The 53,492-nt window shown below is 59.5% G+C and carries 42 protein-coding genes (1 of these 42 cut by a window edge); 19 read left to right on the top strand and 23 right to left on the bottom strand.

The annotated features are described in order from the left end of the window. The first annotated feature begins 477 nt into the window (after positions 1-477). Positions 478-2,508 carry a methyl-accepting chemotaxis protein gene (locus tag K0H48_RS06420; RefSeq protein WP_219266830.1) on the top strand — a complete coding sequence of 677 codons (2,031 nt, stop codon included), beginning with the start codon at positions 478-480 and terminating at the stop codon, positions 2,506-2,508. A 126-nt stretch (positions 2,509-2,634) separates the two neighbouring features. After that, positions 2,635-3,063, top strand: a complete 429-nt coding sequence (locus K0H48_RS06415; RefSeq protein ID WP_138816878.1) for a hypothetical protein — start codon at positions 2,635-2,637, stop codon at positions 3,061-3,063. Here the strand turns inward: K0H48_RS06415 and K0H48_RS06410 are convergent. Both K0H48_RS06410 and cra read right to left on the bottom strand, forming a co-directional pair. After that, positions 3,010-3,786 (bottom strand): TatD family hydrolase, encoded by a 777-nt coding sequence (locus tag K0H48_RS06410; RefSeq protein ID WP_219266829.1) that lies wholly within the window; start codon positions 3,784-3,786, stop codon positions 3,010-3,012. The two genes, K0H48_RS06415 and K0H48_RS06410, sit on opposite strands and share 54 nt — an antisense overlap. Before the next feature lie 2 nt (positions 3,787-3,788). Then, positions 3,789-4,784: a catabolite repressor/activator gene (cra, locus tag K0H48_RS06405; protein ID WP_138816876.1), complete on the bottom strand. Its 996-nt coding sequence runs from the start codon at positions 4,782-4,784 to the stop codon at positions 3,789-3,791. A 294-nt stretch (positions 4,785-5,078) separates the two neighbouring features. Here cra and ptsP point away from each other — a divergent pair, with 294 nt between their 5' ends. From ptsP to K0H48_RS06385, 4 genes are all read left to right on the top strand, one after another. Next, on the top strand, positions 5,079-7,937 hold the full coding sequence (ptsP, locus tag K0H48_RS06400) for a phosphoenolpyruvate--protein phosphotransferase (RefSeq protein WP_219266828.1): 2,859 nt from the start codon (positions 5,079-5,081) through the stop codon (positions 7,935-7,937). Continuing rightward, the gene (pfkB, locus tag K0H48_RS06395) at positions 7,938-8,879 is read left to right on the top strand and encodes a 1-phosphofructokinase (RefSeq protein ID WP_219266827.1); all 942 of its coding nucleotides are present in this window, start codon (positions 7,938-7,940) and stop codon (positions 8,877-8,879) included. A gap of 11 nt (positions 8,880-8,890) precedes the next feature. Further along, on the top strand, positions 8,891-10,609 hold the full coding sequence (locus tag K0H48_RS06390) for a PTS fructose-like transporter subunit IIB (protein ID WP_219266826.1): 1,719 nt from the start codon (positions 8,891-8,893) through the stop codon (positions 10,607-10,609). Positions 10,610-10,800: 191 nt separating this feature from the next. Further along, positions 10,801-12,342 (top strand): alkaline phosphatase, encoded by a 1,542-nt coding sequence (locus K0H48_RS06385; protein WP_099548346.1) that lies wholly within the window; start codon positions 10,801-10,803, stop codon positions 12,340-12,342. A 128-nt stretch (positions 12,343-12,470) separates the two neighbouring features. Here the strand turns inward: K0H48_RS06385 and K0H48_RS06380 are convergent, their stop codons facing one another. Then, on the bottom strand, positions 12,471-14,996 hold the full coding sequence (locus K0H48_RS06380) for a sulfite reductase flavoprotein subunit alpha (protein ID WP_219266825.1): 2,526 nt from the start codon (positions 14,994-14,996) through the stop codon (positions 12,471-12,473). 136 nt (positions 14,997-15,132) lie between these two features. Further along, the gene (locus tag K0H48_RS06375) at positions 15,133-17,418 is read right to left on the bottom strand and encodes a TonB-dependent siderophore receptor (RefSeq protein WP_219266824.1); all 2,286 of its coding nucleotides are present in this window, start codon (positions 17,416-17,418) and stop codon (positions 15,133-15,135) included. 205 nt (positions 17,419-17,623) lie between these two features. On the opposite strand from K0H48_RS06375, the gene K0H48_RS06370 reads away from it, so the two are divergent. The 4 genes from K0H48_RS06370 (at position 17,624) to K0H48_RS06355 (ending at position 19,699) form a co-directional block, all read left to right on the top strand. After that, the gene (locus K0H48_RS06370) at positions 17,624-18,304 is read left to right on the top strand and encodes a Fe2+-dependent dioxygenase (protein ID WP_138816870.1); all 681 of its coding nucleotides are present in this window, start codon (positions 17,624-17,626) and stop codon (positions 18,302-18,304) included. A 2-nt stretch (positions 18,305-18,306) separates the two neighbouring features. Continuing rightward, the gene (locus tag K0H48_RS06365; protein ID WP_219266823.1) at positions 18,307-19,092 is read left to right on the top strand and encodes a tetratricopeptide repeat protein; all 786 of its coding nucleotides are present in this window, start codon (positions 18,307-18,309) and stop codon (positions 19,090-19,092) included. Between the two features lie 65 nt (positions 19,093-19,157). After that, complete coding sequence (locus K0H48_RS06360) at positions 19,158-19,424, top strand: CopG family ribbon-helix-helix protein (RefSeq protein WP_219266822.1); 267 nt, start codon at positions 19,158-19,160, stop codon at positions 19,422-19,424. Then, positions 19,424-19,699 (top strand): type II toxin-antitoxin system RelE/ParE family toxin, encoded by a 276-nt coding sequence (locus tag K0H48_RS06355; RefSeq protein WP_219266821.1) that lies wholly within the window; start codon positions 19,424-19,426, stop codon positions 19,697-19,699. The genes K0H48_RS06360 and K0H48_RS06355 overlap by 1 nt, the downstream gene beginning before the upstream one ends. A 59-nt stretch (positions 19,700-19,758) precedes the next feature. On the opposite strand, the gene K0H48_RS06350 is transcribed toward K0H48_RS06355, so the two are convergent. The 5 genes from K0H48_RS06350 to K0H48_RS06330 form a co-directional block, all read right to left on the bottom strand. Continuing rightward, positions 19,759-20,922, bottom strand: a complete 1,164-nt coding sequence (locus K0H48_RS06350; protein WP_071485924.1) for a type III PLP-dependent enzyme — start codon at positions 20,920-20,922, stop codon at positions 19,759-19,761. Between the two features lie 475 nt (positions 20,923-21,397). Continuing rightward, entirely contained in the window at positions 21,398-22,555 is a 1,158-nt protein-coding gene (locus K0H48_RS06345) for a betaine/proline/choline family ABC transporter ATP-binding protein (RefSeq protein WP_053131666.1), read from the bottom strand. Further along, complete coding sequence (locus K0H48_RS06340) at positions 22,552-23,205, bottom strand: ABC transporter permease (RefSeq protein ID WP_027604864.1); 654 nt, start codon at positions 23,203-23,205, stop codon at positions 22,552-22,554. The genes K0H48_RS06345 and K0H48_RS06340 overlap by 4 nt, the downstream gene beginning before the upstream one ends. Positions 23,206-23,216: 11 nt before the next feature. After that, entirely contained in the window at positions 23,217-24,113 is an 897-nt protein-coding gene (locus tag K0H48_RS06335) for a glycine betaine ABC transporter substrate-binding protein (RefSeq protein ID WP_219266820.1), read from the bottom strand. A 20-nt stretch (positions 24,114-24,133) separates the two neighbouring features. After that, positions 24,134-24,850 carry an ABC transporter permease gene (locus K0H48_RS06330; RefSeq protein WP_025856261.1) on the bottom strand — a complete coding sequence of 239 codons (717 nt, stop codon included), beginning with the start codon at positions 24,848-24,850 and terminating at the stop codon, positions 24,134-24,136. Positions 24,851-25,182: 332 nt separating this feature from the next. On the opposite strand from K0H48_RS06330, the gene K0H48_RS06325 reads away from it, so the two are divergent. Beyond that, positions 25,183-26,766 (top strand): peptide chain release factor 3, encoded by a 1,584-nt coding sequence (locus K0H48_RS06325; RefSeq protein ID WP_219266819.1) that lies wholly within the window; start codon positions 25,183-25,185, stop codon positions 26,764-26,766. 93 nt (positions 26,767-26,859) lie between these two features. Here K0H48_RS06325 and K0H48_RS06320 read toward each other — a convergent pair whose 3' ends face one another. Continuing rightward, positions 26,860-27,189 carry a hypothetical protein gene (locus tag K0H48_RS06320; protein ID WP_219266818.1) on the bottom strand — a complete coding sequence of 110 codons (330 nt, stop codon included), beginning with the start codon at positions 27,187-27,189 and terminating at the stop codon, positions 26,860-26,862. A gap of 319 nt (positions 27,190-27,508) precedes the next feature. Here K0H48_RS06320 and K0H48_RS06315 point away from each other — a divergent pair, with 319 nt between their 5' ends. Together K0H48_RS06315 and K0H48_RS06310 are read left to right on the top strand one after the other, a co-directional pair. After that, complete coding sequence (locus K0H48_RS06315) at positions 27,509-27,754, top strand: hypothetical protein (RefSeq protein WP_065911606.1); 246 nt, start codon at positions 27,509-27,511, stop codon at positions 27,752-27,754. A 97-nt stretch (positions 27,755-27,851) separates the two neighbouring features. Beyond that, the gene (locus K0H48_RS06310) at positions 27,852-28,112 is read left to right on the top strand and encodes a hypothetical protein (protein ID WP_219266817.1); all 261 of its coding nucleotides are present in this window, start codon (positions 27,852-27,854) and stop codon (positions 28,110-28,112) included. 60 nt (positions 28,113-28,172) lie between these two features. Here the strand turns inward: K0H48_RS06310 and K0H48_RS06305 are convergent, their stop codons facing one another. The 11 genes from K0H48_RS06305 to K0H48_RS06255 form a co-directional block, all read right to left on the bottom strand. Then, positions 28,173-29,309 (bottom strand): hypothetical protein, encoded by a 1,137-nt coding sequence (locus K0H48_RS06305; protein WP_219266816.1) that lies wholly within the window; start codon positions 29,307-29,309, stop codon positions 28,173-28,175. A gap of 340 nt (positions 29,310-29,649) precedes the next feature. After that, entirely contained in the window at positions 29,650-30,621 is a 972-nt protein-coding gene (locus K0H48_RS06300) for a peptide ABC transporter ATP-binding protein (RefSeq protein ID WP_017138288.1), read from the bottom strand. After that, complete coding sequence (locus K0H48_RS06295) at positions 30,621-31,589, bottom strand: ABC transporter ATP-binding protein (RefSeq protein ID WP_219266815.1); 969 nt, start codon at positions 31,587-31,589, stop codon at positions 30,621-30,623. The genes K0H48_RS06300 and K0H48_RS06295 overlap by 1 nt, the downstream gene beginning before the upstream one ends. Positions 31,590-31,599: 10 nt before the next feature. Then, positions 31,600-32,511 carry an ABC transporter permease subunit gene (locus tag K0H48_RS06290; RefSeq protein WP_056859205.1) on the bottom strand — a complete coding sequence of 304 codons (912 nt, stop codon included), beginning with the start codon at positions 32,509-32,511 and terminating at the stop codon, positions 31,600-31,602. 10 nt (positions 32,512-32,521) lie between these two features. Further along, on the bottom strand, positions 32,522-33,532 hold the full coding sequence (locus tag K0H48_RS06285; protein ID WP_056859204.1) for an ABC transporter permease subunit: 1,011 nt from the start codon (positions 33,530-33,532) through the stop codon (positions 32,522-32,524). 77 nt (positions 33,533-33,609) lie between these two features. Then, positions 33,610-35,208 carry an ABC transporter substrate-binding protein gene (locus tag K0H48_RS06280; RefSeq protein ID WP_138816863.1) on the bottom strand — a complete coding sequence of 533 codons (1,599 nt, stop codon included), beginning with the start codon at positions 35,206-35,208 and terminating at the stop codon, positions 33,610-33,612. Between the two features lie 80 nt (positions 35,209-35,288). Beyond that, the gene (locus K0H48_RS06275) at positions 35,289-36,683 is read right to left on the bottom strand and encodes an OprD family porin (RefSeq protein ID WP_219266814.1); all 1,395 of its coding nucleotides are present in this window, start codon (positions 36,681-36,683) and stop codon (positions 35,289-35,291) included. A gap of 170 nt (positions 36,684-36,853) precedes the next feature. Further along, complete coding sequence (locus K0H48_RS06270) at positions 36,854-38,458, bottom strand: ABC transporter substrate-binding protein (RefSeq protein WP_219266813.1); 1,605 nt, start codon at positions 38,456-38,458, stop codon at positions 36,854-36,856. A gap of 304 nt (positions 38,459-38,762) precedes the next feature. After that, entirely contained in the window at positions 38,763-40,391 is a 1,629-nt protein-coding gene (locus tag K0H48_RS06265) for an ABC transporter substrate-binding protein (RefSeq protein WP_138816860.1), read from the bottom strand. Positions 40,392-40,649: 258 nt separating this feature from the next. Beyond that, positions 40,650-42,251, bottom strand: a complete 1,602-nt coding sequence (locus K0H48_RS06260; protein ID WP_219266812.1) for an ABC transporter substrate-binding protein — start codon at positions 42,249-42,251, stop codon at positions 40,650-40,652. 90 nt (positions 42,252-42,341) lie between these two features. Then, positions 42,342-43,058 (bottom strand): SIMPL domain-containing protein, encoded by a 717-nt coding sequence (locus K0H48_RS06255; protein ID WP_200430778.1) that lies wholly within the window; start codon positions 43,056-43,058, stop codon positions 42,342-42,344. A 205-nt stretch (positions 43,059-43,263) separates the two neighbouring features. Between K0H48_RS06255 and K0H48_RS06250 the strand changes: the two genes are divergently transcribed. Beyond that, complete coding sequence (locus K0H48_RS06250; RefSeq protein WP_219266811.1) at positions 43,264-44,526, top strand: ATP-binding protein; 1,263 nt, start codon at positions 43,264-43,266, stop codon at positions 44,524-44,526. Continuing rightward, positions 44,519-45,079 (top strand): response regulator transcription factor, encoded by a 561-nt coding sequence (locus K0H48_RS06245; protein ID WP_003171731.1) that lies wholly within the window; start codon positions 44,519-44,521, stop codon positions 45,077-45,079. Before K0H48_RS06250 ends, K0H48_RS06245 begins: the two co-directional genes overlap by 8 nt. Positions 45,080-45,169: 90 nt before the next feature. Here K0H48_RS06245 and K0H48_RS06240 read toward each other — a convergent pair whose 3' ends face one another. Beyond that, on the bottom strand, positions 45,170-47,797 hold the full coding sequence (locus K0H48_RS06240) for a DUF6543 domain-containing protein (protein WP_257626856.1): 2,628 nt from the start codon (positions 47,795-47,797) through the stop codon (positions 45,170-45,172). 258 nt (positions 47,798-48,055) lie between these two features. Here K0H48_RS06240 and K0H48_RS06235 point away from each other — a divergent pair, with 258 nt between their 5' ends. Next, a complete protein-coding gene (locus K0H48_RS06235) occupies positions 48,056-49,780 on the top strand; it encodes an ABC transporter ATP-binding protein/permease (protein ID WP_219266810.1) in 1,725 nt (574 codons plus the stop codon). A 196-nt stretch (positions 49,781-49,976) separates the two neighbouring features. Here the strand turns inward: K0H48_RS06235 and K0H48_RS06230 are convergent, their stop codons facing one another. After that, a complete protein-coding gene (locus K0H48_RS06230) occupies positions 49,977-50,414 on the bottom strand; it encodes a YhcB family protein (RefSeq protein ID WP_017138275.1) in 438 nt (145 codons plus the stop codon). Positions 50,415-50,561: 147 nt separating this feature from the next. On the opposite strand from K0H48_RS06230, the gene K0H48_RS06225 reads away from it, so the two are divergent. From K0H48_RS06225 to zapE, 3 genes are all read left to right on the top strand, one after another. Next, a complete protein-coding gene (locus tag K0H48_RS06225; RefSeq protein ID WP_219266809.1) occupies positions 50,562-51,191 on the top strand; it encodes an alpha/beta hydrolase in 630 nt (209 codons plus the stop codon). 24 nt (positions 51,192-51,215) lie between these two features. Next, the gene (locus K0H48_RS06220; RefSeq protein WP_219266808.1) at positions 51,216-52,571 is read left to right on the top strand and encodes a tryptophan--tRNA ligase; all 1,356 of its coding nucleotides are present in this window, start codon (positions 51,216-51,218) and stop codon (positions 52,569-52,571) included. 79 nt (positions 52,572-52,650) lie between these two features. After that, positions 52,651-53,492, top strand: partial view of a cell division protein ZapE gene (gene zapE, locus K0H48_RS06215; RefSeq protein ID WP_200430782.1) — the 5' portion only. It continues 253 nt past the right edge of the window; the window shows 842 of its 1,095 coding nt (coding positions 1-842); the start codon lies at positions 52,651-52,653; its stop codon lies off the right edge, out of view.

The raw sequence follows: 53,492 nt of genomic DNA, 5'->3' as shown, positions 1-53,492 counted from the left end.
TGCCCGCAATCCGACAGTGATTTGGGGGGCCGCCGCGATGGGCCATCCTTGGCCCAGCGCGGCTAAACCGGCATCCCTGCCGGTTTACCCCCCAAATCCCTGTCGAATTCCGGCCATCGTGTTTGACGGGGCGATTTCAGATCAAGGTCAAAAGCGCAGATCAAAAGACCGCTGACTTCGTCATCGAAAAGGATGTAAGGGCCAGGGCAACAGCAACAGCAACAGCAACAGCAGACCGCATCGTTCAAACTGTACTCGGTCAAATGTGGGAGCTGGCTTGCCTGCGATAGCATCAACTCGGTATGCCTGATACACCAAGGTGCCTGGATCCCCACATTAGGTCTGTGGTGATTTTTCAAGCCATTAACCTTACGTTACAAAACTCCCTTTCAAATTGAGCTATACAGTCAGAGCGCCAAATAGTGGCTATCTGCCGCCGCCCTGCGCCTCAATAAAAATAAGAAAGGGAGATCACCCGTGAAGCGCTTGCTCTATCCCGCTGTCGCCCTGATGAACCGTCTGAGTTTCGGCATGAAATTCAGCCTGATCAGTGTGTTGTTCTTGCTGCCGATGCTGGCGACCAACTACTTTTTGGTGCGTGACTCGTGGTCGCAATTCCAGGGCACCCGCATCGAGCTGCAAAGTCTCGATTTGCTTGGCAGCAGCCTGGCGCTGCGGCGCGACTTGGAAACCCTGAACAATCAGGTGCAAATCAACGCGGTGCTGGGGCAATCAGGCAAGGCGGGCGATCTTGAAGGCAAGATCAGCGCCCTGGAGCAGAGTGTGCTGAGCCGCTTGCAAAGCCTCAACGCCATGACCGCCGACCCCGAGCAAGCCAGTGCCTTCGAGGGCAAGCGCGACGAGTTGACCGCTGCATTCAAGGCCCAGCAGCAGGAAACCTCGCTGCTGAGCAAAAGCGCATTGATCGGCAAACTTCTCAACAAGGCGCAAATGTTGAGTCAGATCATCGCCAGCCAGTCCGGCTTGAGCCGTGACCCTCAGAGTGATTTGCGCCAGCTCACTGAACTGCTCACCAGTGTCACCCCACAAGTCACTCAAACCCTGGGCGAGGGGCGGGCCATGGGCGCGTACTCCCTGGGCCAGGGCTTTCTTAACTCATCCTCCAGCACGCGCTTTGATGAGCTGTTGCAACAGTTGGAAAAACTCCAGGCTGAATACGCCTTGAAGTTGCAGGATGCGCTGGGCGCCAGCACTGCCGCGCACGCGGCGCTCGACAGTCAGGCCCAGGCCAGCGGCGCCAGCCTCAAGCAAGGCAGCGAGTTGTTTGAAGAGCAGGTGGTCATGGCGCAAACCCTCGACGCCCCATGGCAGGGTTTCTACGAGGATGTCAGCCAGTTGATGGCCCAGACCTACCAGCTCAATGAAGCCACCCTGACATTCCTTGAGCAGCAACTGCAGCAGCGCCTGGCGCAAAACCGCACGCATATGGTGGTACTGGTGTGTGCCCTGGTGGCGGTGTTCCTGCTGATCTTCTATTTGTATGCCGGCTTCTATGCCTCCACCCGCACCACCTTGCGTCGCCTGGGGGCGATGATGGACAAGGTGGCGGCCGGCGACATGACCGTCACGTTTGTGGCCCAAAGTCGCGATGAACTGGGCGACCTGGGCCAAGTATTCAATGGCACGGTGGCCAAGATCCACGACCTGATCGAGCGTGTCGGGCATACCGTCAGCCAGGTCGAGCTGCAAGCCGGCCAGGTGCAGGCCGTCTCTTCGCAAAGCAATCAGGCGGTGTCCGGCCAGCGCAGCCAGATCGAACAGGTAGCCACGGCAATGAACCAGATGTCTTCCACGGCCCAGGAAGTGGCGCGCAGTGCGGCAGCGGCGGTCAGCAGTGCCCATAGTGTCAACGACGAAACCGTTACCGGCCGTGGCCTGGTGCAATCCCAGCAGGGCAGTATTGCGCGCCTGGCGTCGGAGATTGATGAATCGGTACGGGTGATCAATCAACTGGCCACCGACAGCCAGTCCATCAGCAGCGTGCTGGAAGTGATCAAAAGCATCGCCGAACAAACCAACCTGCTGGCGCTCAATGCGGCAATCGAGGCGGCGCGTGCCGGTGAGCAAGGGCGTGGTTTTGCGGTGGTGGCCGATGAGGTGCGCACCCTGGCCCGACGCACCCAGCATTCCACCGAAGAAATCGAACAGATGATTAGCCGTTTGCACAGCGGAGTGGGCGCGGCGGTGAAGGCCATGGGCACCAGCCATACCATGGCCAATGGCACCGTGGCCCAGTCGGAAAAGGTCCAGCAGGCCCTGGAAAATATCCTCGGCGCCGTGGGCATGATCGTCGACCAGAACCAGCAGATCGCCGCCGCCGTAGAGCAGCAAACCGCCGTCGCTCACGATATCGACCAGAACATCGTCGAAATCAATCGAGCCGGCGAACATGCGGCCCAGGGCGCGCAGCAGACCGAAGCCGCCAGCCGGCAGTTGTCATTACAGGTCATCGAGCTGAAGCACTTGATTGGGGCGTTTCGCGTGTAAGACCTGTGCGTAGGAATAGGCTTGATGGTTTGTGGTGCCGGTCCTGATTTTTTGCTGCGCCTGTTTTGAGGCTGTGGTTGGGTGAGAATTTGTTTCACCCACTCAGGGGTCTCGGGAGGCAACGCGATGACGGCGGTTATCGGCATCAAAGGGCACTGCGCCCATTGCGACATCACCTTCGAACTCAAGCCCTGGCAATTGAACGCCATTGCTATCCATGAGCCGTTTGATTGCCCGTATTGTCAGTGGGTCCTGGAATTGAACTGCCCCAGACAACTGCGCCAGTTCAAATCACTGGATCACTGGGCCATGGTGCACCCAAGTTTGATGGTATTGACCAGCGTGGTGCTGATCGTGGCGATGGTGGCCGAGTGGCTGGGCCTGATCAGCATGATCGGGCAGCTCAACGTCTCATTGCTGGTGGTGCTGATCCACTTTCTGATGCTGCGTTTTGTGCGTCACCGGCAGCGGCTGACCTTGGAACTGCAAGCAGTCAACGTGCTACCAGTTGAAGAGCTCGCACGCATTGCGTGTGCTCGTTTCGGCCAGCACTGAAGGGCTGATGCCCATGCGTTCGGCCAAGGCGTTGCAGATATCCGGCAGGTGTTGCGGGCTGTTGCGCTGGCCGGGGTACATGGCGGGTGCCATGTCCGGCGAATCGGTTTCCAGCACCAGCGCCTCAAGCGGCAGTTGGGTCAGCACCTTGTGCATGCGCAGCGCCTGGGGCCAGGTGGCCGCGCCGCCCAGGCCCAGTTTGAAACCGAGCTTGATGTATTCGCGGGCTTCCTCAACGCTGCCGGCAAACGCATGAATGATGCCGCCGCGCGGCAGGCGCATACGCTTGAGCGTGGCGATCACTGCCGCGTGGCTGCGGCGCACGTGCAGCAGGGCTGGGAGCTGGAACTCCACCGCCAGTTTCAGCTGCGCTTCAAACAGGCTTTGCTGACGTTCGCGGTCCAGCTGTTCGAGGAAGTAATCCAGGCCGATCTCACCGACGGCGCACAATTGCCGATGGCCCTGTAGACGGGTCAGCCAATCACCCAGTTCGATCAGGTCGGCGGGGCGATGGTCCTCAAGGTACACCGGGTGCAGGCCGAAGGCGGCGAATAAGCCGTCATCTTCCTGTACCAGATCCCACAGCCGTTGCCAGTTCTGCTGATACACACCCAGCACCACCATGCGCTGCACGCCGAGTTGGCGGCTGTGGGCGAGGACTTCCCGGCGATCCATGTCGAAATCCGGGAAGTCCAGGTGGGTGTGGGTGTCGATCAGCTTCACGCTCAAGCCTCGTGAATGCGCTGCTTGAAGGTCCGGCCGATGGCATGTACACCGGGCTCATACTGTTCTTGTTCGATGGCGGCCAGGGCCAGGCGCAGGGCGGTGTCGGCGATCAGTTGATGTTGCTGGGCCATGGCGTTGACTGGCAAGGGCAGGAAGTCGAGCAGTTGGGTGTCGCCGAACGTGCCCAGGCGCAACGGCCGGGATTTGAGCGGGAAGTCATGCAACGCATCGAACACACCTTGCAGCAGCACGTAGGAAGTAGTCACCAGCGCGTCAGGCAAATGCCCCAGGCGTTGCAGGAGTTCTTCCATCAACTGGCGGCCACAGTCACGGCTGAAGGCTTCACCCTGTTCGATCAGCACCTCGCCCTTGAAGTCTCGCAAGGCTTCACGGAAACCGGCGGCGCGTTCCTGGCTGATGCTCAGTTCCGGGTGCGCACCGATCAGCGCGATCTGCTTGGGCTGCGGCTGCAGCAGGCTGCTGGTGAGTTGCTGGCAGGCCTGGCGGTCGTCGCTGACCACCGAGCAGAACTGCCCGGGTTCCATCACCCGGTCGATAGCAATCACCGGCAGGCCCTTGGCTTGCAGCTCGCGGTAGCTGTCATCGCTGGCCGGCAAGCAACTGGCCACGAACAGCGCATCGCAGCGCCGCGCGCGGAACAGTTGCAGCAGTTGGCGTTCGCTGTCGGCTTCGTCATCGGAGCTGGCGATCAGCAGTTGGTAGCCGCGCGCCCGCGCGCCTTGTTCCAACAGTTTGGCAATGCGCGCGTAACTGGGGTTTTCCAGGTCGGGCAAGATAAAGCCCAAGGTGCGCGTGTGCCGACTGCGCAGCCCGGCGGCCTGAGGGTTGGGCGTAAAGCCATGGGCTTCGACCACAGCACGCACCCGTTCGACGGTGGCGTTGCTGATGCGTTGCTGTTCGGCCTTGCCGTTGATGACATAGCTGGCGGTGGTGACGGACACACCGGCCAGACGGGCGATATCACTAAGTTTCAAACCGGGATTTCCTTGTTTTTTGGAGCTTGCCCCGACATTTTGTCCAATCGTAACCGATTCCTGCACACGACTATTGTCTGAGCTCAAGCGCCGAGTGGTCCTTCAGGCTTGCATAATTAGCGCATAATCTGCCATAAATTCTAGATTAAACGTTTCAGCAAGCGTATTTTTACGATGTTCGCCACTGAGTGACTACTGCCAATTGACCACTCAGTCAGCTATTTTTGAACGCGCCTGCGCTGATTTATTCAAAACAATACCTAGTGCCCACAGTGCACTAACTAGGAGAACGGCATGCTTGAGCTCACTGTAGAGCAGATTTCCATGGGCCAGGTGGCCGTGGATAAATCTGCTGCCTTGCACCTGCTCGCGGACAAACTGGTGGCCGATGGCCTGGTCGCCGAGGGTTATCTGAGCGGCTTGCAAGCCCGTGAAGCCCAAGGCTCGACCTTTCTCGGCCAAGGTATTGCCATCCCCCACGGTACCCCGGAAACCCGCGACCAAGTGTTTTCTACGGGCGTGCGCCTGCTGCAATTCCCCGAAGGCGTGGATTGGGGCGACGGCCAGATCGTCTACCTGGCAATTGGCATCGCGGCCAAATCCGATGAACACCTGCGCCTGCTGCAACTGCTCACCCGCGCCCTCGGTGAAACCGACCTGGGCCAGGCGCTGCGGCGTGCCGGCAGCGCCGAAGCCTTGCTGAAACTGCTGCAAGGCGCACCACAGGAACTGGCACTGGATGCGCAGATGATCAGCCTGGGCGTGTCGGCCGACGATTTTGAAGAGCTGGTCTGGCGTGGCGCACGCCTGTTGCGTCAGGCCGATTGTGTGAGTAATGGTTTCGCCGCCGTGTTGCAGCAAGTCGACGCGCTGCCGTTGGGCGATGGCCTGTGGTGGCTGCACAGCGAGCAGACGGTGAAGCGCCCAGGCCTTGCGTTCGTGACGCCGGACAAACCGATGCGCTACCTCGGCCAGCCCCTGAACGGCCTGTTCTGCTTGGCCAGCCTTGGGGAAGCTCATCAGACCTTGCTCGAGCGCCTGTGCGCGTTGTTGATTGAAGGGCGCGGCCAGGAATTGGGCCGTGCTACCAGCAGCCGTGCAGTGCTTGAAGTATTGGGCGGTGAACTGCCGCCGGATTGGCCGAGTGCGCGCATTGCCCTGGCCAATGCTCATGGCTTGCATGCGCGCCCGGCGAAGATCCTCGCGCAGTTGGCGAAAAGTTTTGACGGCGATATCCGCGTGCGCATCGTTGATGGCCCGGTAGGCGCGGTGTCGGTAAAAAGTCTGAGTAAATTGCTGAGCCTCGGCGCCCGTCGCGGCCAAGTGCTGGAGTTTGTCGCCGAACCTGCGATTGCCGGTGATGCGTTGCCCGCGCTGTTGGCAGCGGTGCAGCAAGGCCTTGGCGAAGAAGTCGAGCCGCTGCCGACCGCCAGTGCCCAGCCTGCCATCCTTGAGATTGAACCTGCGATCAGCGCGCCGGTGTCCGGCAGTCAGGTCCAGGCCATCGCCGCCGCGCCTGGCATTGCCATTGGCCCGGCGCATATCCAGACCCAACAGGTTTTCGATTACCCGCTGCGCGGCGAGTCTGCGGCGATTGAGCGCCAGCGCCTGCATGCCGCGCTCACCGAGGTGCGCGCAGATATCCAGGGCTTGATCGAGCGCAGCCAATCCAAGGCGATCCGCGAGATTTTCATCACCCACCAGGAAATGCTCGACGACCCGGAGCTGACCGACGAAGTCGACACGCGCCTCAAGCAAGGCGAGAGCGCGCAAGCGGCGTGGATGAGCGTGATCGAAGCCGCCGCCAAGCAGCAAGAGTCGTTGCAGGATGCCTTGCTCGCCGAGCGCGCCGCCGACCTGCGCGACATTGGCCGTCGGGTGTTGGCGCAATTGTGCGGTCTGGAAACCGCTCAGGAGCCAAGCGAGCCTTACATTCTGGTGATGGACGAAGTCGGTCCCTCTGACGTTGCACGCCTGGACCCAACCCGCGTCGCCGGCATCCTCACCGCCCGTGGCGGCGCCACGGCCCACAGCGCCATCGTTGCGCGTGCTCTGGGCATTCCTGCGTTGGTCGGCGCCGGTGCGGCGGTGTTGTTGCTGGCTGCGGGTACACAGCTATTGCTCGACGGCCAGCGCGGCCGGCTGCATGTCGATCCCGACGCGGCCACGCTGCAACGCGCCACGGTCGAGCGCGACACCCGCGAACAGCGCCTGCAAGCAGCCTCGGCGCAGCGCCATGAACCGGCGCTGACGCGTGATGGCCATGCCGTGGAAGTGTTCGCCAATATCGGCGAAAGCGCAGGCGTTGCGGCGGCGGTGGAGCAGGGCGCCGAAGGCATTGGGCTGCTGCGCACCGAATTGATTTTTATGGCTCATCCGCAAGCACCGGATGAAGCCACCCAGGAAGCCGAATACCGCCGCGTGCTCGACGGCCTCGGCGGTCGCCCGCTGGTGGTGCGCACCCTGGATGTGGGCGGCGACAAACCGCTGCCGTATTGGCCGATTGCCGAGGAAGAAAACCCCTTCCTCGGTGTGCGTGGCATTCGCCTGACCTTGCAGCGCCCGCAGATCATGGAGGCGCAACTGCGTGCGCTATTGCGCTCGGCGGACAACCGCCCGCTGCGCATCATGTTTCCCATGGTCGGCAGCGTCGATGAATGGCGTGCCGCCCGAGATATGACTGAGCGCCTGCGCCTGGAAATCCCGGTGGCCGACTTGCAGCTGGGCATCATGATCGAAGTACCGTCCGCCGCCTTGCTCGCGCCGGTACTCGCCAAAGAAGTCGACTTTTTCAGCGTCGGCACCAACGACCTCACCCAGTACACCCTGGCCATCGACCGTGGCCACCCAACCCTGTCGGCCCAGGCCGATGGCCTGCACCCGGCCGTGCTGCAACTGATCGACATCACCGTGCGCGCCGCCCATGCCCATGGCAAATGGGTCGGTGTGTGCGGCGAACTGGCGGCAGACCCGTTGGCGGTGCCGGTGCTGGTCGGCCTGGGTGTGGATGAGTTGAGTGTGTCGGCCCGCAGCATTCCCGAAGTGAAGGCGCGGGTGCGTGAATTCAGTCTGAGCGAGGCCCAGGGCCTGGCGCAAAAAGCGCTCGTGGTGGGCTCGCCCGCCGAAGTGCGAGCCCTAGTGGAGGCCGTGTAAATGGCGAAGATTCTAACCCTGACGCTGAACCCGGCGTTGGACCTTACGGTACGTCTGGCACACCTGGAACCGGGTGCTGTCAACCGCAGCGAAACCCTGCTGACCCATGCTGCCGGCAAGGGCGTGAATGTCGCCCAGGTGCTGGCGGACCTCGGGCATGACGTGAGCGTGGGCGGTTTTCTCGGCGCGTCAAACCCTGAGGCTTTCGAGGCACTGATCGCCAGCCGCGGGTTTGGCGACGCGTTCATCCGCGTGCCGGGCGAAACCCGTAGCAACATCAAGATTGCCGAGCAGGATGGTCGGGTCACCGACATCAATGCGCCGGGGCCGCTGGTGAGTGAGCAGGCGCAAAAACAACTGCTCAAAATGGTCGCGATCATCGGCCCTGAATTCGATGCGGTGGTGGTCGCCGGCAGTTTGCCGCGTGGCGTCAGCGCGCAGTGGTTTCAGGAACTGATATACGAGTTGAAAGACCTCGGTTTGAAAGTCGCCCTCGACACCAGCGGCGAAGCCTTGCGCGCCGGCATCAAGGCCGGCCCGTGGTTGATCAAACCCAACACCGAAGAACTCGCCGAAGCCCTCGATTGCGCCACCGACTCCATCGCACAACAGGCCGAGGCCGCCGAGCGTTTGCATGCTCAAGGCGTGGAGCATGTGGTGGTTTCCCACGGCGCCGACGGTGTGAACTGGTTCAGCCCGGGCACCGCGCTGCAGGCCACGCCGCCCAAGGTCAGCGTCGCCAGCACAGTGGGTGCGGGTGACTCGCTGCTGGCCGGGATGCTGCACGGCTTGCTCAGTTTTGATCTGCCGGAAACCACCTTGCGCCGGGCCACGGCGATTGCCGCCATGGCGGTCACGCAGATCGGTTTTGGCATCAGCGATGACGCGCAGTTGGCGCGCCTCGAAAGCGGCGTCCATGTGCGCACGCTGACAGAACAATAAGAGGGTTTGTGATGAAGTTAGCCATTGTTACTGCCTGCCCGAATGGCATGGTCACCAGTGTGCTGTGCGCCCGCTTGTTGGACGCCGCCGCGCAGCGCCAGGGCTGGAGCACCAGCACCGAAGTCGTGGATGTGCAGCGCCCGGAACGGGCCTTGTCCCAAGCGACTATCGATGCGGCCGAGTGGGTGTTGCTGGTCAGCAGCACACCGGTGGATATGCAGCGGTTTGTCGGCAAGCGTGTCTTCCAGAGCACGCCGGCCCAGGCGCTGGCGGATGTCGACGCGGTGCTGCGCCGTGGCGCCGAAGAAGCCCAGGAATACGTCGCCAGCCAAGCGCCGGTGGCGGCGAAGAATGCCCCGCGCATCGTCGCCATCACGGCCTGCCCGACCGGCGTGGCCCACACCTTCATGGCCGCCGAAGCCTTGCAGCAAACGGCCAAGCGCCTGGGCTATGACTTGCAGGTCGAAACCCAGGGTTCGGTGGGCGCACGCACGCCGTTGAGCGCGCAGGCCATCGCCGATGCCGATGTGGTGTTGCTGGCGGCGGATATCGAAGTCGCCACCGAGCGTTTTGCCGGCAAGAAGATTTACCGCTGCGGCACTGGCATCGCCCTCAAGCAGTCTGAGGCCACGCTCAATAAGGCACTGGCCGAAGGCGCGGTAGAAAGCGCTGCCAGCGGTGCGGTCGGCAAAAAAGAAAAAACCGGCGTGTACAAACACCTGCTCACGGGTGTGTCGTTCATGTTGCCGATGGTGGTGGCGGGCGGGCTGCTGATCGCCTTGTCGTTTGTGTTCGGCATCCATGCTTTTGAAGAAAAAGGCACTTTGGCCGCCGCACTCAAAACCGTCGGTGATCAAGCCTTTATGCTGATGGTGCCGTTGCTGGCGGGCTATATCGCTTACTCGATTGCCGACCGTCCGGGCCTGGCGCCGGGCATGATCGGCGGCTTGCTGGCGGGCACCTTGGGGGCCGGGTTTATCGGCGGCATCCTCGCCGGTTTTCTGGCCGGTTACTGCGTCAAGCTGATCACCCGCGGGGTGCAGTTACCGCAAAGCCTGGAGGCACTCAAGCCGATCCTGATCATCCCGCTGCTGGCGAGCTTGTTCACCGGCCTGGTGATGATCTATCTGGTCGGCCCGCCCGTGGCGCGGTTACTCACGGGCCTGACGGATTTTCTCAGCACCATGGGCACCACTAATGCGGTGCTGCTGGGTATTTTGTTGGGCGGCATGATGTGTGTGGATTTGGGCGGGCCGATCAACAAGGCAGCGTATGCGTTTTCGGTCGGCCTGCTGGCCGCGTCCAGCGGCGCACCGATGGCGGCGACCATGGCTGCCGGCATGGTGCCGCCGATTGGCATGGGCATCGCCACCTTGCTGGCGCGGCGCAAGTTCGCCCAGACCGAGCGCGAGGCCGGCAAGGCTGCGATGATCCTGGGCCTGTGCTTTATCTCTGAAGGCGCGATTCCGTTCGCGGCCAAAGACCCGCTGCGGGTGATCCCATCCAGCATCGCCGGTGGCGCGTTGACTGGCGCGTTGTCGATGTATTTCGGCTGCAAACTCGCCGCGCCCCATGGTGGTTTGTTTGTGCTGGTGATTCCAAATGCGATGAACCATGCGCTCCTGTATTTGCTGGCGATTGTGGCGGGCAGCTTGGTGACCGGGTTGGTGTATGCGCTGATCAAGCGCCCGGAGGCGAGTGAGCTGACGGTAACGCCAACTCACGCCTGACACTGTTCAAAAATGTGGGAGCGGGCTTGCTCGCGAATACGGTGTGTCAGCCACTACATCTGTAACTGACACACCGCTTTCGCGAGCAAGCCCGCTCCCACATTTGATCTTCATTGGCCTGTGGGCGGTGTCACACGGGCTTCATGCTCCCGTGTTTAAGTTGCCCTTTTGATACTCAAGAGGGCACCTGCATGAGCCACTTCGATCTCGGCCGTCGCCGCGTGATGCAAGCCGTTGGCGCCGGGTTGTTGCTGCCGGGCCTGGCGCCGGCAGTGATCGCCTCGGTCAAAGACCGCCCGCAACTCACCGACGGCGTGCAGTCCGGCGACTTGCTGGGCGACCGCGCGATGATCTGGAGCCGCAGCGACCGCCCGGCGAAGATGGTGGTGGAGTGGGACACCCGCAGCGTGTTCAGCAACCCGCGCAAATTTATCTCGCCCCTGGCCGACAGCCGCACCGACTTTACCGCCCGCGTCGAACTCACCGGGCTGCCGGTCGATCAGGCGATTTTCTACCGTGTGCATTTTGAAGACGCCCAGACCGGCGTCGCCAGCGAGCCGTGGTTCGGCCACTTGCGCAGCGTGCCGCAGCAACGTCGCGACATCCGTTTTGTGTGGAGCGGCGACACTGTCGGCCAGGGCTTCGGTATCAACCCGGACATCGGCGGCATGCGCATTTACGAAGCCATGCGCCTGCGCTTGCCGGACTTTTTTATCCACAGCGGCGACACCATCTACGCCGACGGCCCGGTGCCGGCGCAGCTGACCGTTGAAGACGGGCGCATCTGGCGCAACATCACCACTGAAGCCAAAAGCAAAGTCGCCGAAACCCTCGACGAATATCGCGGCAATTACCGCTACAACCTGCTGGATGAAAACGTGCGCCGCTTCAATGCCGAAGTGCCGCAGATCTGGCAATGGGACGACCATGAGGTGATCAACAACTGGTCGCCGAGCAAGGTGCTCGATGAGCGTTACCAGACCAAGGACATCAACACCTTGGTTGGCCGCGCACGCCAGGCCTGGCTGGAATATTCACCGATGCGCCGCCAGAGCGCCGATGGCGGTGGGCGCATCTATCGCAAGCTCAGCTACGGGCCGTTGCTGGATGTGTTCGTGCTGGACATGCGCAGCTATCGCGGGCCTAACGACGACAACCTGGGCGGCGAAAAGCCTTTTATGGGCCGTGAGCAACTGGACTGGCTCAAGCGCGAACTCAAGGCCTCCCAGGCACAGTGGAAAGTCGTCGCCGCCGACATGCCAATCGGCCTCGGCGTGCCCGACGGCGAAGTCAGCCCCGGCGTACCGCGTTGGGAAGCCATCGCCAACGGCGACCCAGGCCCGGCCCAGGGGCGTGAGTTGGAAATTGCCGAACTGTTGGGCTTTTTACGCGCTCAGCAGGTGCGCAACCATGTGTGGCTGACGGCGGATGTGCATTACTGCGCGGCGCATCATTACCACCCTGACCGCGCGGCGTTTCAGGATTTCGAGCCGTTCTGGGAGTTTGTGGCGGGGCCGCTGAATGCGGGGAGTTTCGGGCCTAATCAGCTGGACAAGACCTTTGGGCCAGAGGTGGTGTTCCAGAAGGCTCCGCCTGCGCAGAACACCTCGCCGTTTGCCGGTTTTCAGTTTTTTGGTGAGGTGCAGATTGATGGGCAGACGGCGGAGTTGACCGTGATCTTGCGCGACCTGGATGGGGTCTCAGTGTTCGAGCAAAAGCTGCAGCCCGCCTGAGGACGATCGTTCCCACGCTCTGCGTGGGAACGCCGCCATGGACGCTTCGCGTCCGCTTTTAGGGCGGTGACGCGGAGCGTCACAGGATGCATTCCCACGCAGAGCGTGGGAACGATCAGTGTAGGGGCTTAGTACACATCCCGACGATAGCGGCCCTGCTCGATCAAGCGCTCCACCGCTTCGCTGCCCAGAATATCGTGGAGTGCCTGATCCACACCCGTGGCCATGCCCTGCAAGCTGCCGCACACATAAATCGCGGCGCCTTCGGCCAGCCATCGACGCAGTACGTCTGCCGACTCGCGCAGGCGGTCCTGTACGTAGATTTTCTCTGCCTGGTCGCGGGAAAACGCCAGGTCCAGCAGGGCCAGGTCACCGCTGGCCAGCCAGCCTTGCAGCTCGTCCTGGCACAGGTAGTCGTGGGCGATATTGCGTTCGCCGAACAGCAGCCAATTGCGCTGTTGGCCATCGGCAATGCGCGCTTTAAGCAGGCTGCGCAGCCCGGCCAGGCCGGTGCCGTTGCCCAGCAGGATCAGCGGCACCGGCGCTTCGGGCAAGTGGAAGCCACTGTTGCGGCGCAGGCGCAGGCTGATGCCGGAGCCGATGGCGGCGTGCTCGGTCAGCCAGCCGGAGCCCAGGCCCAGGCTGCCGTCGGGGTGTCGCTCCTGGCGCACGATCAGCTCCAGCACGCCATCGCTGGCGATCGAGGCGATGGAGTATTCGCGCATGCCCAACGGTACCAGCGCGTTGACCAGCGCTTGTGCGTGCAGGCCCACCAAGTGTGTGCGGTTGTCCGGCAGTTGGCGGCTGGCCAGTGCCTGGTTAAGGGTTTGCGCCAGACCGTCGATCATTACGCCATCGCTGCCGGCCAGGCCGAGGCCGGCGAGGAAGTGCTCGATGGCCCACGGGCAATTGCGCGGCAGCACTTCCACCAGGTCACCGGCCAGCCAGCTTTGCGGCGCAGGCGGTGTGAGGCCCAGCAGGTAGACTTCCGAGCCGGCGCTGTCGCGGTTGAGCAGGGTGCGATGGCTGAGGGTCCAGTTTTCAAACTGAGGCGCTTGCCAGGTCGCTGCCGGTGCATGGCCGGTGAGTTGGCCCAGTTGCTGTTGCCAGACCAGCAGCGCTTCGCTGTCGCCGCTGTCGACTTCCACCGGCGCGAACAACGGCGTGCCGCCCTGGTGGGTCAGCCAGAAGTGCAGGCGCCGGGCAAAGCCGCAGAAGTGTTCATATTGACGATCACCCAGGGCCAGCACCGAGTAGTTCAAGCCTTTGAGCGACAGGTCCTGGCCGAGCACGCTGCGCTCAAAACCGCGGGCGCTGTCCGGGGCTTCGCCGTCGCCGAAGGTGCTGACCACGAACAACGCATGCTGCGATTGGCTCAAGTCATCCTGGCTGACGCTGGCCAGCGGCTGCACCTTCACCGGTAAGCCGGCGGCCTGCAATTGCCCGGCGGTTTGCCAAGCCAGTTGCTCGGCAAAACCGCTCTGGCTGGCAAAGCCGATCAGCCAGGCCGGTGCATCGCTGTGGTTGGCGCCGAGGCCTTTGCGTGCGTCGCGCACCTGGCGTTTTTTGCGTCGACGGTCCAGGTACAGCAGCCAGCCGGTGATAAAGAACAGCGGCATCATCAGCGAGCTGAGCGTGAGGATGATCCTGCCCGTCCAGCCAAAGTAGCTGCCGGTGTGCAATGCATAAATGCTGGTGAGCAGTTGGGACTTGAGCGTCTTGCTCGCGTATTGGTCGTGGGATTTGACCTCGCCGGTGGCCGGGTCCAGGTTGATCTGGTTCAGCGCGCGGTCGTGGGGCGACGATGCAAGCAGGTAATACACGATGGCCGGCTGCCCGGCGACGGCCGGCATGCGGATGTTGTAGGCACTCAAGCCTGGGCCGGCGTTGGCGTAGATGCTGCTCCAGATCGCGTCATAGTTGGCCACCGGTGCCGGGCCTTCGGGCGGCGGGCCACGTTTGCGCAGGCGCTCGTTTTGCGGCGCGTCGGACAGCAGTTTGTTCAAGCCCTGGCTGTACCAGTCGTAGGACCAATACAGGCCGGTGAGCGCCGAGAACAGATAGAACAGCAGGCACCAGGTGCCGAACACCGAGTGCAGGTCCCAGTTGAAACTGCGGCCTTTTTTGCGCCAGTCCAGTGTCAGCCAGGCGCGCCAGCTTGCCACTTGGCGTGGCCAGCGCAGGTACAGGCCCGAGAGGCAGAAGAACACCAGGATAAGGGTGCAGGCGCCGGTGATGTTGCGCCCGGTTTCGCCCATGGCGAGGAAGCGGTGCAGCTGCAAGATAAAGCCGAACACATCCTGGCCGACGGCGTCGCCCATGTAGTCGCCGGTGTAGGGGTCGAAGTAGCGCATCTGGCCGCGACGTTCGCCCGGCGGGGCGGTGAAGAACACGCGCGCGGCGTTGCCGCTGTCGCTCTCCACCCACAGCATCGAGACGGTCTTGCCTTCGGTGGCCTCAAGTTTGCGCACCAGTTCGGCGGGCGGCAGCACACCGGCTTCGCGTTTTTCGACCTTCAAGACTGTGGGATTCAGCGCCCGCAGAATTTCATCCTGAAATGAGACCGCAGCCCCGGTCATCCCCATCAACGCCAGCACCAGCCCGGCAGTGATGCCGAAGAACCAGTGCAACTGGAACAGGGTTTTCTTCAACACGTCGGACCGCCTCGCTCATCTGGATGGTGTTGTCACGGCGCGCATTATGCCGTGGGTTAACGAGAAATATTCTGTTTTGCACGCAAAAGCCCCACGCATCCGATGCGTGGGGCTTCTGGCTGAACGTTGACCGCGTTTAGAAGTGGAAACTGGTGGTCAACAGCGCCGTACGCCCGGCCGCCTGGTTGGCAAAGTGCGCCGCATAGGCCTTGTCGTAGTAGGTCTTGTCGGTCAGGTTTTGCACGTTCAATTGCAGGTCGACGTTCTTGGTCAGCTTGTAGCTGGCCATCGCGTCGTAGCGGGTGTAGGCCGGTACGTACACGGTGTTGGCCGGGTCGCCGTACACCTGATCGACGTAGAACGCGCCGCCGCCGATGGTCAGTTTTGGCGTGATGTCGTAAGTGGTCCACAGGCTGAAGGTGTTCTTCGGCGTGTTAGGCATTTGGTTGCCTTTGTTGGAGCCGGCCGACACTACGTTTTGACGGTTGCCGATCTTGCCTGGGTCGACCAGCTCGCTTTTCAGGTAGCTGTAACCGGCGAACACCTGCCATTGGTCGGTGAGCTTGCCGCTGGCCGACAGTTCCAGGCCATCGACACGGGATTCGCCGCCGTTTTCGAAAGTGTTGGAGTCCACCAGGATTCGCGTGTTTTTCTTCTCGGTACGGAACACTGCTGCCGTCAACGACAGGCGGTTGTGGAACAGGTCCCACTTGGTGCCCAGCTCGTAGTTGACGGTCTCTTCGGGTTTCAGGTCGCTGGTGTTGATGCCGGTGACGAAGCCATTGGTTTCTTGCCCTTCACCCACCAGGCCGCCAACCGGCTGCGCCGACGTGGCATAGGAGGTGTAGATGCTGCCGTTTTCCAGGGGCTTCCAGACCAGACCCGCCTGCCAGTTGAAGAATTGGCTGTCGTCCTTGAGTTTGCTGCGGCCGGCTACGGCGTTGGTGTTGGCTTGCGTATCAAAAGTGTCGTAACGCAAGCCGACGTTCAGCAGCCATTTCGGGTCCAGCTCGATGGTGTCGAACACATAGGCCGCGCGGCTGGTGGCCTTGGTGTTGGTGCCCAGGTAGTTGCGTGCCACGCTGCCGGTCCAGGCGTCATCCGGTGTCGGGTTGCTCAGCGAGGTGCACTGTCCGCCGAGGCTGCCTTTGGCCACGGTACAGGTCGGGTTGCTGTTCGGGCTGACGGTGTAGCCGCTGACGCGGGTTTCTTCACCGGTGAATTCCAGGCCGGTGGAGTACGAGTGTTTCATGCCCGCCAGTTGGAAGTTGCCGAACAGATCGGTCTGGTTGGTGGTGGTGTCGGTGGTCGACACGCGGGTGTTGGCGCGGCGCCACACGGTGCCGAAACGGTTGACGTTGCGCTGGCTGTCATCCGGCTGCGTGAGTACGTAATCCTGGCCGGTGCTGCCATGGCGCAGGGTGTTCTTCAGGGTCATGTTGTCGTTCAGGTCGTGCTCGATGGAGAACGTGCTGATGTCGGCGCGGGTCTTGCGAAAATCGCGATCTTTCAAGCCGTAGAAGTTGTTGCTGTCGCCGCCGTCGGTGGGTTTGTCATGCCCGTGGGCAGTGGCGGTCGGCGAGCTGTAGCCATAAGGAATGCCCGAGTCCGGCAGGTCGTTGCTTTCCAGGTGGTAGTAGCTGAAGTTGACGCGGGTCGGGGTGCCCAGGCCGAAAGTCAGCGACGGTGCCACGCCCCAACGGTCGTAGTTGACCACATCGCGGCCGGCCACATTCTGCTCGTGGCTCATCAGGTTCAAACGGAACGCGGCGTTGTCGAGGAACTGACGGTTTACGTCGAGCACGTAGCGGCGGGTCTGGTCGGAGCCGTAGGTGAAGCCGCCGTTGGTGAAGTCGCGCGCCTGCGGCGTCTTGCTCACCAAATTGATGCTGCCGCCGGCCGAACCACGACCGCCGAACGAGGAGTTGGGGCCTTTGCTGACTTCGATCGATTCGATGTCGAAGATCTCGCGGCTCTGGCCGCCAGTGTCGCGCACGCCATCCAGGTAGGTGTCGCCCTGGGCGTCGAAACCACGGATAAACGGGCGGTCGCCCTGTGGGTTGCCGCCTTCACCGGCGCCAAAGGTGATGCCCGGTACGGTGCGCAAGGCATCCTGCAGCGAGGTGGCTGCGGTGTCTTTCAACACTTGCTGCGGCACCACGGTGACCGAGCGCGGGGTGTCCACCAGCGGCGCGGTGTACTTTTGCGACGAGGCTTTTTCGACCTGGTAGGAGGTGCTGTCCTGTTCCTGGCCGGTAATGCTGGTGGCGCCGAGGGAGATGCTGTTGCGCTCGCCTTTTTGTTCGGTGCTTTCGGCCGCTTGCGCCAGTTGGGCGGCAGAGCTGGCACTGAGTGCAACGCCGATGGCCGAAGCCAGCATGCGTGGTGAACTGGCAGGTGTTTTTAGAGTAGTGCGCGACATAACGAGTCCTTTCCCCAAGGAGGTGAGGCCGCGGAATATAGGGTCAACAAGACTTTCTATCAATTGCGATACATTACTATTCGCACTGAATTTACATTCTTTACACTTTTGCCTTACGGTTTTTACAAACTCATTCGTCTGCCGTGTTTTACAGGGCGGATAAGAATCAATACCATTGGCCCTCTCTGTTTTCAGGTATTGCCTCATGTTGCTGCATATTCCCGGCCTGTTCTCTCGCGAGGAGGTGCTGCGCATTCGCCAAGCCCTGGAAAACACCGAGTGGGCCGACGGTAAAATCACCGCCGGGCACCAATCCGCCAAGGCCAAACACAACCTGCAATTGCCCGAAGGCCACCCGCTGGCCAAGGAAATCGGCGCGGCGATGCTGGAGCGTTTATGGAACAACCCGCTGTTTATGTCAGCGGCGTTACCGCACAAAGTCTTCCCGCCGTTGCTCAACTGCTACACGGCCGGTGGCAGTTTCGACTTCCATATCGACAACGCCGTGCGCCAGGCGCGCGGCAGCCACGAGCGGGTGCGCACGGATTTGTCGTCCACGCTGTTCTTCAGCGACCCGGAGGAATACGACGGCGGCGAACTGGAGATTCAGGACACTTTCGGCTTGCAACGGGTAAAACTGCCGGCCGGCGATATGGTGCTGTACCCAGGCTCCAGCCTGCATAAAGTCAACGCCGTGACCCGTGGCACGCGCTACGCCTCATTCTTCTGGACCCAAAGCCTGGTGCGCGAAGACAGCCAGCGCACCTTGCTGTTCGAGATGGACGGCGCCATCCAGCAACTGACCCGTGACGTACCCGACCACCCGGCGCTGATCCAGCTCACCGGCACCTACCACAACCTGCTGCGCCGCTGGGTTGAGGTGTAAGCATGGGTTTTTTATTGCGCCGTGAAGAAGTGCTCAACGTCGAGCAACTGCAAAGCATGCTCGACGACTCCCCGGTGCGTGCCGCCCAGGCGATTTTAATGGCAGCCAAGGAAGGCGTGGTCGACGCTCAAGCGTTGCTCGGGCAAATCCTGTTGGAAGGGCGCGGCATTGCACGCGATGAAGCGCTGGCGCTGCGCTGGTTCCAGATCGCGGCCCATGCCGGGCATTGGATGGCGCGCAATATGGTCGGGCGTTGCCTGGAGCATGGCTGGGGCTGCGCCGTCGATGAAGCAGCGGCGGCGCAGAATTATCGCCTGGCGGCAGAAGCTGGGCTGGATTGGGGCCAGTACAATTACGCGAATCTGCTGGCCACCGGCCGGGGTATTGCTGAAGACCGGCCGCAAGCGCTGGCGCTCTACCGGCTGGCCGCAGAGCAGGGCCACGCCAAGTCGATGAACCTGCTGGGGCGTTATCTGGAAGACGGCCAGTATTGCCCTCAGGATCTGGATGCGGCCGTGGCGTGGTATCGACGCTCAGCCGAAGGCGGGGATTTTCGTGGGCAGTTCAGCTATGCGGCGGTGCTGGCTGACAGAGGCCAGATCGAGGAGGCGCTGGGTTGGTTGCGCAAGGCGCTGGCCGGCGGGAATCTCAAGTTTTTGCGCACGGCGCACAAGGCGCTGTTAAATGCAGCGCAGCCGCAAATCAGGTATTTAGCTAAGGATTTCGAGCAGCGAGTGGCTCAATTAAACGATGAGCGGCATGGGTTAGTAGTTGCTGCACCACTCTAAATCACTATGATTGAAGCTGATTCAGATTTAATCATATGTTTCGCACTGCTGCGAAGAGAGGATTTATGGGCGCCGACACTAAAGTACTGACCGCTCACGTCCCAACGGCCCTGGCGCAAAAAGTCGATCAGATGGCGGCGCGGATGGATCGTTCGCGTGGCTGGATCGTTAAGCAAGCGCTCGCCGACTGGGTGGATATGGAGGAAGAGCGCAGTCGGCTGACACGAGAGGCCATGGCCGATGTTGATGCCGGTCGGGTGATTGATCAGCAAGCCGTTCAAGCCTGGGCGGATAGTTTAAGCACTGATACGCCGCTGCCGGTCCCTCGCTGATGGAGTTGAAGTGGACCAATAAGGCCTTATCAGACCTGGCTCGACTTTTCGACTTCCTGGCCGTTGTAAATCGCATGGCGGCGGCGCGCACAGTGCAGTCACTTTCCCAAGCACCTTTGAGCTTGTTGAATAACCCGCGCATCGGTGAACGAGTTGAAGAATTTGAACCGCGGGACGTAAGACGACTGTTGGTGGGTCATTACGAAATGCGCTACGAAATTCAAGAATCAACACTTTATATTTTGCGCTTATGGCACGTGCGCGAAGATCGTTGAAATATAGACACCCATAAAAAAACCCATGACATGTCATGGGTTTTTTGTGTGCGCGGATCTTACACGTAGTAAGACTTCAGCGGCGGAAAGCCGTTGAACTCAACCGCGCTGTAGCTGGTGGTGTACGCACCGGTCGACAACCAGTACAAACGGTCACCAATCGCCAGGTTCAGCGGCAGGCCGTACTTGTAGTTTTCGTACATGATGTCGGCGCTGTCGCAAGTTGGGCCGGCGATGACCACTTCTTCCATCTCGCCTTTCTTCTCGGTCCAGATCGGGAACTTGATGGCTTCGTCCATGGTTTCGATCAGGCCGGAGAATTTGCCCACATCCGTGTATACCCAACGCTCGACGGCGGTGCGCGATTTACGCGCAACCAGCACCACTTCGCTGACCAGGATACCGGCGTTGGCGATCAACGAACGGCCCGGCTCCAGGATGATTTCCGGCAGGTCGTCGCCGAAATCTTCCTTGAGGAAGCGAATGATTTCTTCGGCGTAGGTTTCCAGGCTGTTGGTGCGGGTGATGTAGTTGGCCGGGAAGCCGCCGCCCATGTTGATCAGCTTGAGGTGGATGCCGTCTTCTTCCTTCAGGCGTTCGAAGATCACTTTGACCTTGGCGATCGCTGCGTCCCACACGCTGATGTCGCGCTGTTGCGAGCCGACGTGGAAGGAGATGCCGTAAGGCACCAGGCCCAGGTCACGGGCGAGGATCAGCAGGTCCATGGCCATGTCGGTCTGGCAGCCGAATTTGCGCGACAAGGGCCAATCGGCCGTAGTCGAGCCTTCGGTGAGAATACGCACATACACTTTCGAACCCGGCGCGGCCTTGGCGATGTTGCGCAGGTCGGCTTCGGAGTCGGTGGAGAACAGGCGCACGCCCTTCTCGTAGAAGTAGCGGATGTCTTTGGACTTTTTGATGGTGTTGCCGTAGCTGATACGGTCGGCGCTCACGCCACGGTCCATGACCTTATCCAGCTCGTAGATCGAGGCGATGTCGAAGCTCGAGCCCTTGTCTTTCAACAGGTCGATGATCTCGACGGCCGGGTTGGCCTTGACCGCGTAATAGACTTTGGCGAATTCGAAACCGGCGCGCAGGTCATCGTAGGCCTGGCTGATCATCGCGGTGTCGATCACCACGAACGGGGTTTCTTGCTTGTCGGCGAACGCCTTCATTTTGTCAAAAGTGGCGCGCGCGAAATAATCTTCGACGTTGATCGACATGCTGGGGAACTCCTAAGGGCAAACTTTAATAAACAATGGGTGCAAATGAACGTCCTCCGTATCCCCACTTTGGTTCGCCTACTTCCCAAGGCATGTCGCCGAAAGCAAAAAGGCCATGGGAATTACCGCTTCCCTTGGCCTTGCTGTCTCGTCGTCAGTACTTGAGCCGGATGGATCGTTTCCAGCATGGACGTTCGGCGCGAACTTTAGGACGTGAGGGGCCATAGATCAACTAAAAATGTCGCGTTTTTGCACGCGTTCGTCGCGAGGTCACGTGCAGCTACTTATGTAACCGACAGGTGTGACGGATTGATGTTCCCCGGACGGGGCAATTTGAGGTGTCTAAGGCACAGTGAAGACCCAATGTGGGAGCGGGCTTGCTCGCGAAGGCGGTGTATCAGCCAATGCATCCGGTGACTGACACTCCGCCTTCGCGAGCAAGCCCGCTCCCACATTTTGACCGCAGCGTTTCAGGTCATGCCAGTGCTGTCTCGGCAGGCGACACAATGCTGGTCTTGCCCCCACGCGACTTACCGGAACTCAGGTACTCGGCAATCGACTCTTGCGTCACTTCACCGAGGAACACCCGCTCCGCGTCCATCACCGGCAACCACGAACGGTTGAACTCATACATACGCGACAGCAGGATGCGCAAATGCTCGTCATACGCCGCCGTGGCGTTGAACTCGCGCAGGTACTGGCCGCATGTACCGGTCTGACGGTGCAGATCGCGGCGTCGTACATAACCCAGAGCCTTGTTCTCGGCGCAGGTGACCACCACATAACGGCGGTCCGTCTCGTCCATCAGCTCCAGGGCCTCGGCCACCGGGGTTTCCGGGCTCACCGACGGGGCGTTGTCCGCCGCATCTTCGGCTTTCACCAGGAGCAGGCGCTTGAGGGTGCTGTCCTGACCAACAAAGTTACTCACAAACTCGTCAGCCGGGTGCGCCAGCAGCGTGTCCGGGTGGTCGATCTGCAGCAGCTTGCCGGCGCGGAAGATCGCAATCTTGTCGCCCAGCTTGATGGCTTCATCGATGTCGTGGCTGACCATGATCACAGTCTTGTTCAGCGCCCGTTGCATCTCGAAAAACTCGTTCTGGATCATCTCGCGGTTGATCGGGTCGACCGCGCCGAACGGCTCGTCCATCAGCAGCAGCGGCGCATCGGCCGCCAGCGCGCGGATCACGCCGATACGCTGTTGTTGGCCGCCCGAGAGTTCACGCGGGTAGCGATGCAGGTACTGCTTGGGTTCCAGCTTGATCATGCTCATCAACTCGCGGGCGCGGTCGTGGCATTTCTGTTTATCCCAACCGAGCAGCTTGGGCACCACCACGATGTTTTCTTCGATGGTCATGTTCGGGAACAGGCCGATCTGCTGGATCACATAGCCGATGTTGCGACGCAGGGTCACTTCGTCGAGGTCAGTGGTGTCTTCGCCGTTGATCAAAATCTTGCCCGAGGTGGGCTTGATCAGGCGGTTAATCATTTTCAGCGTGGTGCTCTTGCCGCAGCCCGACGGGCCGAGGAATACGCAAATCTCGCCTTCGTTGACGGTCAGGCTTACGTCGTTCACGGCGGAGACAGTCTTGCCGTTGCTTTGAAAAGTCTTGGTCAGGTTTTGAAGTTCGATCATTTGAGCAGTCCTTTTGGAGTCAGCGAGCGTTGCAGCCATTGCAGAAGCAGGTCGGCGAAGATGGCCAGGAGACTGACCAGCACGGCGCCGACAATCAGCATCGACATGTCGCTGCGGCTGATGGAAGCCAGAATAAGTACACCCAGGCCACCGGCGCCGATGGTGGCGGCGATGGTCATCACACCAATGTTCATCACCACGGCGGTGCGCACACCGGCGAGGATTACCGGCACGGCAATCGGCAGTTCGACCATGCGCAGGCGCTGGCCGAAGGTCATGCCGATGCCTTTGGCGGCTTCGCGAATCCCCGGCTCGACGCCGGTCAGCGCCAGGTAGGTGTTACGCATGATCGGCAGCAGCGAGTAGAGGAACACTGCAGTGATCGCCGGCATCGGCCCCAGGCCTTGGCCGAACTTGGAGTAGAACGGCAGCAGCAGGCCGAACAGCGCGATGGACGGCACGGTCAGCAGCACCGTGGCGCTGGCTTGCAGTGGGCCGGCCAGGGTTGGGAAGCGGGTCATCAGCACGCCGAGGGGCACGCCCACGACGATTGCCAGGATGACCGCGATCCCGACCAGCGTGATGTGCTGCCAGGTCAGGTGCAGGACCTGTGCCCAGTCAAGATGGGAAAAGGCGTTTAAAAATTCCATGTCTTCTCCTCTTATTGATTGATCGGGTGTTGGCGCAGGAAATCGGCGGCAACAGCGGACGGGCTTTCATGGTCGACGTCGACCCGCGCGTTCAGCTGGCGCATGGTTTCGTCGTCGAACAGGTCGGCCAGCGGCTTAAGGTCGGCGGCCAGTTGCGGGTGAGCGTCGAGGTAAACCTGACGCACCACGGGCGCGGCGGTGTAGTCCGGGAAGTAGTGCTTGTCGTCTTCCAGCAGCTTCAGTTTGAAAGCATTCAGACGACCGTCGGTGGTGTAGACCAGGCCGGCAAACACCTGGCCATTACGCAGCGCGGTGTAGACCAGGCCGGCGTCCATCTGCCGGGTATTTTTGCGGGTGAGGTTCATGTCGTACAGCTTGACCATGCCACCCATGCCGTCGGAACGGTTGGCGAACTCGGTATCGAGTGCCACCAGGCGGTTCTGTTTGCTGTCCTCGGCGAGGGCCTTGGTCAGATCGCTGATGCTGTTGATCTGCGGGAATTCCTTGGCCACCTTGTCGGGCAGCGCCAACGCGTAGGTGTTGCTGAATTTCGACGGCGACAGCCAGACCAGGCCTTTTTTCGCGTCGAGTTCTTTCACGCGGGCGTAGGTTTGTGCGCTGTCGAGTTTCTCGTCAACATGGTTGTAAGCCACCAGCGACACGCCGGTATATTCCCAGAGCATATCCAGCTGCCCGCTTTCCTGGGCACTGCGCGCCAGGTTACTGCCCAGGCCGCCGGTCACCCGGGTGTCGTAGCCCTTGGTGCGCAGGTATTGGGAAGTGATTTCGGCGAGCAGGGTCTGTTCGGTGAACACCCGGGCGCCGATGCGAATTACCGGTTTTTCGGCGGCTTGCGCAAACCCTGCAAACAGCAGGACGCAGCTCAATATCAAGGTCAGTTTTTTCATGTGATTTCCTTTGCCAAGCCTTAAGACGGACGCAACCCGCGTTCCAGCCAGAGGCGGCTGGCCATGGTCACAAGACCGTCGAGCAGCAATGCCAGCAGCGCGGTGCACGCGGCGCCGAGCAGCAGTTGCGGCTGATTGTTCAGGGCGATGCCGGGGAAAATCAGGCTGCCCAGGCTGTTGGCGCCAATCAGGAACGCCAGCGGTGCGGTGCCGACGTTGATCGCCAGGGCCACACGCACGCCGCCGATGATGATCGGCACGGCGTTGGGCAGTTCCACCCGAAACAGCACCTGGCGCGGCGTCATGCCGATGCCGGTGGCGGCTTCTTTGAGTGAGCCTTGAACGTTTTTGAGGCCTTCGTAGGTGTTGCGCACGATGGGCAGCAACGAGGCGAGGAACAACGCGAAGATGGCCGGGCCACTGCCGATGCCGAGGACGCCGAGGGCGATGGCCAGTACGGCCAGGGGAGGGACGGTGTTGCCGATGTTGAAGATCTGCATGAAGCGTTCTGCGCGCCCGACCATGTTCGGTCGGCTGAGCAGGATACCGGCGGGGATGCCCACAACAAGGGCGGCCAGCATGGAGACTAGAACGAGGATCAGGTGTGCTTGCAGGTAAAACAACAAATCGTCGCGGTACAGTTCGATCGTGTTGATGCCGATCCAGTGGACCAGCAGGGCCAGGAGCGCGACGACAACCGCACCTCCTATCAGCCCTTTGCCATAGCGAATAGCCACAGGCGGACTCCTTTTTTTCTTTTGTCGGCGAACACATTCTCCGGCGGCAATGCCATTCCTGGCTGTCGGCGAATAGGTTCGCGAAAAGCAGCTCGCCGATACCGGCAACGCGGTATGCGATCGAGCCATGAGCGCAGCCTCGTCAGGCTAACTTGCTGATTTTTCAGCCCCTGTTCCGAGTGCGGTAGCAGGGGAGTGGACGTCTCTACCTTTTAAAAGGTTCCATACTTGGCAGCATTTAGCCACCCCCAATCGGGTGAACGGTGGTCCGGCGCCAGGGGTTTGCGCTATACTCGCCGCCCTTTTTTGACTCACCTGCCAGGCGATTTCCCATGACCCACCAGGCCGCCGAAGTCGCGAAACGCCGCACTTTCGCCATTATTTCCCACCCCGATGCCGGTAAAACCACCATCACCGAGAAGCTGTTGCTGATGGGCAAGGCAATCGCTGTGGCCGGCACGGTGAAATCCCGCAAATCCGACCGCCATGCGACATCCGACTGGATGGAGATGGAGAAGCAACGGGGTATTTCCATTACCACGTCGGTCATGCAGTTCCCGTATCGCGACCACATGGTCAACCTGCTCGACACCCCGGGCCACGAAGACTTCTCTGAAGACACCTACCGCACCCTGACCGCGGTGGACTCGGCCTTGATGGTCCTCGACGGCGGTAAGGGCGTTGAGCCACGTACCATCGCGCTGATGGACGTGTGCCGCCTGCGTGACACGCCCATCGTCAGCTTCATCAACAAACTCGACCGCGATATCCGCGACCCGATCGAGCTGCTGGATGAAATCGAAGCTGTCTTGAAGATCAAGGCCGCGCCGATCACCTGGCCGATCGGCTGCTACCGCGACTTCAAGGGTGTGTACCACCTGGCCGACGACTACATCATTGTTTACACCGCCGGCCACGGTCACGAACGCACCGAAACCAAGATCATCGAGAAGCTCGACTCGGACGAAGCCCGCGCCCACCTGGGTGACGAGTACGACCGTTTTGTCGACCAGCTGGAACTGGTGCAGGGCGCCTGCCACGAGTTCAACCAGCAGGAATTCCTCGACGGCCAACTGACGCCGGTGTTCTTCGGTACGGCTCTGGGCAACTTCGGTGTCGACCACGTGCTCGACGCCGTGGTGGATTGGGCGCCGAAGCCCCTGGCCCGGGTTGCCAACGAGCGCACCGTGGAACCGGTCGAAGAGAAATTCACCGGCTTCGTGTTCAAGATCCAGGCGAACATGGACCCCAAACACCGCGACCGGATCGCCTTCATGCGCATCTGCTCCGGCCGATACGAAAAAGGCATGAAGATGCGCCACGTGCGCACCGGCAAGGATGTGCGCATCGGCGACGCCCTGACGTTCTTCTCCTCTGAGCGTGAACAGCTCGAAGAAGCCTACGCCGGCGACATCATCGGCCTGCACAACCACGGCACCATCCAGATCGGCGACACCTTCACCGAAGGCGAAGCCCTGGGCTTCACCGGCATCCCGCACTTCGCCCCGGAACTGTTCCGCCGCGTACGCCTGCGCGATCCGCTCAAGTCCAAGCAACTGCGCCAAGGTTTGCAGCAGTTGGCCGAAGAGGGCGCCACCCAGGTGTTCTTCCCCGAGCGCAGCAACGACATCATCCTCGGCGCCGTCGGTGTGCTGCAGTTCGATGTGGTCGCCAGCCGCTTGAAAGAGGAATACAAGGTCGAATGCTCTTACGAGCCAATCACCGTGTACTCCGCGCGCTGGATCGATTGCGGCGATAAGAAGAAGCTGGAAGAGTTCTCCAACAAAGCCGTGGAAAACCTGGCGATCGATGGCGGTGGTCACCTGACCTACCTGGCGCCGACCCGGGTTAACCTGGCGCTGATGGAAGAGCGCTGGCCGGATGTGAAGTTCCGTGCGACGCGCGAGCACCATTAAAAACGAGACGGGCCATACAATACGTATGGCCCGGCTTGGCGTGTTGAGTATCAGCAACTGATACTGAAACCACTCAGGCCAGCATTCAATTGACTATCGTTTAGTTGGAAAATAACTGTGGGTCGTTGCCTCAACGACAAAGCGGTCATATTCGGGCCGTGAGATAAAGCTGTTATTGTCTTTGTCGGCCGCCTTGAAGGCAGCGCTGTCAAATTCTGATTTATTCGAATAACCCAGGTCTGTTGCTGTTTTAACGTAACGATCATCCATGTATAAACTCCACTCTTGCCTTGAAAGTTGCTGGTCTTTGTTGCGGTCGGAATAATCCCAGTTGTCATTGTAGGTGCTGTTGTAGAGGCCTCCGCAGGCGGTGGTGTTTACTACGACAGCGAAGAGTACACAGGTGGCGAGAAGAGGTTTCACTTTACGTGTCTCGAGAGTAGTTAGTGGAGTCAGGACTTTAGTGATCGGTATTCGCTGGATGCAATAAACTCGGTTGTAGCATTAAGATTTTCGGAATATTCCTACGCTCGGGGCAGAAACGGTCACCGCGTAATATCAAAGGGCGAAGCTGTCATGGCTTCGCCCTTTTTTGTGGACACGACGCTGCTCAACTGTGGGAGCAGGCAAGCCAGCTCCCACAGTTTGACCTTCATAGTGACAGTGGCATTGGCGCGAAGCGCGCATCCGGACTAGCGTATTCAAATACTTCACCCATTCACCGACGGATCAGGAGGCGACCTTGCGTATAACTCAACGTGCCGTCCAGCTGATGTTGCTGGCGGCTTTGGGGCTGGCCGGCACCGCGGCGCTGGCGGATACCGGCACGCCACAGTGGAAAGACACTGGCCCGGTCACCAAGAAAAAGCAGAAGGAGGTCAATTCCGGCAGCTGGCAGCCCCAGGCACAGCCGGCCCCCAAGGAAGATCAAGAAAACCCCTATAACGAAGGTGAGGACAGCGAAACCTACGATGACGGCGATACGTGAGGCCTGATTGGCATAAACGCGAGAACGGAACTAGCTTCATTCACAGCGCCGGACGAACGCCGGCGCACGTGTTTCACTGACTGGACGGAAATCGACCATGACTATCTTTCAACGTTTGGTGCTGTTGCTGAAAGTGTTGGTGATGTTATCGCTGGGCGCTTCATCGGCGTGGGCCAGTACGGCCGTGCAGAGCCAGGCGCCGGGCTATGTGGCGGCGAAGTCGGCGCAGGTGGGTGGTTTACAGTTGGCCAAGAGCGAGGCAGAGCCTGGTGATGAAGACCAGGGCGGTTCCAAGGATGATGATGACCAGCAAGCCCCGCCAGATGACGATGACACCGAAGGCGATAGCGATACGTAAGACGTTCTGAAAAAGTCCTTCCCGCTGAACGGCGCGTCATTTGGCGGGAAGGGTTGCCGTTCAGCCGATGTCTTTGAAATAGTCGTTGTTGGGAATATGTTCTGTTGCAAGCCCAGGTTCCGGGGCATAACTGGCACTGCTTGCTGCCGTGAAGTTGATTTCTTTACTGCCCTTGGTAATGCTGCGTTCACCTGCTATTTGAGTCGGTGTGGTGTAAACCGTACGACGCATCGTTATATAAGCGCTCAAGTCATTTTTCATTTTTGTGAGAAGGTCATTTATCTGGTCTGCGGCCAGGTCGAGTTTCTTTTCCAGCCGAACACCCCAGCGTGTCAGGCATGTTTCTGCAAAGTGACGAACGATCTGACCGGGTTCTGCATAGACCTTCGCACCTTGATTACCATCCGCAGCAGCATTGCCCACTAAGGTCGCGTGGCGGCCTGGCAATGGGTAAATATTAACCTTGGTCGCTTTATCAAACTCAGGAACAACACACGCGAAGCCGAGTGATCGCTCATCCCTTGCGTAAAAGGCCACATACTCTTTGACGTTGCTGCCGAGCTTTACGCGGTTGTCTTGAAAGTTCAACAACCCCGGAACAGGGTCAACAGCAAAGATGTTGACGGGCACATTCTTCAAGGTGCTGTCATTGCGCATGGCATTGGCCAGCATATGGCAACTGATCCCGCCACGGCTCCAACCGACCAGATTGACTTGGGTAGGAATGATGCCGTCTTTTCGAAAGGTCTTGATGATCTGCTCTTGCAACTGCTGTTGGGTCACTTTGCGTGTGCCGTAATCATACGTGCGCCAATACCAGCTTCCCGTGGCTTTGACTTCTTCAATGGGGACGCCGGCTTTCTGTAGTTGGTTGTAGTTCTCTTCGGTCAGTTTTGTCCGCTGCCATGTGAAGGTGCCCTTCATGATATTGAGGGCGTGAGTCACATTTTCCTCCCAGCCGGAACCCAAGGCTGTTCCTGTTAGCTGTAAATGGTTGCCCGACGCTGTGAACATTTCATCGGCTTGCAGGTTGCCGCTGCCGGGCCCGTCGATAACGATCCATTCGGCAAACTCTTTACTGAGGCTTGAAGTGTTTTGCGCGAGGGTGGAAATGAGTTCGCCGTTCCAATAGTTGGCGTTGCTGTCATCAAATTTGGTTGAGCCGGTGCCGCAGAAAAAAACTGTGAAAGTGGTCATGAGCGCTTACCCGTCCGCTGGATAAAGTGTGTGGGCCCATGAAAGTGCAAACAGGATTGACTGCCTACTGTGAGAACTCACAGTTCGTTAGATTGCTTTTGAATACCTAACGGGGGGGAGTGGTAGAAAAGCGTCGGTGATACACCAAAAAGAAAGCCCCTCCCGCCAGGCTGATGCGCAACCTGATGGGAAGGGCTGTAAAACTCAGTTTGATCGTTCCCACGCTCCGCGTGGGAATGCATCCTGTGACGCTCTGCGTCACGCCTTTGCCGAGCAACGGGACGCAGAGCGTCCTAGGCGGCATTCCCACGCAGAGCGTGGGAACGATCCAGCGTTCTCGTCAGGCCACAAACTGCTCCGCATAGTGGCAAGCCACCTGACGGTTATCCAACGCGCGCAACTGCGGCTCCTCACTGCTGCACCGCGCCGTGGCATACGGGCAACGCTTGTGGAACGCGCAGCCAGGCGGTGGGTTCAGCGGGTTGGGCAGTTCGCCGACGATCTTGATCTTCGGCTTGTTCGGGTCCGGGTGGATGGTCGGGGTGGCCGACAGCAGCGCCTGGGTGTACGGGTGCAGCGGGCGCGCGTAAATGTCTTCCTTGGGGCCGACTTCCACCGGGCGGCCGAGGTACATCACCATCACGTCATCGGCGACGTGCTGTACCACAGCCAGGTTGTGGGAGATGAACACGTAGGCGGTGTTGAATTCCTGCTGCAAATCCATGAACAGGTTAAGTACCTGGGCCTGGATCGACACGTCGAGCGCCGAGGTCGGTTCATCCGCCACCAGCACTTTAGGCTGCAACATCATGGCGCGAGCCAGGGCGATGCGCTGGCGCTGGCCACCGGAGAACATGTGCGGGTAGCGCTGATAATGCTCAGGGCGCAGGCCCACTTGCTTCATCATCGCCTGCACTTTTTCGCGGCGTTCGGCGGCGGACAGGTTGGTGTTGATCAGCAGCGGCTCGCCGAGCTGGTCACCGACCTTCTGGCGTGGGTTCAATGAGGCGTATGGGCTCTGGAACACCATCTGCACGTCTTTGCGCAGTTGCTTGCGCTGGGCCTTGTCGGCGCCGGCAACTTCCTGGCCGGCGATTTTCAGGGAGCCGGACGACGGTTCTTCGATCAGCGTCAGCGCACGCGCCAAGGTGGATTTGCCGCAACCCGACTCGCCTACCACGGCGAGGGTCTTGCCGGCTTCCAGTTCAAACGACACACCATTAAGCGCGCGTACCAGTGCATGGCCCTTGAACAGGCCACGGGACACTTCGTAGTGACGGGTGAGGTCGCGGGCGGTAAGAACGACGGCCATTACGCCACCTCCTGGTTCAAGGGGTAGAAGCAGCGCGCAAGGCTGTTGCTTTTCGGGTCAAGGCCGGGGCGCTGGGCACGGCAGGATTCCTGCACATACGGGCAGCGTGGCGACAGCAGGCAACCCTGCGGGCGGTCATAACGACCGGGTACGATACCCGGCAGTGTGGCCAGGCGCGTGGCGCCCAGGCTGTGCTCGGGAATGGCCTTGAGCAGTGCTTCGCTGTACGGGTGTGCCGGGATGTCGAACAGTTGCGGCACCTGGCCGACTTCCACGGCTTGGCCTGCGTACATCACGCACACGCGTTGGGCGGTTTCAGCCACCACCGCGAGGTCGTGAGTGATCAGCACCAAACCCATGTTCTGCTCTTTTTGCAGGGCCAGCAGCAGTTCCATGATCTGCGCCTGGATGGTTACGTCCAGTGCAGTGGTCGGCTCATCGGCGATCAGCAGTTTCGGTTCGCCAGCAATTGCCATGGCGATGGCCACACGCTGGCTCATACCGCCGGACAATTGGTGCGGGTAGGCATCCATACGGCTGGCAGCGCCCGGGATTTCTACCTTTTCGAGCAGTTCGATAGCGCGCTTGCGTGCTTGCTTGTCGGACATTTTCAGATGCAGGCGCAGCACTTCTTCGATCTGGAACCCCACGGTGTAGCTGGGGTTCAGCGCGGTCATCGGGTCCTGGAACACCATCGCCAAGTCTTTGCCGACGATTTGGCGGCGCTGGCGGTTGCTCAACTTGAGCATGTCCTTGCCGTCAAAGTTCAGCGCGTCGGCGGTGACGATGCCGGGGTGCTCGATCAGGCCCATCAGCGCCATCATGGTCACGGATTTACCCGAGCCCGACTCGCCAACGATCGCCAGTACTTCGCCTTTGTCGACGGAAATGTCGAGGCCATCGACCACCGGTACGGCAGTCTTGTCGCCGAAGCGGACGTTGAGATTCTTGATTTCTAACAGTGACATGGGAATCTCCTCAGGCGGCGTTCTTGAGTTTCGGGTCCAGCGCATCGCGCAGGCCGTCACCCATCAAGTTGATTGCCAGCACGCTGAGCAAAATGGTCAAACCAGGCAAGCTCACCACCCACCAGGCGCGTTCGATGTAGTCACGGGCCGAAGCCAGCATGGTGCCCCATTCAGGGGTTGGCGGTTGTACGCCAAGGCCCAGGAAGCCCAGGGCTGCGGCATCGAGGATCGCCGAGGAGAAGCTCAAGGTAGCCTGTACGATCAGCGGCGCCATGCAGTTAGGCAGCACGGTGATGAACATCAGGCGTGGCAGGCCGGCGCCGGCGAGGCGGGCAGCGGTCACGTAGTCGCGGTTCAGTTCGCCCATCACCGCAGCGCGGGTCAAGCGCACATAAGACGGCAGCGACACGATAGCGATAGCGATGACGGTGTTGATCAGGCCAGGGCCGAGGATCGCGACAATGGCAACAGCCAGCAACAGCGACGGCAGAGCCAGCATGATGTCCATCAAGCGCATGATGGTTGGGCCAAGCATGCGCGGGAAGAACCCGGCGAACAGACCCAGCAGGATGCCCGGGATAAGCGACATCACCACCGACGACAAACCGATCAGCAACGACAGGCGCGAGCCCTGGATCAGGCGTGAGAGCAGGTCACGGCCCAGTTCATCGGTGCCCAGCAGGAACTGCATCTGCCCACCTTCCAGCCAGGCTGGCGGGGTGAGCAGGAAGTCACGGTATTGCTCGCTCGGGTTATGCGGTGCCACCCACGGGGCGAACAGCGCGCAAAACACCACCAGCAACATGAACAGCAGGCCGGCAACCGCGCCTTTGTTCTTGGAGAAGGCTTGCCAGAATTCTTTGTACGGGGACGGGTACAGCAGGCTTTGATCGACTGCTGACACTTGAGTAGGTGTGGTCATGGTCATGATCTCAGCGCTGGTGACGGATGCGTGGGTTGGCGAAGCCGTAGAGGATATCCACCACGAAGTTCACCAGGATCACCAGGCAGGCGATCAACAAAATGCCGTTTTGCACCACCGGGTAGTCCCGCGCACCAATGGCTTCGATCAGCCATTTGCCGATGCCGGGCCACGAGAAGATGGTTTCGGTCAGGACCGCACCGGCCAGCAGGGTGCCGACTTGCAGGCCGACTACGGTGAGTACCGGGATCAGCGCGTTACGCAGGCCGTGTACAAATACCACGCGCGCCGGCGACAGGCCTTTGGCCTTGGCGGTGCGGATGTAGTCTTCGCGCAGTACTTCGAGCATCGACGAACGGGTCATCCGCGCGATAACGGCCAACGGAATGGTGCCAAGCACGATGGCCGGCAGGATCAGGTGGTGCAACGCATCCCAGAACGCGTCCGGCTCGTCAGCCAGCAGGGTGTCGATCAGCATGAAGCCGGTGCGCGGCTCGATGTCGTAGAGCAGGTCGATACGCCCGGAAACCGGGGTCCAGCCCAGGCTCACCGAGAAGAACATGATCAGGATCAGGCCCCACCAGAAGATCGGCATCGAATATCCCGCGAGGGAGATGCCCATCACCCCATGGTCGAACAGGGATCCTCGTTTAAGGGCCGCGATCACCCCGGCCAACAGGCCCAGGATACCGGCGAACAACAGGGCGGCCATGGACAGTTCCAGGGTCGCAGGGAAGAGGGCGGTGAATTCGGTCCACACGCTGGTGCGTGTGCGCAGGGATTCGCCGAGGTCGCCATGGGCGAGCTTGCCTACGTAATCAAAGTATTGCGCATAGAGCGGCTTGTTCAGGCCAAGGCGTTCCATTGCCTGTGCGTGCATCTCGGGGTCGACACGGCGTTCGCCCATCATGACTTCTACGGGGTCGCCGGGAATCATGCGAATCAACGCAAACGTCAGCAACGTGATGCCGAAAAACGTGGGGATCAATAACCCCAGTCGGCGGGCAATAAAACTAAACATCTTGTTGTGTACCTCAATCAGCCGGTTAGGCAGGTTCGGCACCGTCAATGTCGACGGTGCCGAGCGTCTTCTCTTATTTACTTCACCTGGGTGGTGGCGAAGTTATTGGTGGTCAGAGGGCTTTGGGTAAAGCCTTCGACGTTTTTACGCATGGCGGTGAACATTTTCGGGTAAGCCATTGGAATCCACGGTTGGTCTTTTTCGAAGACATCCATGGCTTGTTCGTAGAGTGCGGCCCGTTTCGAGGGTTCCTCGATGGCGCGCGCTTTGTCGATCAAGTCTTGAAACTCTTTGTTACACCAGCGGGCGTAGTTTTCGCCGTTTTTGGCAGCATCGCAACTCAGGTTTGGCGTGAGGAAGTTATCCGGGTCCCCGTTATCCCCTGCCCAACCGGCGGAAACCATGTCGTGCTCGCCGTTTTTTGCACGCTTGAGCATCTCGCCCCATTCCATGACCTTGATGTTCACCTTCAGGCCGATCTGCGCCAGATCCGCCTGCATGCGCTGGGCGCCGAGCATCGGGTTCGGGTTGGTCGGGCCGCCGCCGTTACGGGTGAACAGGGTGAACTCGGTGCCTTCCGGCACGCCGGCTTCCTTGAGCAGGGCGCGGGCCTTGTCGAGGTCACGTGGCGGGTTTTTCAGCTTGTCGCTGAAACCCAGCAGCGTTGGCGGGTACGGGCCGGTGGCATCAATGGCATTGCCTTTGCCGTACAGGGATTCGTTGTAGCCTTTTTTGTCGAACGCGATGTTGATCGCGTGGCGCACGCGGGCGTCGCTCATGTATTTGTGAGTGGTGTTCAGCGCAGTGTAGGCGGTGGTCATCGCCGCCAGCTCCGCAACCTTCAGGTTCGGGTCAGCCTTCATGCTCGGCACGTCATCCGGTTTCGGATACAGCGCGATCTGGCACTCGTTGGCCTTGAGCTTCTGCAGGCGCACATTGTTGTCGGTGGTGATCGCCAGGATCAGCGGGTCAGCTGGCGGCTTGCCACGGAAGTAATCCGGGTTGGCTTTGAAACGCACCTGGGCGTCTTTGGCGTAACGGGTGAAGATGAACGGGCCGGTGCCGATAGGCTTGGCGTTCAGGTCATCGGTCTTGCCGGACTTGAGCAATTGGTCGGCGTATTCGGCGGAGTGAATCGAGGAAAACGCCATGGCCAGGTCGGCCAGAAACGGTGCTTCAGGACGGGTCAGGGTAAAGACGACGGTGTGATCGTCGGTCTTCTCTACGCTTTTGAGCAGTTCCTTGAAGCCCATGCTTTCGAAATACGGGTAGCCCACGACGGACTTGTTGTGCCAAGGGTGATTCGGGTCCAGCTGGCGCTGAAAGCTCCAAAGCACGTCGTCGGCATTCATGTTGCGCGTGGGTTTGAAGTAGTCGGTGGTGTGGAACTTTACATCGTCACGCAGGTGGAACGTGTAGGTCAGGCCGTCGGCGCTGATTTCCGGCAGGGCCTTGGCCAGCGCGGGGATCACTTCGGTGGTACCGGGCTTGAAGTCCACCAGGCGGTTGAACATGGTTTCCGCCGCGGCATCGGCCGTTACGGCAGTGGTGTACAGGACCGGGTCAAAACCTTCCGGGCTGGCTTCGGTGCAGACCACCAGCGGTTTGGCCGAAACGCCGATCGCAACGCTCAACAGCGCAGCGGCAATGGCAGCTTGTAGCGGGAGCATTTTCATTCAGAGCCCTCTGCAATCGATTAAACCAGACAAGCGTAGACGGCGGGCTCGTGATGAGCCCGCCGTCTACCTGGCGCTAATTAAAGAATGTTGAACGGGATGGTGGTCACCAGGCGGAACTCACGGATGTTGCCGTCAGCCTGGTTGGCGCTGGCACGGTGAGTCACGTAGGTACCACGGATGGTGGTGGCCTTGAGTGCGCCGCTCTGAATGGCGTACGAAGTGCCTACACCGTATTCCTGGTGTTTCTCGCCATCTTGGGTCTGGATGCCGTTGTAAGCGAAGCCGGCACGGCCGCCGTCGCCGGTGTAGTGAGTGCCGTCGATGCCCCAGCCGCGAGCCGAGTAGATGTTGAACTTCAGGCCCGGCACGCCGTATTCGGCCATGTTGATGCCGTAAGCGATCTGGAACGATTTCTCGTTCGGACCGTTAAAGTCGGACGTCAGGGAGTTGGCCAGGTAGATGCCGTTGGTTTCGTGCAGGTAGTCGAAGTACTCGTTACCGTTAACTTCCTGGTACGAGAAGGTCAGGCTGTGAGCCTGGTGAGTCAGGCCCAGCGACAGCGAGTAAGTGTCGTTGTCGATCTTGCCCATCAACTTTTTGCCTTCGTCCACGGTCTTGTAGTAGTTCAGGCCGGTGGTCAGGGACAGGGTCTGAGCATCACCCAGTTCGTGGGTAGCGCCGAAGTAGTACTGGTTCCAGAAGTCTTTGACCTGAGCGCCGAAGAAGCTGGTTTTCAGGCTCTTGAACGGCTGGTAGTTCACACCTGCGGTGTAGACGTGATCCGCTTCCTGGCCATTGCCGTATTCGCTGCGGAATTTCGACAGGCTTTGTTCGGTACGTGGCGACACGCGGTCGAAGTAAGCACCCTGGAACGACAGGTTGCTGAATTCTTCGCTGTTCAGGGCGAAACCTTCGAAGCTCGATGGCAGCGCACGGTTGCCGATGGTGTCGACGATGCCGCTGCTGAAGTTCTGACGACCGGCGGTCAAGGTGGTGTTCGAAACACGGAACTTCACGTTGGCCAGGCCCAGTTTGCTCCACTGATCGACTGCATCACCGTCGGAGTCGGCCAGGGTACGGTTGGAGCCACCCTTGATGTCGCGCTTGCTGCGGTCCAGCACGATAGCGTTGTAGGCCGCGACTTCGGTAGCGACGCCCACGGTGCCTTGGGTAAAGCCCGAGCTCAGGTTGAGGATGGTGCCTTGTACCCAGTTGGTACGGTAAGCGTCAGTGCGCGCTTCGCCGTGCTTCTGGTAGGTGAACTTGCCGCCACGGAACTTCTGTTCGTTGGAGAACCAGTTACGGGTTGTACCGCCCAGGCTTGCGCCGTCGACAAAGCCCTTGGCCTCGCTTTGGGCGCTGGTGCCGGCCAATGTGGTAGGAACGAAGTCCTGGCTCTGGGTTTCCGCAAATGCGGTTGCCGTGATGCTGCTGATGGCCAGGGCCAGAAGCGCTTTGCTACTCAGTTTCATGGGTGAAGCTCCTTTGGTTCTCTTTTTAATGCCGGTCTTTTTAGGTGAACCGGCTATTGGGTGTGTAACTCGTTCAAGCTAATGCAAACGTTTGCAGTAGGAAAATTCCCAACAAAAGGCTGCACGTTTGCGAGAGAGCCAATTTGGCTCCCCACCATCCGGTTATTTTCTTATGGGTTGATACTGACGCCCGAGAACACGTTGCGGCCGAAGGGGCTGACTTTGAAACCTTCGACTTTGGCGCTTAACGGCTGGTTGACCGTCGAGTGGGCGACTGGCGTGATCGGCACTTGCTGTTTAAGCAATTGCTGCGCCTGTTTGTACAGAACAGTCCTTTGTTCGCGGTCGGTCACGACCTTGGCTTGCTTGATCAGCTTGTCGTACGCCGGGTCACACCACATGGAGTAGTTGTTCCCGCCGATGGCGTCGCAGCTGTAAAGAGTGCCCAGCCAGTTGTCCGGGTCACCGTTGTCGCCGGTCCAGCCGATCAGGCTGATATCGTGCTCACCGTTCTTGGTGCGCTTGATGTATTCGCCCCATTCGTAGCTGACGATCTTGACCTTGAGGCCGATCTTGGCCCAATCGCTTTGCAGCATTTCGGCCATCAGCTTGGCGTTGGGGTTGTACGGGCGCTGCACCGGCATGGCCCACAGGGTGATCTCGGTGCCTTCTTTAACACCGGCGGCCTTGAGCAATTGCTTGGCTTTTTCCGGGTTGTAGGCAGCGTCCTTGATGCTGTCGTCGTAGGACCACTGGGTCGGCGGCATGGCGTTGACCGCCAGTTGGCCCGCGCCCTGGTAAACAGCATTGAGGATGCTCTGCTTGTTCACCGCCATGTCCAGCGCCTGGCGCACTTCGAGCTGGTCGAAAGGTTTGTGGCGTACGTTGTAGGCGATATAGCCGAGGTTGAACCCCGGCTTGGTCAGCAGTTGCAGGTTCGGGTCGGCCTTGAGCGCATCAACATCGGCAGGACGCGGGTGCAGGGTCACCTGGCACTCGCCAGCCTTGAGCTTCTGCACGCGCACCGATGCATCGGTATTGATCGCAAAAATCAGTTGGTCCAGCTTCACGCGGCTCGGATCCCAGTACTGTTTGTTGCCCACATAACGGATCTGCGAGTCTTTCTGGTAGCGCTGGAATACAAACGGGCCAGTGCCGATCGGCTTCTGGTTGATGTCGCTGGGCTTGCCTTCTTTTAGCAACTGTTCGGCGTATTCGGCCGACAGGATCGAGGCAAAGCTCATGGCGATGTTCTGCACAAACGCGGCGTCAACCGTGTTCAGGGTCATCACCACGGTGTAGGGGCCGGTCTTTTCGACCTTGGCGATGTTCTTGTTCAGGCTCATCCCGTTGAAGTACGGAAACTCGGTGGGGTAGGCCTTGCGAAACGGGTATTCAGGGTCAAGCATGCGGTTGAAGGTGAACAGCACGTCGTCGGCATTGAAGTCGCGCGTCGGCTTGAATTCCTTGTTGCTGTGGAACTTCACCCCTTCACGAAGGTGAAAGGTGTAAGTCAGGCCGTCTTCGGAAATATCCCACTTGGTTGCTAGCCCAGGCACCACGTTAGTCGCACCTTTTTCGAACTCAACCAGGCGGTTGTACAACGGCTCCGCCGCGTCGTTGTCGGTGGCGGTGGTGTACTGCGCGGTGTCGAACCCGGCCGGGCTGCCTTCAGAGCAGAACACCAGGCTCTTCTTGTCGGCGGCTTGGCCCATCGTGGCCACAGCCAGCAGGCTGGTGCCAAAAATTGCGGATAGAACAGTGGTATGGCGCATGACGATCCCGATCCTTGTTTGTTGTTGTCATCAGCAAGCAATCACCCAGGCGTCAGGCCTGGGGGACATCACTGATCCCACATACAGCAAGTGCCTTTCCTGGATTGGAGCTTCTGCTGTCCTACGACGTTATGGGTCGCGGAGCTTGCAGTAAATGCGCCAAAACGGATTGACCTTGTAGGCAACGGATGCACAAGTCGCAGTTCATTGCTGTAGGACGGCAATGTTGCGGGTGTGGTCCGTTTCCTATGGTCTAGGCGGATGCAATAACGGCGACGTTATGAAACGTCGCCGCTACTGAGCCTTACTTGCCGCTTACGCTCACGCCGTAGAAGGAGTTCAAGCCAAACGGGCTGATCTTGAAGTCCTGCACGGTGTTGCGCATGGGTTGATACACCGTCGAGTGCGCGATAGGTGTCATCGGGACTGCATCTTTGAGGATATGTTGCGCCTGCTTGTACAGCTCGGTGCGTTTGGCGACATCCGATGTGGCCTTGGCTTCTTTGACGATGCCGTCGAATTTCTTGTCGCACCATTTGGAGAAGTTGTTACCGGCCAGCGAGTCGCAGCCGAACAGCACGTTCAGCCAGTTGTCCGGATCACCATTGTCACCGCTCCAGCCAATGATCATGGCCTGGTTCTCGCCACCTTTGGAGCGCTTGATGTACTCGCCCCACTCGTAGCTGACAATGTTGACCTTCAGGCCGATCTGTTTCCAGTCGTTCTGCAGCATCTCGGCCATCAGCTTGGCGTTCGGGTTGTATGGACGTTGAACCGGCATGGCCCACAGGGTGATCTCGGTGCCTTCTTTAACGCCGGCTTCCTTGAGCAGTTCCTTGGCTTTGGCCGGGTCGAACTTCGCATCCTTGATGGTGGTGTCGTAGGACCACTGGGTCGGAGGCATGGCGTTGACGGCCAGTTGGCCTGCGCCCTGATACACGGAGTCGATGATCTGCTGCTTGTTCACCGACATGTCCAGCGCTTCACGAACGCGCAGGTCAGACAGTGGGTTGGCGGCGGTCTGGCCCTTGAGTACCGGCATAACGTTGTAAGCGATGTAGCCCAGGTTGAAACCGGCCTGGTGCGGCAGTTTCAGGTCCTTGTCTTCGCCCAGTGCCTTAAGGTCGGCCGGACGTGGAAATAGGGTGATCTGGCATTCGTTTTTCTTGAGCTTCTGGATACGCACCGACGGGTCAGTGGTGATGGCGAAGATCAGGTTGTCGATCTTCACGTCATCCGGCTTCCAGTAATCCTTGTTGCCGGTGTAACGAATGTTCGAATCTTTCTGGTAGCTCTTGAATACGAACGGGCCAGTGCCGATTGGCTTCTGGTTGATGTCCGCAGGTTTGCCTTCCTTCAACAGCTGGGCGGCGTATTCGGCCGACTGGACGGAAGCGAAGCTCATCGCCAGGTTCTGGATGAAAGCGGCGTCCACGGTGCCAAGGGTGAACTTGACGGTGTGGTCATCGACTTTCTCGATGTTCTTGATGTTGGTGTCCATCCCCATGTCCGTGAAGTACGGGAACTCGGTGGGGTAGGCTTTGCGGAACGGGTCGTCCTTGTTGATCATGCGGTTGAACGTGAACAGCACGTCATCGGCATTGAAGGTACGGGTCGGCTTGAAGTACGAGGTGGTGTGGAACTTCACGCCATCACGCAGGTGGAAGGTGTACGTCAGGCCATCCGGGGAAACGTCCCAGCTGGTGGCCAGCCCAGGAATCACAGCAGTGCCGCCGCGTTCGAACTGGGTCAGACGGTTGAACATGGTTTCGGCCGAGGCATCGAAGTCTGTTCCGGTGGTGTACTGGCCTGGGTCGAAACCGGCCGGGCTCCCTTCAGAGCAGAACACCAGGTTAGTCGCCGCTTGGGCGAAAGGAGCTGCGGCCATAAGGCCAGCGCTAACAAGTAACGGAAGGACTGCGTGTTTAAGCATGTTGGCCTCATGATTTGTTGTCATTTTTGGTGGTGAGGGCGACCTCGTGAGTCGGCCTGCGGATACTTATGCAGGGGCCATACCCATTGCAAGATGCTGAACCGTTGCAAGAGGAAAACTGTGGTACGAACGTACAGGAATGTCGCATTTATGAAAGTTTGTACATAAATGCATATATATATAGGGTTTTTTCGGTGCATTACGCGCACCAAAAAAGCCCAACCGAGGCGTCTGGCGCACTCGGTTGGGGCGACCTTGTTACTTATCTAGACTGACACCGTAGAACGGCGTCAGCCCAAACGGGCTGATCTTGAAGTCTTGCACTTCTTTACGCAGTGGCTGGAAAACCGTCGAGTTCGCAATAGGCGTTATAGGTACCTGTTCCTTAAGGATTTTTTGCGCCTGTTGATACCACTTGATGCGTTGCTCGCGGTCGTTGCTGACCTTGGCCTGCTGCACCAGTTTGTCGTACGCGGGGTTACACCATTTGGCGTAGTTGCTGCCTTTGACGGCGGCACAACTGTAGAGCACGCCGAGCCAGTTATCGGGGTCGCCGTTGTCACCGGTCCAGCCGTAAATCATCGCGTCATGCTCGCCATTTTTGGCGCGTTTGATGTATTCGCCCCATTCGTAGCTGATTATGTTGGCTTTAATACCGACCTTCGCCCAATCCTGCTGGATCATTTGTGCCGACATGCGCGCGTTGGGGTTGGAAGCGCGCTGTACGGTCATCGCCCATAAATTGATGGTGGTACCTGGTGCAACCCCTGCTTCTTTTAGTAGCGCCCGGGCCTTGGTCGGATCGTAGTGCGCATCCTTGATCGTCGGGTCATAAGACCACTGCGCGGGTGGCAGCGCGTTCTGCGCCAATTGTCCGGCGCTTTGGTAAACAGCCTTGATAATTGCCGGCTTATCGATGGCCATGTCCAGCGCCTGTCGCACCTTGAGCTGGTCCAGCGGCGGATGGGTCACGTTGTAGGCCAGGAAGCCCAAATTGAAACCGGCCTGTTGCAGCACGCGCAGGTTGGGGTCTTGTTTCATTATTTCAATGTCGGACGGGCGCGGGTAACCGCTGACCTGGCATTCCCCGGCCTTGAGTTTTTGCAGGCGCGCGGCCGCGTCCGGAGTGATGGCGAATACCAGGTTGTCGAGCTTCACATCCTCGGGGTTCCAATACTGTTTATTGGCCACGTAGCGAATCTGCGAGTCTTTCTGGTAGCGCTTGAACACAAACGGCCCGGTGCCTACCGGCTTCTGATTGATTTGCTCGGCTTTGCCTTCTTTTAACAGCTGGGCGGCGTACTCGGCTGATTGCACCGAGGCGAAGCTCATGGCCAGGTTCTGTACGAACGAAGCGTCGACGTTGTTCAGGTTGAACTGCACTGTGTGCTCGTCGAGTTTTTCGACACTTTTGATCGTGGTGTTCAACCCCATGTCGGTGAAGTACGGCGACTCGGACGGGTAAGCCATGCGAAACGGGCTGTCGGCATCCAGCAGGCGATTAAAGGTAAACAGCACATCATCCGCGTTGAAGTCGCGGGTGGGCGTGAAGTAATCGGTGGTGTGGAATTTGACCCCGTCGCGCAGGTGGAAAGTGTAGGTCAGGCCGTCCTTGGAGACATTCCAGCTGGTTGCAAGGCCAGGTTCTACCTCGGTGCCGCCGCGCTTGAACTGAGTCAGGCGGTTAAAGACGGTTTCAGCGGAGGCATCAAAGTCGGTGCCGCTGGTGTACTGGCTGGGGTCGAAGCCGGCGGGGCTGGCTTCGGAGCAGTAGACCAGGGTGCTGGCCGCCTGAGCCATCGGCATAAAAGCCAGGAGGCCTGCGGCAAGGAGCAACGGTTTTAAGGTGATTCTTTCCATGGAGACCCCTGAAGTGGCCGCGCTATGAGGCAGCCCAAACGAAAACGGCGGTCACCGAGGTTACCGCCGTTCAGGGTTGTCAGGTAGGGGTCACTGCATCTGGACTTCAATCACCCCATCAGCACTCATGTTGACCTGGCTGGTGCCAGCTTCTACTTCCGGAGTCGGCGCCGAATCTGCCATGGCGGCTTTCATCATCATGCCGCCATTTCGTGCGTACGGCATCGGGTAACCATTGGTGTTGAAGTTCAGGTTCACAATCTTGTAGCCCTTGCCACCCAGCGCATCCGTTGCGAGCTGCGCACGGGCCTTGAACGCGGCGACCGCATCCTTGAGCAACGCATCTTCGCTGGACTTGCGCGTGGCGTCGGCAATGGCGAAGTCCATGTTTTCCATTTTCAGGGTGTTCAGCAGCTCGCCGGTGAGCTTGGACAATGCCGGGAAGTCGGCACTTTCCAGGCGCAGTTCAGCGCGCTCGCGCCAGCCGGTGATCTTCTGGTTCTTGCTGTCGTAGATCGGATAGCTGTTGCGGCTGCCTTGGCGCAGGGTTACGCCTTTTACTTCGCGTGCCTCGCCCAGCGCCTTGTTCATGGTGTTGGTGATTTCGGCAGCGAGTTTAGCCGGGTCGGCATTTTGCGACTCGGTATAAAGAGTCACGATCATCTTGTCGCGGGCAACCTCCTGGCTGACCTCGGCGCGCAGGGAAATCTGGTTGTAGTTCAGCCCTTCGGCTGCCAGCGCAGGCAGGCTGGCCAGGGTAGCGACGCCGAGAGTGATAACAGCTGCACTGCGAGTAAAACGAGACATGGAAGCTCCTTAAGGGATTCGTGTTCGGTATGACTGTAGACGGTGGCATCGGGTTCTTCGGGTTTACACATTACCTACAAGTGGACCGGGTGCCGACGAACGGTCATGTGCTCGACCTGCGTCAAAGAGCCACACGCGCCGTGCCGGCGGGTCTGCTTCGTTTATACTCGTGCCGATCCGCCTGCAGCGCTCACCGGGAGAGCTCATGCTCGCCGCCGTAAAACTGACTTCCGCCACACGCCAGAACCTTTGGCGCCTGACGTTCATCCGCACCTTGGTACTGGCCGCGCAGGCTGGCTCCGTCGGCCTTGCCTATTGGTTCGACCTGCTGCCGCTGCCCTGGCTGCAATTGGGTGTAACCCTGGCGTTTTCCACGGTGCTTTGCGCGTTCACTGCCATCCGCTTGCGCACCACGTGGCCGGTGACTGAACTCGAGTATGCGCTGCAGTTGGCCTGCGACTTGTTTATCCACAGTGTGTTGCTTTATTTCTCCGGTGGTTCCACCAATCCTTTCGTTTCTTATTACCTGGTGCCACTGACCATCGCCGCCGTAACCTTGCCCTGGCGCTACTCGGTGGTACTGTCGGGTATTGCGCTGACGCTCTATACCTTGCTGCTGGCGCAGTTTTATCCGCTGCAAACCTTCCCCATTGCCCGCGAAAACCTGCAGATCTACGGGATGTGGCTGAGCTTCGCCTTGTCTGCCGCAGTAATCACCTTCTTCGCTGCACGCATGGCCGAAGAGCTGCGCCGCCAGGAAGAACTGCGCGCCATTCGCCGCGAAGAAGGCCTGCGCGACCAGCAATTGCTCGCCGTCGCCACCCAGGCTGCCGGCGCCGCCCACGAGTTGGGCACGCCGCTGGCGACCATGAGCGTGCTGCTTAATGAAATGACCCAGGACCATCACGACCCGGTGCTGCAAGAAGACCTCGGCGTGCTGCGCGAACAGGTCAAGCAGTGCAAGCAGACCTTGCAGCAACTGGTGCGCGCCGCCGAAGCCAATCGCCGCCTGGCGGTCGAGATGCAGGACGTGACCCAGTGGCTCGATGAAGCCCTGAACCGCTGGCACCTGATGCGCCCCGAAGCCAGTTACCGCTTTAACCTGCTGGGCCAGGGCACTGTTCCGCGCATGGCGCCGCCGCCGGACCTGACGCAGGCCTTGCTCAACCTGCTGAACAACGCCGCCGACGCTTGCCCCGAAGGCCTGGGCGTACAGCTGGACTGGGACGCCGAAAACGTCACCATCAGTATTCGTGACCACGGCGCGGGCGTGCCGCTGGCCATTGCCGAGCAGATTGGCAAACCCTTTTTTACCACCAAGGGCAAAGGCTTCGGCCTCGGCCTGTTTTTGAGCAAGGCCAGCGTGACCCGCGCGGGCGGCTCAGTGAAGCTCTATAGTCATGAGGAAGGTGGCACGCTCACCGAGCTGCGCCTGCCCCGTGTCGCACGAGGAGATATCGATGAGTGACGAGATCCAAGTCGAAGGCGAAGAACTGCCGCACCTGTTGCTGGTAGATGACGACGCTACCTTTACCCGCGTGATGGCGCGCGCCATGAGCCGTCGTGGCTTTCGCGTGAGCACCGCAGGCTCGGCTGAAGAAGGCCTGACCATCGCCCAGGCCGACCTGCCGGACTACGCCGCGCTCGACCTGAAAATGGACGGCGACTCCGGCCTGGTGCTGCTGCCCAAGCTGCTGGAACTCGACCCGGAAATGCGCGTGGTGATCCTCACCGGTTACTCCAGCATCGCCACCGCCGTCGAGGCCATCAAGCGCGGCGCCTGCAACTACCTGTGCAAGCCGGCGGACGCCGACGACGTGCTGGCTGCCTTGCTCTCCGAGCACGCCGACCTCGACACCCTGGTGCCGGAAAACCCGATGTCGGTGGACCGCCTGCAGTGGGAACACATCCAGCGCGTGCTGACCGAACACGAAGGCAATATCTCCGCAACCGCCCGCGCGTTGGGCATGCACCGCCGTACCTTGCAGCGCAAGTTGCAGAAGCGCCCGGTACGCCGCTGAGTAGACGGGGCCCGCCTGCTGAAATACCCGGGAAATATGCGGTTATTTCAGCAGTGCCTGCAGTCATTCCAGCGCTGTATTAATCGGGCTTCAACCGAAATAGTTGGGGAACTTATTTGGGCCCAGGTACAGGAAGTTCGACGGTTTCAGCTTGATGTTCTTGGGCATCCTTAGTTCGACGAACGGGCTCCCGGTAGTAATTGCGCCGAGTTGCTCCGGGATTTGGTCGGTGCTGAAGATCACCATGTAGTCACCCCTGCCCACATAACGCTCGTTACCTAAAAACAACAGGTCTTCGACGTTCTCGCTGTTGAATTGCTGACCCGGGGGATTGACGTACACGCCTCCCTTCGAACCCTCGCGCGTTGCGCCACGCGCTGCATCATTAATGGCTTGCCCCCGAGCAATCGCTTCTGCTCCTGCCTTGTCGGTGTAGTGGATATAAACCGGTTGGCCGTTGTACATGCCCGAATCCACTATCGATTGCCAATCCTGATGATTGATCAGTGACTGATCTGTCGTGGCGGGTGGAATAGTATTGTCTTGCTGAAGTGGTTTTTTCCGCGGCGCAGGCTTGATGGTTTTCTTGCCACCGCCCTTCATTTTGTTTAAACGCCACTCGCCGTTGCCCGCCGACTCCAGGAACATCGCTGTTTTCCCAGTGGCTGGGTCAATGACCCGAACGTATCCATTCTCGACTTTATAGTTCCGGCTGATTTCAAATACCCTGCTGATATCTGTGCCATCCGTGTAACGGACAAAGAACCGGTCGCCCACTTGATAGGTGCCGTCCCCCCTTAAAGTGCGGCCCTCAAGGAAGTTATCAGGCATGGCGTGAGCGCTGAAGTCGGGCAACTGTGGAGACATGACCTGTGGTTGTAGAGGCGACGGCTCCGGGGTGGTCGGTGCAGGTTTATCATCGACGTGGAGCGTATTGGACTCGATGTTGTCGGCGACGCCTTCTACTGACTTGCCCGCTCTGACGAGTTGCGGGACCACGACGGTAGCGGCATTGAATACACCGAATACGATGCGCTCGGTGCCAGTGGTTTTGCCGTGCATTGTGTCGTCAATGCCTATCGCCGTGGTGGCTAAGCCATCTGCCAGATAAAAGGCATCCAGTGCCAATGCCACTTCAGGCATCACCAGTGCCAGCGGGGTGAGAAACAGGGCGACTTTTTCGGCTTTTTTCAGGGCTGATAAAATGGCCTTTTTGGTTTCGTCTGCATCGCTGGTTATCTGGACATCGGCATCGGCATAGGAACGATCTTTCTGACGTTTCGCGATTTCATCGAACGGCAGGTGGCAGGGTTCTGTGGTGATGAACGCTTGCGGATCCCAAAAGCCGCTGAAGGCCCTGTGGTCGTAATTGAATAAACCGCCTGGGGTTTCACGTTTTTCAGGCCAGGTACCGAGGCCCGCCAGCGTCTCGTCCAGGCCCGCGCTTGTGAAACCGTTGGGTTTGTCTTTCAAGGCAAAGTGCAAAGCCATCGCAGCACGTTTAGCCGGGTCGGCCATTTGTTTTGCGATCCATTCCTTCATGTCCGCCTGGCTGCTGAAGCTGTGTATAGCGGAAGAGTTCCCGGGTATGTAAAGCAGGGTCAGCGCAGGTGTGCTCTTGGTATCCGTTATGTACATAAGGTCGGTGGATTGATAGTCACCAAGCTTGATTAAACCCAGTTCAATGGTGGGATCATTGGCTGGATTTTTCAGTAAGTCTTCGTACTTGATGTCCGGCCATGACGCCTGATTACCGGGCATTCCTGCCGCTCGCATGATCAGCTCGCGGCCTTGCGAGGTCAGGCTGCCCTCTTGATGCTGGGCCATCGCGGATTGGATGAATGAGGCTTTGGCCATCACGGGGTATTTGCCTAGGTGGCGGGTCCAGAAGTCATCCAGAAACGCCTTGTAAGGCTGTTGAAAGTCAGCCTTCCAAATCAGTTTCTTGAACTCGGCAGGCGTGAGCGAACTCTGGTTTCCACCGTTGTAGACCGGTGCAGGTTCTTCGGAGGACTCTTTATAAATACCTTGAAAGGTGTGGGTGGTGTTGGCCAGTTCCCGGTAGGGATTGAAACGAGTTAAAAGGTCGAACGTCGCCGGTTTGAGTGTTTCCAGATCAGGCTTGACGATGACTTCCGGCCCTCCCGCGTAGAAGGGCACTGCATACCCTTGCCCCGAAGGGGTGGCCTGTGCATTTTGAATGAGTGCCTGTGTCAGCGAGATCCTTTGGATCACTTTTGCGGGGTAAGGCCTTTGGCCTGTGGTGTTGTAATCGAACGTCACCAGAAAAGTGCTATCAGGGTCGATATCCCACTGTTCTTTTTCCGCCGGGGTCTTTGCCTGTTTCGCGAACTCTGCAAATTTGTTCTTGAGGAACTGTGCAGCCTCTTGTTCGACACTGTTAAACGAGTCGGTGATTTCTTGCGTGGCCAGCTCAATGTTGATGTTGCGGCCCAGATTGGTCTGGAGCGGTATTTTCTCACCCGGCCCTATACGTTTGTCTGGATCAGGATTGACGCTGACTGTTTCGAAGCCGCTCTCTGGCGACCCGTCAAGCAACCTGACTTGCGGCACAAGTTCTTGATATGCAGGCGAGCGGGAGTCGATCGCACGCTTTTGGCGAACACCAGGGTTGATTGGGTCGCACTCGTTTTCGGGCGGCAGCTTTGGCTCTGTCAAAGCCGGGTAAGGGCTGACGCTTCGGTTTGCAATGTGCATAGAGGAGCCTCGAACAGGAATGTTTATTGACTGTTTCCTGTGTGGTGCGGCTGTAGGCAACGTTCCATGGCCTATGTGACCTGCTTTTTCTTACGCAATAAAACGAGGTATCACGGCGCGTACTGCATCAAGCCAGTAATGCATCCTTTACGGCGCTGAACAAAGTCTGAACAATCCGCTTCAGGCTGCACGGAGCCCTGAACCGATCGTCTATGATCGGTTCAAACGCCTGTCACATTTTCTTACAGAGCCTGAACGATGAATCAGAACGCTGAGTATTCCGCGGTCAACGACGCGGTGCGTGGGCATTTTTTCCGCCGAACCTGGGCGCTGATAGCGCCTTACTGGCGCAGCGAAGAGAAGGGCAAGGCCTGGGTGTTGCTGGCAGCAGTGATTGCTCTGTCGCTGTTCAGTGTGGCCTTTTCCGTGTGGATCAACCATTGGTACAAGGACTTCTACAACGCCTTGGAGAAGAAGGACACGGCCGCCTTCTGGCAACTGATCGGCTATTTCTGCATGCTCGCCGCCGTGGCGATTGTCGCTGCGGTCTACCGCCTGTACCTGACTCAGATGCTGACGATTCGCTGGCGTGCCTGGCTCACCGAAAAGTATTTCGCGCGCTGGCTTAGCCACAAGAACTACTACCAGTTGGAACAGGGCGGCTATACCGATAACCCGGACCAACGTATCTCCGAAGACCTCAATAACTTCACGTCGACGACGTTGAGCTTGAGCTTGGGGCTGCTGCGCAACGTCGTCAGCCTGGTGTCGTTTTCGATCATCCTGTGGGGTGTGTCGGGCAGCATCGAAGTCTTCGGTATCACCATCCCCGGCTACATGTTCTGGTGCGCGCTGCTGTATGCCGCGGTCGGCAGTTGGCTGACGCACCTGATCGGCCGTCGTTTGATCGGCCTTAGCAACCAGCAGCAACGTTTCGAAGCAGACTTGCGTTTCTCCATGGTTCGCGTGCGGGAAAATGCCGAAAGCATTGCTTTGTACAATGGCGAGCCAAACGAAAATCAGCGTTTGAGCGCGCGGTTCGGCAAGGTCTGGCACAACTATTGGGACATCATGAAGGTGTCCAAGCGCTTGACCTTCTTCACCGCCGGTTATGAGCAGATCGCCATCGTCTTTGCGTTTATCGTGGCGGCACCGCGCTATTTCTCCGGCAAGATCGAACTGGGCGAGCTGATGCAAATCAACTCGGCGTTCGGCAATGTGCAGGGCAACTTCAGCTGGTTTATCACCGCTTACTCCGACCTCGCCAGCTGGCGCGCGACCAGTGACCGTTTGCTGAGCTTCCACCAGGCCATGAGCGAAAACGAGCAACGTGCTCCGGCCATTGATGTGCGCCCGCAAGGCGAGCAACTGGTGGTGAAAGACCTGGGCATGGACCTGGCCGACGGCCGCCACCTGCTCACCGACGCGGATATGACCGTAGAGCCTGGCCAGCGCGTAATGCTCAGTGGGCGTTCCGGTAGCGGCAAAAGTACGTTGCTGCGCGCCATGGGCAACTTGTGGCCAGCGGGCCACGGCAGTATTCGCCTGCCGGCGGCGCGTTATCTGTTCTTGCCGCAAAAGCCTTACTTGCCGATTGGCAGCCTGAAGGCGGTGTTGAGTTATCCACAAGATGACAGCGCCTACCCGGCCGAACGTTATGCACAGGTCCTGGAAACCTGCCGCTTGCCGCATCTGGTCAGCCGTCTGGATGAGGCCAACCATTGGCAGCGCATGCTCTCGCCCGGAGAGCAGCAACGCCTGGCCTTTGCCCGCGCCTTGTTGTTCGCGCCACAGTGGATGTACATGGACGAAGCCACCTCGGCCATGGATGAGGAGGATGAGGCGAGCTTGTATCAGGCGTTGATCGATGAACTGCCGGGGCTGAGCATCGTCAGCGTCGGCCATCGCAGCAGCCTTAAGCGTTTTCATGGGCGGCATGTGCGGATTGAGGGTGGATTGTTGCAGGAGCAACCCGTGTCCTGAGGTCACACTCGATCAAAACGTGGGAGCGGGCTTGCTCGCGAATGCGGCCTGTCAGTTGCAGTTATTTTGCCTGATCCACCGCTTTCGCGAGCAAGCCCGCTCCTACAGTGGATCTCCATTGTTCTGGAGAGTGAGCACCCACAAAAAAGCCCGGCTGATCATCGATCAGCCGGGCTTTTTATTGCTTGAAAATAACTTACTTTTTCAAACCGTAATGCTCATCCAGCATGCCTGGGGCGTTCGGCGTTTTTGGCGCGTAGTCCCGTGGTGGCTCCTGGTTTTCCCGCGGTGGCGTCAGGCGCTCCCGTGGGGCTTGCGGTGCATCGGAATGCAGCGCGGCCAGCAGGCGCTGGCGGGTGATGTCGTCGAGGGCGAGGCGGTTGGCGCCATCGGCGAGATGATCCTGTACTTCCTGGTAGCTCTGGGTGAGCTTCTTGACCAGGGTCGCGGTGCTGTTGAAGTGGGTAACAACCTCGTTCTGATAACTGTCAAAACGTTCCTGAATGTCATCCAGCTGACGTTGCGTGCGGTTAGGCGCGGCATTCGGCAGCAAGCGGGCAACCAGGAATCCAATGGCGACACCGGCAACCAGGGCAAGAGTCGGCAACAACCAAACTAAGAGCGAGTGTTCCACGAGTCCTTCCTCTATAAACGGCTTTGCTTTACGTTAACGGCTCAAACCTGCGCTGTATACCGCGATTAAGCTCGCAATGATGCCATGCACAGACTTTTAGCTAGACGAGTCGACCCTTTGAGAGGTCACGGAGTTCATTCCTTGCTCATGCGTGAAACCCCCGTTTTGATCGCTGGCCCGGTGGGCCAATTGGAAGCCTTGTACCTGGATCACCCCGAGCCACGTGGCCTGGCGCTGATCTGCCACCCTAACCCGGTGCAAGGCGGGACCATGCTCAATAAAGTCGTTTCGACCCTGCAGCGCACTGCCCGCGATGCTGGTTTGATTACTTTACGTTTCAATTACCGCGGCGTCGGCGCAAGTGCCGGTACTCACGACATGGCCACCGGTGAAGTGGATGATGCCGAAGCGGCTGCTACCTGGCTGCGGGAAAAACACCCCGACCTGCCGATCACCTTGCTCGGTTTCTCGTTTGGCGGCTACGTCGCGGCCAGCCTCGGCGGTCGTCTGGAAGCCAAGGGCGAAAAGCTGTCGCACTTGTTCATGGTCGCCGCTGCGGTGATGCGCCTGCGTGATACCGACGTGCTGCCCCAAGGTTGCCCACTGACCCTGATCCAGCCGGAAACCGACGAAGTGGTCGACCCGCAACTGGTCTACGACTGGTCCGCCGCCCTCAAACGCCCCCATGAGCTGCTGAAAGTGGCAGAATGCGGACACTTTTTTCATGGCAAGCTCACCGATCTCAAGGATCTGGTGCTGCCGCGCCTCTCGAATTGATAGCAGTCTGATAAGCGATTACCCATGACGACTCGTACCCGTATCCTCACCGGCATCACCACCACCGGCACGCCGCACCTGGGCAACTACGCCGGTGCGATCCGCCCGGCGATCCTCGCCAGCCAAGACGCGAATGCCGATTCCTTCTACTTCCTGGCCGACTACCACGCCCTGATCAAGTGCGATGACCCGCAGCGCATCCAGCGTTCGCGTATGGAAATCGCCGCGACCTGGCTGGCCGGTGGCCTGGATGTGAACCGGGTGACCTTCTATCGCCAGTCCGACATCCCGGAAATTCCCGAGCTGACCTGGTTGCTGACCTGTGTTGCCGCCAAGGGCCTGCTCAACCGCGCCCACGCCTACAAGGCCTCAGTGGACAAGAACGTCGAAGCCGGCGAAGACCCGGACGCGGGCATCAGCATGGGCCTGTACAGCTACCCGGTGCTGATGGCGGCGGACATCCTGATGTTCAATGCGCACAAGGTGCCGGTCGGCCGTGACCAGATCCAGCACGTGGAAATGGCCCGCGACATTGGCCAGCGCTTCAACCACTTGTTCGGCAACGGTAAAGAATTCTTCACCATGCCCGAGGCGTTGATCGAAGAAAGCGTCGCCACCTTGCCGGGCCTGGATGGCCGCAAGATGTCCAAGAGCTACGACAACACCATCCCGTTGTTCACCAGCGCCAAGGACATGAAGGACGCGATCTCGCGGATCGTCACCGATTCGCGCGCGCCTGGCGAAGCCAAAGACCCGGACACCTCGCATCTGTTTACCTTGTTCCAGGCATTTGCCAGCAAGGCTCAGGAACAAGAGTTTCGCGCCGAACTGCTGCAAGGCCTGGGCTGGGGTGAAGCGAAGAACCGCCTGTTCCAACTGCTGGACAGCCAGTTGAGCGAGCCGCGCGAGCGTTACCACCAGTTGATGTCGCGCCCCTCGGACATGGAAGACCTGCTGCTGATCGGCGCCAAAAAAGCCCGCGCCGTGGCTGCGCCGTTCCTTGCCGAACTGCGTGAAGCCGTGGGCCTGCGCTCGTTCGTCAACCAGGCGGCTGCGCCGGTTGCGGCCAAGAAGAAAGCTGCGAAAGCTGCGCGCTTCGTGAGCTTCCGTGAAGACGACGGCAGCTTCCGCTTCCGCCTGCTGTCGGCCGACGGCGAGCAATTGCTGTTGTCGCGCAATTTTGCCGACGGCAAGGCGGCAGGGGCTGTGACCAAGCAACTGCAAAGCGGCGACGCGCTGGATGTACGTACTGAGGCCGCAAGCTTCAGCGTATGGCTGGACGGTGCGGCCGTGGCCGACAGCGCCGAATTTGCCGACGAAACGTCGCGCGATGCAGCCATCGCCGCCTTGCGCGTTGCGTTGACCCCCATCGAGGATTAACCCGACCAAGGGTTGATTGCCATTATCCAGGGCCGTCGTTACAGTGACGGCCCGTTTTTGTTGCCTTGCTAACGAAATTATGACGCCCCTAGAACGATATCAAGCTGATCTGAAACGCCCTGAATTCTTCCATGACGCGGCCCAGGAAAACGCGGTGCGTCATTTGCAGCGCCTGTACGACGACCTGGTCGCGGCCTCGCACAACAAGCCGGGGATGTTCAGCAAGCTGTTTGGCAAGAAAGACCACACGCCGGTCAAAGGCCTGTACTTCTGGGGTGGTGTGGGCCGCGGCAAGACCTACCTGGTCGACACCTTCTTCGAAGCACTGCCCTTTAAGGAAAAGGTGCGTACGCACTTCCACCGCTTCATGAAGCGTGTACACGAAGAGATGAAGACGCTGCCGGGCGAGAAAAACCCGCTGACCATCATCGCCAAGCGCTTCTCCGACGAGGCGCGGGTCATCTGCTTCGATGAATTCTTCGTCTCCGACATCACCGACGCCATGATCCTCGGTACCTTGATGGAAGAGCTGTTCAAGAACGGCGTGACCCTAGTCGCCACCTCGAACATCGTGCCTGACGGCTTGTACAAGGACGGCCTGCAACGTGCGCGCTTCCTGCCGGCCATCGCGCTGATCAAGCAGAACACCGATATCGTCAACGTCGACAGCGGCGTCGATTACCGTTTGCGGCACCTTGAGCAGGCCGAGTTGTTCCACTTCCCGCTGAACGAAGCGGCGCATGAAAGCCTGAAAAAGAGCTTCCGCGCGCTGACGCCGGAATGCACCCAGGCGGTGGAAAACGACAAGCTGATGATCGAGAACCGCGAAATCATCGCCCTGCGTACCTGCGATGACGTGGCCTGGTTCGAGTTCCGCCAGCTGTGTGACGGCCCGCGTAGCCAGAACGACTACATCGAGTT

The organism is Pseudomonas sp. Xaverov 259, assembly GCF_019352915.1.
In the GTDB taxonomy this organism is placed as follows: domain Bacteria; phylum Pseudomonadota; class Gammaproteobacteria; order Pseudomonadales; family Pseudomonadaceae; genus Aquipseudomonas.
This window is presented reverse-complemented; position numbering and strand designations above follow the sequence as displayed.

Coding starts and splice junctions, on each gene's coding strand:
- K0H48_RS06415 (WP_138816878.1), top strand. CDS start 2,635: ATGACGGCGGTTATCGGCATCAAAGGGCACTGCGCCCATTGCGACATC.
- ptsP (WP_219266828.1), top strand. CDS start 5,079: ATGCTTGAGCTCACTGTAGAGCAGATTTCCATGGGCCAGGTGGCCGTG.
- pfkB (WP_219266827.1), top strand. CDS start 7,938: ATGGCGAAGATTCTAACCCTGACGCTGAACCCGGCGTTGGACCTTACG.
- K0H48_RS06390 (WP_219266826.1), top strand. CDS start 8,891: ATGAAGTTAGCCATTGTTACTGCCTGCCCGAATGGCATGGTCACCAGT.
- K0H48_RS06385 (WP_099548346.1), top strand. CDS start 10,801: ATGAGCCACTTCGATCTCGGCCGTCGCCGCGTGATGCAAGCCGTTGGC.
- K0H48_RS06375 (WP_219266824.1), bottom strand. CDS start 17,418: ATGTCGCGCACTACTCTAAAAACACCTGCCAGTTCACCACGCATGCTG.
- K0H48_RS06370 (WP_138816870.1), top strand. CDS start 17,624: ATGTTGCTGCATATTCCCGGCCTGTTCTCTCGCGAGGAGGTGCTGCGC.
- K0H48_RS06365 (WP_219266823.1), top strand. CDS start 18,307: ATGGGTTTTTTATTGCGCCGTGAAGAAGTGCTCAACGTCGAGCAACTG.
- K0H48_RS06360 (WP_219266822.1), top strand. CDS start 19,158: ATGGGCGCCGACACTAAAGTACTGACCGCTCACGTCCCAACGGCCCTG.
- K0H48_RS06355 (WP_219266821.1), top strand. CDS start 19,424: ATGGAGTTGAAGTGGACCAATAAGGCCTTATCAGACCTGGCTCGACTT.
- K0H48_RS06350 (WP_071485924.1), bottom strand. CDS start 20,922: ATGTCGATCAACGTCGAAGATTATTTCGCGCGCGCCACTTTTGACAAA.
- K0H48_RS06345 (WP_053131666.1), bottom strand. CDS start 22,555: ATGATCGAACTTCAAAACCTGACCAAGACTTTTCAAAGCAACGGCAAG.
- K0H48_RS06340 (WP_027604864.1), bottom strand. CDS start 23,205: ATGGAATTTTTAAACGCCTTTTCCCATCTTGACTGGGCACAGGTCCTG.
- K0H48_RS06335 (WP_219266820.1), bottom strand. CDS start 24,113: ATGAAAAAACTGACCTTGATATTGAGCTGCGTCCTGCTGTTTGCAGGG.
- K0H48_RS06325 (WP_219266819.1), top strand. CDS start 25,183: ATGACCCACCAGGCCGCCGAAGTCGCGAAACGCCGCACTTTCGCCATT.
- K0H48_RS06310 (WP_219266817.1), top strand. CDS start 27,852: ATGACTATCTTTCAACGTTTGGTGCTGTTGCTGAAAGTGTTGGTGATG.
- K0H48_RS06305 (WP_219266816.1), bottom strand. CDS start 29,309: ATGACCACTTTCACAGTTTTTTTCTGCGGCACCGGCTCAACCAAATTT.
- K0H48_RS06300 (WP_017138288.1), bottom strand. CDS start 30,621: ATGGCCGTCGTTCTTACCGCCCGCGACCTCACCCGTCACTACGAAGTG.
- K0H48_RS06295 (WP_219266815.1), bottom strand. CDS start 31,589: ATGTCACTGTTAGAAATCAAGAATCTCAACGTCCGCTTCGGCGACAAG.
- K0H48_RS06290 (WP_056859205.1), bottom strand. CDS start 32,511: ATGACCACACCTACTCAAGTGTCAGCAGTCGATCAAAGCCTGCTGTAC.
- K0H48_RS06285 (WP_056859204.1), bottom strand. CDS start 33,532: ATGTTTAGTTTTATTGCCCGCCGACTGGGGTTATTGATCCCCACGTTT.
- K0H48_RS06280 (WP_138816863.1), bottom strand. CDS start 35,208: ATGAAAATGCTCCCGCTACAAGCTGCCATTGCCGCTGCGCTGTTGAGC.
- K0H48_RS06275 (WP_219266814.1), bottom strand. CDS start 36,683: ATGAAACTGAGTAGCAAAGCGCTTCTGGCCCTGGCCATCAGCAGCATC.
- K0H48_RS06270 (WP_219266813.1), bottom strand. CDS start 38,458: ATGCGCCATACCACTGTTCTATCCGCAATTTTTGGCACCAGCCTGCTG.
- K0H48_RS06265 (WP_138816860.1), bottom strand. CDS start 40,391: ATGCTTAAACACGCAGTCCTTCCGTTACTTGTTAGCGCTGGCCTTATG.
- K0H48_RS06260 (WP_219266812.1), bottom strand. CDS start 42,251: ATGGAAAGAATCACCTTAAAACCGTTGCTCCTTGCCGCAGGCCTCCTG.
- K0H48_RS06255 (WP_200430778.1), bottom strand. CDS start 43,058: ATGTCTCGTTTTACTCGCAGTGCAGCTGTTATCACTCTCGGCGTCGCT.
- K0H48_RS06250 (WP_219266811.1), top strand. CDS start 43,264: ATGCTCGCCGCCGTAAAACTGACTTCCGCCACACGCCAGAACCTTTGG.
- K0H48_RS06245 (WP_003171731.1), top strand. CDS start 44,519: ATGAGTGACGAGATCCAAGTCGAAGGCGAAGAACTGCCGCACCTGTTG.
- K0H48_RS06240 (WP_257626856.1), bottom strand. CDS start 47,797: ATGCACATTGCAAACCGAAGCGTCAGCCCTTACCCGGCTTTGACAGAG.
- K0H48_RS06235 (WP_219266810.1), top strand. CDS start 48,056: ATGAATCAGAACGCTGAGTATTCCGCGGTCAACGACGCGGTGCGTGGG.
- K0H48_RS06225 (WP_219266809.1), top strand. CDS start 50,562: ATGCGTGAAACCCCCGTTTTGATCGCTGGCCCGGTGGGCCAATTGGAA.
- K0H48_RS06220 (WP_219266808.1), top strand. CDS start 51,216: ATGACGACTCGTACCCGTATCCTCACCGGCATCACCACCACCGGCACG.